We start from the raw sequence: 53874 nt of genomic DNA on the forward strand, positions 1-53874 counted from the left end.
AAACCTCTCCCCCGGGGGTGTTTTTAAAATCTTCCCCATCATGCGCGTTTTTATTTCTGGGCTCTTATACTCCAACCCGCCGATCACAAAAACCATCGGGCGGCGCTCAATTCCCCGGGCCCCCTTTTCGTTGACCGGATGCGTCCGGCATCGCTTGCCGGGCACTTCATGAGGTGAAGCGCTATCGCTCCCTTCACAACCGTTGAGTCCTCATTGTGAGAGCTCGGCCGTAAATGCGCCCTTAAAATCAGGCACTTTCCTATCCCCCCGTCATGCCCAGCCTTGTGCCGGGCATGACGGGGTCTGTTAGCAATCAAGCGGAGGAATTTGCCGCTTAGCGCAGCGTCTCCAGGTGCGCCGCTTTCGCTTCGCGGCGGCGTTCGTGCAGGATGTATTCGGTGTAGCCGTTCGGCTGGGTGCGGCCCTTGAAGATCAGGTCGCACGCGGCCTCGAACGCGACACCGTCGAAGTCCGGCGCCATCGGGCGATACAGCGCATCGCCTGCGTTCTGCTTGTCGACGACCACTGCCATCCGCTTCAGCGACTCCATCACCTGCTCCTTGGTGACGACGCCGTGGTGAAGCCAGTTGGCAAGGTGCTGGCTGGAGATGCGCAGCGTGGCGCGGTCTTCCATCAGGCCGACGTCGTGGATGTCCGGCACCTTGGAGCAGCCGACGCCCTGGTCGATCCAGCGCACCACGTAGCCCAAAATGCCCTGGCAGTTGTTGTCGATCTCCTGCCGGACATCGTCCGGGGCCCAGTTCGAGTTCGACACCGGAATGGTGAGGATGTCCTCGAGCTTGGCGCGCGGGCCACCCTTGGCGAGCTCCTGCTGACGGGCGATGACGTCGACCTGGTGATAGTGCAAAGCGTGCAGCGTCGCGGCGGTCGGCGACGGCACCCAGGCGGTGGTGGCGCCGGCCTGCGGGTGGCCGATCTTCTGCGCCAGCATGTCGGCCATCTTGTCGGGGGCCGCCCACATGCCCTTGCCGATCTGGGCGTGGCCGGGCAGGCCGTCGATCAGACCGGTGTCGACGTTCCAGTCCTCGTAGGCCTTGATCCAGGGCTGCGCCTTCATCTCGTTCTTGCGGATCATCGGACCCGCTTCCATCGAAGTGTGGATCTCGTCGCCGGTGCGGTCGAGGAAGCCGGTATTGATGAAGCAGATCCGCTTCGACGCGTTCTGAATGCAGGCCTTGAGGTTCACCGTGGTGCGGCGTTCCTCGTCCATGATGCCGACCTTGAGGGTGTTCTCCGGCAGGCCGAGCATCTGCTCGACGCGGCCGAACAGTTCGACCGTCAGCGCGACTTCGTCCGGCCCGTGCATCTTGGGCTTGACGATGTAGACGGAGCCGGTGCGGCTGTTACGGGTCTTGCCGAGATGCTTGAGGTCATGGATCGCCAGCAGGCCCGACACCGCGGCGTCGAGGAAGCCTTCGGGAATCTCCTGACCGTCCGCGTCGAGCACTGCATCAGTCCACATGTGGTGGCCGACGTTGCGCATCAGCAGCAGGCTGCGCCCGTGCAGCGTCAGCTGCTTGCCGTCCGGCGCCGTGTAGTTGCGGTCGCCGTTGAGCGCGCGGGTGACGGTCTTGCCGCCCTTGTCGAAGCTCTCGGACAGCGTGCCGTCCATCAGGCCGAGGGTGTTGCGATAGATCAGCACCTTGTCTTCGGCGTCGACGGCGGCGACGGAGTCTTCCATGTCCAGAATGGTCGAGACCGCGGACTCGATGACCAGGTCGGCGACGCCGGCCGGATCGTCCTTGCCGATGGTGTTCGAGCGGTCGATCTTGATCTCGATGTGCAGGCCGTTGTTGACCAGCAGCACGGCGCTCGGCGAGGCGGCGTCACCATTGTAGCCGGCGAACTGCGCGGGGGTCTTCAGGCCGGTAGCGTTGCCGCTCTTCAGCTTCGCGGAGAACTGCCCGGCGATCACGCTATAGGCGGTGACGTCGCTGTGGCTGCCGGCGACCAGCGGCGCGGCCTGGTCGAGGAACGCCTTGGCCTTGGCGATCACCTTGTCGCCGCGCACCTTGTCGTAGCCCTTGGTCTGGGTGGCTTCCTGCGGGATCGCGTCGGTGCCGTAGAACGCGTCGTATAGCGAACCCCAGCGCGCATTGGCGGCGTTCAGCGCGTAGCGCGCGTTCGACAGCGGCACGACCAGCTGCGGGCCGCACAGCTTGCCGATTTCCTCGTCGACGTTTGCGGTCTCGACCGGGGCGGTCTTGGGCTCCGGCTGCAGGTAGCCGATCTCCTTCAGGAAGGCGGTGTACGCCGCCATGTCCTGCTTCTTGCCCTTGTTGGCGAGGTGCCAGGCGTCGATCTTGGCCTGCAGATCGTCGCGCGTCTTCAGCAGCGCGCGGGTCTTCGGCGTCAGGTCGCGCAGGATCGCGGCGAGCCCGGCCCAGAACGCGTCGGGGTCTACCCCGGTCTTCGGCGCGGCCTCCTTGGCGATGAAGTCGAACAGGACGGGCGCGATTTTCAAGCCGTGGGCGTCAATACGATTCATATGAGGATGTCTCGCGAGAAAGGGCGCCGCAGCGGCGGCCCGTTTCAGGGTTCGAAATGAGCCGATGCCGCTCAAGGCAGCCCGGGGGCGCCTCTTTTAGCGCCAAAGCCGCGGGTATTGGAAGGGGCCCGCCGTCCGGCGCGGGCTCTCAGGGGGCCGGATGCTCGTCCGCCGCCAGCCGCTCCAGCACGATCTTGAGCAGGATCGTCAGTAGCGCCACGGCCGTCAGCGTGGTCGCGGCCGCGAACGCGCCTGCGACATTATAATCTTGGTACAGCAGCTCGATTTGCAGCGGCAATGTGGTGGTCTGGCCGCGGATGTTGCCGGATACCACTGAGACTGCACCGAATTCGCCCAGCACGCGGGCGTTGCACAGGATCGCGCCGTACAGCACCGCCCAGCGGATATTCGGCAGCGTGACACGCAGGAAGGTGGCGAAGCCGCCCGCGCCGAGCGTCACGGCGGCTTCCTCCTCGTCGGTGCCCTGCACCTGCATCAGCGGGATCAACTCACGGGCCACATAGGGTGCAGTGACGAACATGCTGGCCAGCACAATCCCCGGCAGCGCGAACATCACCTTGAGGCCCAGATAATCGAGCAGCGGCCCGAACAGCCCCTGGGTGCCATAGACGAACAGATAGGCGACACCCGCGACGATCGGCGAGATCGAATAGGGCAACTCGATCAGCGCAATCAGTAGCGTTCGGCCGGGGAAATCGAATTTGCTGACGGTCCAGGCCGCGGCGAGTCCGAACACGATGTTCACCGGCACCACGATCAGCGCGGTGATCGTGGTCAGCCACATCGCGTGAAGCGTGCCGGGATCGCCGAGGTTGCGCACAAACACGCCGATGCCCTGCGCGAAGGCCGAGCTGAGGATCACCGCCAGCGGTGCCACCAGGATGAACAGCGTGATCACGCCGACGATGCCGAGCACGGCCAGCCGGGTCACCGGACCGGCGCCGACCGGCGTGACCATCCAGTCTTTTTTCTGCTGCGGCGCCTTGGGAGATGCGGGTGCTTTGCTCATCACACGCCTCCACGGCCGAGATAACGCAGCTGCCAAGCCTGCACCGCGTTGGTGACCAGCAGCATCGTGAATGCCATCGCCAGCATCACCACGGCGATCGTCGCGGCGGCCGGGTAGTCGTATTCCTCGAGCCGGATGAAGGCGAGCAGCGCGACGATCTCGGTCTTCATCGGCTGATTTCCGGCGATGAAGATCACCGCGCCGAACTCGCCGAGGCTGCGCGCGAACGCCAGCGAGCAGCCCGCGAGCAGCGCCGGGAAGATCGACGGAAAGATGATCTTGGCGAGTATCTGCAGGTCATTTGCGCCGAGGGAACGGCTGGCTTCTTCGACGTCGGTGCCGAGATCCTCGATCACCGGCTGCACGGTGCGCACCACGAACGGGATGCTGGTGAATGCCATGGCGATGGCGATGCCGAGCGGCGTGTAGACCACGCTGAACCCGAGCGGCTCCAGCACGCTGCCGAACCAGCCGGTCTTGGAAAACAGTGCAGTGAGGGCAAGGCCCGCGACAGCGGTCGGAAGCGCGAACGGCACGTCGACCAGCGCGTCGAGCACGCGCTTGCCCGGGAACGTATAACGCGCCAGCACCCAGGCCAGCAGCGTGCCGTAGATTGCGTTGAAGATCGTCGCCGCCAGCGCCATCGTCACCGTCAGCCGGATCGCCGCCAGCGTCCGCGGCGACGACAGAATCGCCCACAGTTGCGCCGCGCCGATATCCGACGCCTTCAGGATCAACGCCGCCAGCGGCAGCAGCACGATCACGCCGAGATAAAGGAGCGTGATGCCGAGGCTGAGGCCGAAACCGGGGATGACGCTGCGTCGCAAGGTGGGGATCCGGTGGATGAGGACAGATAAGAGATAGGACGGTCAAGAATCGTGCGGAGATCGATCCGTCATTGCGAGGAGCAAAGCGACGAAGCAATCCAGATGCCCAATGCTCGGAGCCTCTGGATTGCTTCGCTTCGCTCGCAATGACGAACAGAACTCGCGTTCGTCATTCCGGGATGCGCGCTCTTGCGCGCAGGCCCGGAATCCATACTCCCGGCGGTGGTTATGGATTCCGGGCTCGCGCTTCGCGCGCCCCGGAATGACGAACTTGGTTGCAGTGCTCGAAGCGCAGCGTCCGATATAGCTCACCGCCCGCCGAACAGCTGGTCCAGCTTCGCACCCGAGGCCAGGTGTTCGGCGTTCAGCTTGTCCCAGCCGCCGAACTCGTCCTCGACGCGATACAGCTTCACCTCGGGGAATTTGTCCTTGAATTTCTCGATCACCGCCTTGTCGTGGACGCGGTTGTAGGCCTTGGCCAGGATGGTCTGGCCTTCCGGCGAGTACAGATATTCGAGATAAGCCGTCGCCAGCGCGCGGGTGCCGTGCTTGTCGGCGTATTTGTCGACAACGCTGACCGGGAATTCGGCCAGCACGCTGGTCGGCGGCACCACCACTTGATACTTGTCAGCGCCGGCGAGATCGCGGATCGCGCTGGTCTCGGCCTCGAAGGTGATCAGCACGTCGCCGGTCTGGCGCTCGACGAAGGTCGTCGTCGCGGCGCGGCCGCCGGTGTCGAACACCGGAACGTTGGCGAACAGCTTCTTGACGAAGGCATCGGCTTCGGCCTCGCTACCGTATTTGTGCTTCGCGAAGGCGTAGGCGGCGAGGTACGTGTAGCGGGCGTTGCCCGAGGTCTTGGGGTTCGGGAAGATCACCTTGACGTCCGGCTTCACCAGATCGTCCCAGTCCTTGATGCCCTTCGGATTGCCGGCCCGCACCAGGAACGCCGGCAGCGAGTAGTAGGGCGACGAGTTATTGGGCAGCCGCTTGGCCCAGTCGGCCGGGATCAGCTTGCCCTTGTCGTGCAGCACCTGGACGTCGGTAACCTGATTGAAGGTGACGACGTCGGCCTCTAGCCCCTCGAGGATCGACCGCGCCTGCCGCGACGAGCCGCCATGCGACTGGTTGATGGTGATGTCCTGGCCGGTCTTCTGCTTCCAATGCGGAACGAACGCGGCGTTGATCTCGACATAGAGTTCCCGCGCGATGTCGTACGAGACATTGAGCAGCGTGGTGGGCGTCTGCGCCTGGGCCGGCAATGCGGTCGCGAAAGCACCAAGGCCGGCGAGCAGGGCGAGGGCGAAGCGGTTCACGAGAACTCCTTATTGCTGGTCTTGAATGCGGATCAGGCAGCGTGCTGCTCAATGCGTGAGCGTCGTCCTGCGAAAACGCAAGTTTCATGGTCAGATAGTCGAGATAACTACGCGTGTGAAGCGGGTGCCCCAGCAACGCGGACCGACTTTCAGCGTTCGGATCTGAAGGCGCTTGATGCGCGGAGAATGGTTGTCTCCGGTGGTGCGTCTCAGGGGATGGAAATTCCCCACTGCGCCCTTGGCGCGCAAAGGATTGGTTTTCTTCCGGCGCGACTTGTAAGAATTCCACGTAGAAAATAATTCTGGCGGACCCGAAAGGGGCAACGGAGCAAGCATGCGGTTTCTTCCGGTCTTTCTCGATCTCGCGGCAGGGCCAGTGATACTGGTCGGCGCTGGAGAGATGGCGCGTGCCAAATTGCGGCTGCTGCTGTCGGCCGGCGCGACGATCCGCTGCTACGCGGTCGACGGCGATCGTGAGCTGTCGGGCGTGAGCGACACCGATCGTGCCCGCATCAGCTTTGCCGACGGCGATCCGCTGCACGCCGATCTTCGCGGCGCGATTGCGCTGCTGTGCGCCGGCGCCGGCGATCTCGCCGCGCCGCTCGCGGCCCGGGCTCGCGAAGCCGGCGTGCCGGTGAACGTGATGGACGAGCTGTCGCATTCCACCTTCATTTTTCCGGCGATCGTCGATCGCGGCGATGTGGTGGTCGCGATCGGCACCGGCGGGTCGTCGCCGGTGGTGGCGCGGCGCGTTCGTGAGATGATCGAAGCCGTGGTTCCGGCCCGGATCGGCGATCTCGCCGCGCTGATCGGGCGCTGGCGTCATCCGATGAAGGCGCGGCTGCCCGAGTTTCCGCTGCGCCGCCGGTTCTGGGAGCGTGTCGTCGACGGCCCGATCGGCGCCGCCGTGCTCGAAGGCCGTGGCGCCGATGCCGAGGATCAGCTGGGGGCGATCGCCGATCCGTCCGCATATGCGCGCGAATCCGCCACCGGCCATGCGGAAGGCCACGTCACGCTGGTCGGTGCCGGTCCCGGCGATCCCGATCTGTTGACCATCAAGGCGCTGCGCGCGCTGCAGGACGCCGACGTGGTGTTTTACGACGAGCTGGTGTCGTCCGAAATTCTCGACCGCATTCGCCGCGACGCTTCGCGCGTTCCGGTCGGCCGCCGCGTCAACAAGCCCGGCATCGGTCAGGACGCGATCAACAAGCTGCTGATCGAAGCCGCGCAAGCCGGCCAGCGCGCCGTGCGCCTGAAGGGCGGCGATTCGTTCGTGTTCGGTCGCGGCGGCGAGGAAGTCGAAGCGCTGCGCGACGCCGGCGTGTCGTACTCGGTGGTGCCCGGCATCAGCGCCGGCTTCGGCGCCGCCGCGCAATTCGAGGTGCCGCTGACCTATCGGCACGAGGCGCTGCGCCTCACCTTCCTCACTGCCCACAAAGCGACCGATGCCGAGGCGGTCGACTGGTCGGTGCTGACAGACGAGAAGATGACCGTGGTCGTCTATATGGGCATGAGCGCCGCACCGACGGTGCGCGCCGGCCTGCTGCAGGCCGGCCGTTCGCCGCGAACGCCGGTCGGTGTGTTCGCGCGCGTGACGCGGCCGGACTCCAAGGCCGCCGTCGGCGTGCTCGACGATCTGCCGGCGCTGGTCGGGCAGGTCGAAGGTGGCCCGGCCATTCTGGTGATCGGCGACGTCGTCGCGCATTCGGCGCCGTGGCGCCGGCAACAACTTCAGCAACTCGTTTCGACCTATCAGGTGGCCGCCGAATGACGTCTCCGCTGCAACAGAAAATCCGGATCACCGGCCCGTCGGTCGTGACCGCCAACCGCACCTTCGACGGCATTGTGATCTACCGCACCGGCAAAGGCGGCTGGTCGACCGATCTGGCCGACGCCGCGATTGTGCGCGAGGTCGAGCCGGCGCGTGCGTTGCTCGCCGAAGCGGTCGCCGACGATGTCGGCGCGGTCGGTGCTTACATCGCTCCGGTGAAGATCGACGACGCCGGCACCATCATCCCCGGCAATCTGCGCGAACAAATCCGCAAGACCGGCCTGACTATCGCGCTGACCGCTCAGGCCTGAGGCTGTTTTTCCAATGTATGTTTATGACGATCTCGACCAGACGCTGGTCAACGAACGCGTCGCGGAGTTTCGCGATCAGGTGCAGCGCCGGCTGTCCGGAGAATTGACCGAGGACGAATTCAAGTCGCTGCGGCTGATGAACGGCGTCTATCTGCAATTGCACGCCTACATGTTCCGCGTCGCCATCCCTTACGGCACGCTGTCGTCGGCGCAGCTGCGCAAGCTCGCCCATGTGGCGCGCAAATACGATCGCGGCTACGGCCACTTCACCACGCGGCAGAACATTCAGTTCAATTGGATTGCGCTGAAGGATCTGCCCGACGCGCTCGCCGATCTCGCCGAAGTGGGCATCCACGCGATGCAGACCTCGGGCAACTGCACCCGCAACGTCACCGCGGATCAATGGGCCGGCGTCGTGCCGGACGAGGTCGAAGACCCGCGGGTCTGGGCTGAGATCCTGCGCCAGCACACCGCGCTGCATCCCGAGTTCTCGTTCCTGCCGCGCAAGTTCAAGTTCGCCATCACGGCGGCGGATCATGATCGCGCGGCCATCAAGGTGCACGACATCGGCTTGCGCCTACGCAAGAACGACGCCGGCGAGACCGGCTTCGAGGTGCTGGTTGGCGGTGGTCTCGGCCGTTCGCCGTTCATCGCCAAGACTATCAAGCCGTTCGTCCCGGGCCGCGACATCCTCAGCTATGTCGAGGCGATCCTGCGCGTCTACAACCAGTTCGGCCGCCGCGACAACATCTACAAGGCGCGCATCAAGATCCTGGTGCACGAGCTCGGCATCGAGAAATTTGCCGCCGAGGTCGAGCAGACTTGGCGCGAGATCGCCGAAGGCCCGTTGACGCTCGACGACGAGATGATCGAGGAGATCCGCTCGCGCTTCGTCTATCCGGCCTATGAGACGCTGACCGACGATCCCGCCGAGCTGCGCGCGGCTTCGGCGGATGCGAAGTTCGAAGCGTGGCGCAAGAACTCGGTCGCGCCGCATCGCCAGCCCGGCTACGCGATCGTCACGCTGTCGCTGAAGCCGGTCGGGGGCCCGCCCGGCGACGCCACCGCCGAGCAGATGGATGCGATCGCCGACCTCGCCGACAAATACTCGTTCGGCGAGATCCGCGTCGGCCACGAGCAGAATCTGGCGCTGCCGCACGTCGCCCAGCGCGATCTGCCGGCGCTGTGGAGCGCGCTCGACGCGATCGGCGTCGCCACGCCGAACGTCAACCTGGTCAGCGACATCATCGCCTGCCCGGGGCTCGATTACTGCTCGCTCGCCAATGCCCGTTCGATCCCGATCGCGCAGGAGCTGACGCGGCGCTTCGCCAATCACGAGACCGCCAATCTGATCGGCCGGCTGCACGTCAACATCTCCGGCTGCATCAACGCCTGCGGCCATCACCACGTCGGCCACATCGGCATTCTCGGCGTCGAGAAGAACGATCAGGAAGTCTATCAGATCACCATCGGCGGCCGCGCCGACGAGCACGCCAAGCTCGGCGAGCTGATCGGCCCCGCGGTGCCGTATGCAGAGGTCGCGGACGTGGTCGAGGATATCGTCGAGGCCTATCTGGCGCTGCGCGAGCGGCCGGAGGAGCTGTTCGTCGATACCGTCAAGCGGCTCGGAGTGGAGCCTTTCAAGGAGCGCGTCTATGCCACTCGTTAAGAACGCGCAGATCGTTGCCGATGAGTTCGTGACCGTTGCGGACGACGCCGAGCTGCCGGCCGACGGTGCCGTGCTGGTATCCGCGACGCGCTTTGTCGCCGATGCGGAGACGCTGACCAGGAGCAATCGCCCGCTCGGCGTCGCCTGGCCGAACAACCGCGACGTCGCCGAGCTCAAGCCGTGGCTCGACCGGCTGGCGCTGATCACGCTGGTGTTTCCCACCTTCAGGGATGGCCGCGCCCACAGCCAGGCGCGCCGGCTGCGCGAGATCTACGGTTATCGCGGCGAATTGCGCGCGACCGGGCAGGTGCTGCGCGACCAGTTCACCTTTCTGGTGCGCAATGGTTTCGACTCGTTCGACGCCAAGAAGGAATCCGACGCTCACGCCTTCCGCGAGGCGACGCATCGCTACACCGAATTCTATCAGCCGACCGGCGACGGCCACCTCAGCGCGCTGCAACTCCGCAAGCAGCGCCACAAGGCGGCGACGACGTAGCATCCTCGAGCCGAGCAGGGCCTAACCTCTCCCCGCGCGCGGGGAGAGGTCGATCTGGCTGAGCGCAGCGAAGCCAGGTCGGGTGAGGGGCGCCTCAACGAGCCTGAGCGGCCGGGTTGCTTAAGACTGATGATGATCGAGGATTGGCGCTCGGCCTTGTGGAGACGCCCCCTCATCCCACCCTTCTCCCCGCGCGCGGGGAGAAGGAGCAGGCCGTGCTTGGGACATCGTCTCACATCAACAGCCACCTGTTGCTTCCTCTTTGACCTTGCTTTGGCGCGGAGCTTGCCTTTTTCTCCGCCGCCATGAACGCCTCACACCTCGACCAAGTCGTCGCCGAGATCGCCGGCGAGATGGCGAACCGCGCCGACCGTGGCGAGGTCGCGAGCTACATTCCTGAACTGGCGAACGTCGATCCGCAGCGCTTCGGCCTCGTCGTCATCGACGCCGACGGCCATGTCGCGGCAGGCGGTGACGCCAACGTGCCGTTCTCGATCCAGAGCATCTCGAAGGTGTTCACGCTGACGCTGGCGCTCGGCAAATCCGGCGATCGGGTGTGGCGGCGGGTCGGGCGTGAGCCCTCAGGTTCGGCGTTCAACTCGATCGTCCAGCTCGAGCGTGAGCGCGGCATCCCGCGCAACCCTTTCATCAACGCCGGCGCGATCGCCGTCACCGACCTGATCCTGTCCGGGCATCAGCCGCGCGAGGCACTCGGCGAGATCCTGCGCTTCATGCAATTTCTCGCCGGAGACGACAGCATCGTCATCGACGAGGCGGTCGCTGCCTCCGAGCAACGTACCGGCTTCCGCAATGCGGCGCTGGCCAATTACATGAAGTCGTTCGGCGTGCTGGACAATCCGGTCGAATACACGCTCGGCGTCTATTTCCATCATTGCGCGATCGCGATGAGCTGCCGGCAGCTGGCCATGGCCGGGCGCTTCCTCGCCCATAACGGCCGCAATCCGACGACGGGGCACAATGTGGTGTCACCCCAGCGTGCCCGCCGCATCAACGCGCTGATGCTGACCTGCGGGCATTACGACGGCTCGGGCGAATTCGCCTATCGGGTCGGTCTCCCCGGCAAGAGCGGGGTTGGGGGTGGGGTGCTGGCGGTGGCGCCGGGAAAAGCCTCGATCGCGGTGTGGGCGCCCGGGCTCGATGCCGCAGGCAATTCACATCTTGGCCGGATCGCGCTGGAAGCGCTGACCAAGCGGCTCGGCTGGTCGATTTTCGGCGTCTGAGGGCGGCCCGGCGCTCCGGGCAAAACAAAGGGCCGAAACGTTTGCACGTCGGCCCTTTGCTAGATCTCGATGGTGTCGCCCTGAGGCGGTCTCGGGTCGGGGGTCATTGCGGCTTTCGCTGCTGATCGTCGAGCATTGCAGCTTCGTGATACCAGCTCGAACTCGCCACCACAGCCCGATTGACGATCTCGGGCGCGGACTGTTCGCGCCGGGCCAGGCCGCCTCGGCCGCCAACCGGAAATTGGTAGATTTTTGCCGATGTCTGCTCCAGGCTACTCAAGGTCATCTCCTTCGGTTGTTCGTCTCGCCTTCGTCGAGCCCCGCGATTTGCACGGCTGATGAATATCGGTCGCGCTCAGGGTAGGTGCAATATGCTCAAGAAAAAATCATCATTTGACTGAATATTAGGCAAATCGTCCGTTGCATGGCCGGTGATCACCATGCGGCAATTTTAAATTTGGGTCTCGCTGTGGGCTGCGGACAGTTCGTCTACTGAGCACCCTCATCGTCGGCCCTAACGGCATCTCCTTTGGCCCCGGATTCAGGCCGATTTGGCGGGCGCTTCGAGACCAAGCCTGTAAAGCGGCTCAAGTTCCTTTGCAGCCGCGAGGACTGCTTGTTTTGTCGCAGGTGGCACCCTGGTTGGCATGACAAATGCTTCCGTGACAGCCGGATGTCGGCCGCCGGGGTGCGGTTCCGTGTCCGCTTGGGTTCCCGCCCTTTGCAGTCAACAGAGAGAACCGCATGACCAAGTACAAACTCGAGTACATCTGGCTCGACGGCTATACGCCGGTGCCGAACCTGCGCGGCAAAACGCAGATCAAGGAATTCGAAGTCTATCCGACGCTCGAGCAACTTCCGCTGTGGGGCTTCGATGGCTCCTCGACCATGCAGGCCGAAGGCCGCAGCTCGGATTGCGTGCTGAAGCCGGTCGCGATGTTCCACGACGCCACGCGTAAGAACGGCATTCTGGTGATGTGTGAAGTGATGATGCCCGATGGCGTCACCCCGCATGCCAGCAACACCCGCGCCACTATCCTGGACGACGAGGGCGCCTGGTTCGGCTTCGAGCAGGAGTACTTCTTCTACAAGGACGGCCGCCCGCTCGGCTTCCCGGAAGCCGGCTATCCGGCGCCACAGGGTCCGTATTACACCGGCGTCGGCTTCAAGAACGTCGGCAACATCGCCCGCAAGATCGTCGAAGAGCATCTCGACCTCTGCCTCGCCGCCGGCATCAACCACGAAGGCATCAACGCCGAAGTGGCGAAGGGGCAGTGGGAATTCCAGATCTTCGGCAAGGGGTCGAAGACCGCCGCCGACCAGATGTGGATGGCGCGCTATCTGATGCTGCGCCTGTGCGAAAGCTACGGCATCGACATCGAATGGCACTGCAAGCCGCTCGGCGATACCGACTGGAACGGCTCGGGCATGCACGCCAACTTCTCGACCAAGTTCATGCGCGAAGTTGGCGGCAAGGAGTACTTCGAAGCGCTGATGAAGCAGTTCGAGACCAACCTGCACGACCACATCGCCGTGTACGGTCCGGACAACCACATGCGCCTGACCGGCAAGCATGAAACCGCGCCGTGGAACAAGTTCTCCTACGGCGTGGCGGATCGCGGCGCCTCGATCCGCGTGCCGCATTCGTTCGTCAACAACGGCTACAAGGGCTATCTGGAAGACCGCCGCCCGAACTCCATGGGCGACCCCTACCAGATCGCTTCGCAGATCCTGAAGACCATCTCGGAAGTCCCCACCTCGAAGGCCGCCGCGGCCTGATTGAAGCGTTGACCACGCGAGCGCCTTCTCCTCCAGGGCGCCCGCAGACGGCCCGGACGCAAGTCCGGGCCGTTGTCGTTTGGGGGCTGTCTGAACCTCTCCCCGCGAGCGGGGAGAGGTCGACCGGCGAAGCCGGGCGGGTTGAGGGGGCACCTCCGCGCGGCCGAGAGTCCGTGCCCGCGTCGCCCCTCACCCCAACCCTCTCCCCGCAAGAGCGGGGCGAGGGAGCTCGCTGTTCTCCGGGCGAGGTTCGTGGTTCGCAGCCTGCCTCCCGTCTTCACCTTTCAGCCACTCTTGATGTGCAACAACATTCGCGCGCCGCGAGGCCGATGGGGATCGGCTTGCAGCGCGGATGGGGAATTGCTGGATGTTGCGTGGGGTGATGGCCGTGCTCGGCCTCGTGTTGCTGGCGGGGTGTGCCGGCGAGGTGGCGCCGACCGTCGAGACGCCGTCGATGTATGCCAGCATGGCGCGCGAAGGTGCCAAGGTCGACTCGATCTCCGCGGCCACAATGATCTCGCAGTACCGCCAGAACAATGGGCTCGGCCCGGTGGTGGTCGATCCGGCACTCACCCAGCTTGCCGAGGACCAGTCGGCTAACATGGCACGGCGCAACAAGCTCGATCACGACGCCAAGGCGCCGCTGGCGCAGCGGCTCACCGCCGCGTCCTATCCGGCGTCGATCGCGGTCGAGAACGTCTCGGCCGGCTATCATACCCTGGCCGAAGCCTTCTCGGGGTGGCGAGACTCGCCGCCGCACCGCGCCAACATGCTGAAGAACGGCGTCACCAGACTCGGCATCGCCGCCGTGTATGCGCCGAACACCAAGTATAAGGTGTTCTGGACGATGATCCTCGCCTCCACCGAGCCGCCACGATAACCCGGGCGTGATCGGGTTTGACCGCGGGCGTGATTGACGCCGCGGTTCCGGAGCGCCACGGTGCCGGTCCCGTTTGCGGCGAGCTCATGACGTCCTCCCATCATCATCCCAAACCCGTCACCCATCCCCGTCGCGTGCTGGTTCTGCAGGGCGGCGGCGCGCTCGGCTCGTATCAGGCCGGCGCCTATCAGGCGCTGTGCCACCACGATTTCGAGCCCGAATGGCTCGCCGGCATTTCGATCGGCGCGATCAATGCGGCGATCATCGCCGGCAATCCGCGCGAGCAACGCGTCGAGAAGTTGAAACAATTCTGGGAGATGGCGTCGTCGCCGGTGCCGTGGCAGCCGATGCTCCACACCGACCATGCGCATTCGCTGTTCAACGAGGCCAGCGCCGCGATGATTGCGGCGTTCGGCGTGCCGGGCTTTTTCACGCCCCGGTTTCCGCCCGCGCAACTGATGCCGACCGCCGATCCGGAAACGCTGAGTTATTACGACACGCGGCCGCTGCGCGCGACGCTCGAGCGGTTGGTGGATTTCGATCTGCTCAACAACAACGGCATCCGCCTCAGCGTCGGCGCCGTCAACATCGTCACCGGCAATTTCGAGTATTTCGACAATACGCAGATGACCATCCGCCCGGAGCACATCATGGCGTCGGGCGCGCTGCCGCCGGGCTTCCCGGCGATCGAGATAGACGGACATTACTATTGGGACGGCGGCATCGCTTCGAACACGCCGCTCGACTACGTGCTCGACAGCGAGCAGCGCGACGATCTGCTGATCTTTCAGGTCGATCTGTTCAGCTCTCATGGCCGGCTGCCGCAGACGCTGCTGGAAGCCGCCGAGCGCGAGAAAGACATCCGCTACTCCAGCCGAACGCGGATGAACACCGACAAGAACAAGCAGATCCACAACGCCCGCAAGGCGCTGAGGCATCTGATCGAGCGGCTGCCGGACGAACTGCGCAACGATCCGACCTACGCGGTGCTGCACGAGGCGGCCAAGGAAAACGCCGTCACGGTGGTGCATCTGATCTACCGCAAGCGAGACTACGAGGCGTCCTCCAAGGACTATGATTTCTCGCGGCTGAACATGATCGAGCACTGGAAATCCGGCGAGCAGGATGTCTATGTCTCGATGCGCCACGAGGAGTGGCAGCGCGGGCCGCAGGACGGCGAAACCATGGTGACCTGGGACCTGACCCGGGATGCGTTCAAATAGCGGCCCGCTCGGCGCCGCGTCAGACGATCAACAGGAGCAGAACATGGCTAATCTCACCGGCAAGACCGCGGCCGTGACCGGCTCGACCTCGGGCATTGGTCTCGCTTATGCGCGCGCCTTCGCCAAGGTCGGCGCCAATGTGGTGCTGAACGGCATGGGCGATGCCGACGCGATCGAGAAAGAGCGCAAGTCGATCGAGACCGACTTCTCCGTGAAGGCGGTGTATTCGCCGGCCGACATGCTCAAGCCCGCCGAGATCACCGAGATGGTTGCGCTCGGCGAAAAGACCTTCGGCTCGGTCGACATCCTGATCAACAATGCCGGCATTCAGTTCGTTTCGCCGATCGAAGACTTCCCGATCGAGAAGTGGGATGCGATCATCGGCATCAACCTGTCGTCCGCCTTCCATGCCATCCGCGCCGCAGTGCCCGGCATGAAGAAACGCGGCTGGGGTCGCATCATCAACACCGCCTCGGCTCATTCGCTGGTGGCGTCGCCGTTCAAGTCTGCCTATGTGGCCGCCAAGCATGGCATCGCCGGCCTGACCAAGACCGTCGCGCTCGAAGTCGCCACCCACAAGATCACCTGTAACTGCATCTCGCCCGGTTACGTGTGGACCCCGCTGGTCGAGAAGCAGATCCCCGACACCATGAAGGCGCGCGGACTCACCAAGGAGCAGGTCATCAACGACGTGCTGCTGCAGGCGCAGCCGACCAAGGAATTCGTCACCTCCGAACAGGTCGCCGCGCTCGCCGTGTACCTGTGCGGCGACGAAGCCAGCCAGATCACCGGCGCGAATTTGTCGATGGACGGCGGCTGGACGGCGGCCTGACCGCGGTGGACTTAGTTCGATCGTCGGTCGTAGCCTCAGCCGCATCATGATCTGTCATCCTCCGCGAAAGCGGAGGATCCAGTATCGCAGCGCATTGACGATCTCGGATACTGGGTCGCCCGGACAAGGCGGGCGATGATCTGGTCGGCGGCCCCTGCGTCCCGTCGTCGAGGCTCCGCTAAGTTTTCGATCTTTGGACAGCTCGCTCCAGCGCCATTCTGATGAAGCGCTGGTACGGCATGCCGGCGATTTTAGCTTCTTTGCGGACAGCCGAAAGCAGTTGCTCGGGCAGTCGCAAATTGATCGATTTGTTCTTCGGCTTCAGTTCGAACTGCATCGTCACCAGGCCGGACAGGTCATAGTCGGTCAGATCAGCCTCGGCAACGAATGCTTCGGCTTCATCGTCACTTTTCAGTTCGGGCAGCTTCTTTTTCATAATAAGCGACCTCTTTGCGGTGCATGTAGCGGGCGCTGATGGGTCTGATCAGTGTTTCACCGCTGTCGCGCCTGAGCGTGAAAATCAGAAAGACCATTCGCCCCGCTTCGGACCGACCGATCGCCTTGAAGCGTTGCTCAGTCTGTGAGTGGACCGGATCGGGAAATACGCTGACCGGTCCCCGAAACAAGCTCTCAATCTCGCCGCGGGTCACGCCGTGCTTTTCACACTTCGCGCGATTGCCGTGATCCCAATCAAAGCCGGCCACGTCCATCGAACGCCTCAGGCGTTGTGTAGGCCTATATAGGCTTATGTGTAGGCAAACGTCAACGCAGACCAGATCGTTGCAGGAACCCCGCTTCAGCCCTTCTTGCCAAACGCCAGCACATGCAGACCGAGCCGCCAGCGCACGATCCAGAACAGCAGCACGGTCTCGAACGTCAGCGCTGCCGACGTCGCCGCAGCTGCGCCGTAGCCGCCGAAGCGGGGAACCAGCACCAGGCACAGCACGAGATTGACGCCGAACGCCAGCGCATAGGCCAGCGCGCAGACGTTCTGGTGGCCGAGCATGTTGAGCAGCCGCTCGACCGGGCCGATCGCGGCGCGGACCATGAGGCCGATCGCGGCGACGAACATGATGCCGTAGCCTTCCGTAAATTGCGGCCCGAACAGCCACAGGATCGGCTCGCCCAGCGCCAGCAGCAGAACGGTGGCGCCGAGCGAGGGCCAGAACGTCCAGACAATCGCGTGCCGCACATAGGCGGCGAGCCGCTCCTTGTCGCCGGCGGCGTGATATTCGGTGAAGCGGTGGGCGGTGGTCGCCGACATCGCGTAGTGGATGAACGACACCAATGCCAGCGTCTTGACCACCGCGTAGTACACGCCGACCTCTTCGGCCGGGCGGAACTGCTGCAGCACCAGCACGTCGGTGTAGGACAGCAGCAGGTAGAAGCTTTCGACCAGCAGGATCGGCAGCGAGGTGGCGAGCCAGCCGCGGAAGTCGTAGGCGCGCGGACCGGCCGGGACGTGGCCGCGCAGCTTGCGGTTGAGCGCGATCATCTGTCCGATCATCGCGATCCACACTGCCGCGCAACTCGCCGCCATCGCGGCGACCGCGCCGAGCTGGAAGCCGAGCACGAACAGGCCGGCGGTGAAGCCGATGATCAGGCCCTGGCGGATGATGAACTGCGGCATCAGGCCGAGCTTCATCCAATCGTGCGAGCGCGCGATGCCGTCCTGGGTGTTGGCGACCACGAAGGCCGGCAGCGTCAGGCAGCCGAGATACAGCGGCAGCACCGTCGCCGGATCGATAGACCCCGACAGCGCGAACACCACAGCCGCGAGCAGCAGTGCGACCAGACCGGACGCCGCCAGCGTCGCCCAACGGCTGCCGGACAGGAAGCCGCGCAACTGGTCGTCGGCGCCGCTGGCGCGATATTCCGGGATGATCTTTTGCGCTGAGGCCGAGATGCCGAAGTCCAGCATCGAGCCGAGCAGCAGCACCCAGGTCCACACATACACGTAGACGCCGTAGTCGGAGCCGCCCATCCAGCGGGCCAGCAGAATCTGCGCGAGATACGCCATCCCGGCGCTGACGACGCGAATCAGGAAGATGGTACCGGCGAGACGATTGGTCAGCGATCGCTCGTTGGAGCTGCCGAACAGGCTGGACAAGCGCGCCTTCAAACCGGCGAGTGATGTGGCCGGTGGAGCATCCATAACAGCCAAAGCGACCCCCAATGCGCGCGACCGCGTGGCGTTGCGGTAGCCCGATCCACTTAGCAGCGAGACGTTACGATTCGGTTGGACGAGGGGGCGCCAAGTCATCAATAATTAGTAAATGCAGAGGCCTTGCAGTTGCACGAGGGAACTCGCGACCTCAACTATGGTTGAGTTCCGACTCCGCGCTCGGCCCGGCAGGCCATTTCGATCGAGCGGTATTTTAGGCGGTCTATTTAGGAGGTGTCCGATGCCGAAGCTCAGCTTGCAGACAGTCGGGCGTTTGGCCCTCGCTGGTGTTGCCGCCATCGCGGCGGCCGGCCTGCTGTTCGCCGTAACACGCGGCGCGTTCGGCTTTTCAAGCGACGGCATCCGCATTGCGGCTCTCAACGTCGCGAGCCTCGTGGTCGCGTTCCTGCTCGTCGCCGGCATCGGCCGCAAGCCGAAGGATGAGCGCTAGAGCAGGCGTTGACTGATTGAAGCGCTTTCGCCCTCTCTATGAGCACTAAGTCCTCATCGGCGGGCTGACTGAAAACTCGGGTCCGGTTCACGGCGACTTTCCGCTTCGCTGGATTTGCTAACAATCTCTGTCATGGCCGGGCTTGTCGCGGCCATGCACGCCTTCCTGCATTTCTGGCAGCAAGGCGTGGATGCCAGGCACAAGGCCGGGCATGACGCGTGGAGACGACGCGTGGAGACGGAGGTGCCTGAAAGCCAGAACAGCTCCAGCGCCAGCGCCAACTAATTGCTGCATTCCCGTCATCTTCACAATCAAGCACGCATGTCGTCAGGAAATACCTGACGCGGTGATTCGAAAGCTGATCACTTCACCGACAAATTGCGACCTTCGTCGATGACACGCATCTCGCCACCTGTAATCGAGTGTGGAAGCTACGCTCGAATTCCATTTCTTCGCCTTATTCCGGGTAGCAGCGACGTTTGTCGAGCGAACTAACTCTTAAGGGCCGGTCTCGTATTCGTGCGAAGCCGGACAGGTCGTTTGCCGGCGTTGTAGTTTGAAGTGCTCAGTCTGGAATTCGCCGTGAAACAAGCCGTCGCGCCGACCAGCGTCGAGGTGTTTTTCGACCCCGACGACATCATCGTTTCCAAAACCGACCTCAAAGGCCGGATCACCTACGCCAACAAGGTGTTCACGGATATCTGCGGATACAGCGAGGCCGAGCTGATCGGGCAGCCGCACTCGATCGTGCGACATCCGGACATGCCGCGCTGCGTGTTCAAGCTGCTGTGGGACACGCTCGCCGAAGGTCGGGAGATCTTCGCCTATGTCAAGAACATGACGCGGCGCGGCGATTACTATTGGGTGTTCGCCCATGTCACGCCGTCGTTCGACGCGGCCGGCAAGGTGATCGGTTATCACTCCAATCGCCGCGTGCCGGACAGGCGGGTGATCGCGGCTTTGGCGCCGGTCTATCAGCAGCTTGCCGACGTTGAAGCGGGGCATCGCAACGGCAAGGACGGCCTTGCCGCCAGCGCCCGGCACATGACCGATTTCGTCAAATCGAAGAACGTCTCCTATGACCAGTTCATCTTCTCTCTTTAATGCGGCAGCCTGCCTTGCGGGCGTGGTCGGATCGATCGCTGCGGCTGTTGTTGGTGCCGCGATCGGCGTGCCGCTGCTGCAGCAAGTCGGGCTCGGTGGCGCCTTGCTGTCGGCGGCCTTGCTCGGCCTGATGCTGCTGCGGATCGACCGGGCACTGAGAAGCATTGAAACCGTCTGCCAGCGCATCGCCGATGGCGATTTCGAGGCACGGATCATCGGCTGCCGCGATGGCGGCCGGATCGCGACGCTGACCCACACCTTCAACGACATGATCGATCGCTGCGACGCGTTCGTGCGCGAAGCCAGCGCGGCGATGGGCGCGATCCGCGACGATAAGTACTATCGGCATATTCTGCCGGCCGGCTTGCGCGGCTCGCTGCTGATCGCGTCGCAGACCATCAACGACGCGATGCAGGCGATCGAAACCCGGGTGGCGGCGTTCAATGCCAACACCGCGGATTTCGAGGGGACGATCAGCGCCGTTATCGATACGGTGTCGAGCGCGTCGAGCAACATGGGCGAGACCGCCGGCAGCCTCAACCAGGGCGTGGTCGCGACCCGCGAGCGAGCCTTGGCGGTGTCGGCGGCATCCGAACAGGCGTCCGCCAACATGGAGTCGGTGGCTGCAGCCACGGCCGAACTCACTGCGTCGGCCAACGAAATCCTCGGCAGCGTCAACCGCTCGGCGGCGATCGCACGCACCGCGGTGACTGCGTCGGATCATGCACGCGACACTGTGGGCAGTCTGTCGACCGCCACCGAACGGATCGGCACCATCGTGCAACTGATCGAGGAGATCGCCGCCCAGACCAATCTGCTGGCCCTCAACGCGACGATCGAAGCCGCTCGCGCCGGCGAAGCGGGCAGGGGCTTTTCGGTGGTGCGCAGGAGGTCAAATCGCTGGCGCAGCAGACCGCCAAGGCCACTCACGATATCTCCGTCAGCATTGCCGAAGTCCAGGAGACCACCCGCGCGGCGGTCGACGCGATTTCCGGTATCGGCCACAGCATCGGCGAAGTCGATGCCATCACCTGTCAGGTCGCCGAGGCGGTGGAGGCACAGACCGCGGCGACCAGCGACGTCGCGCGCAACATCGAGCAGGCGTTCGCCGGCATCCGCGACATCTCGTCCAACATCCAGAGCGTCAGCATCAACGTCGCCGACACCGAGCAGCATGCCGGAACGACGCTGACAGCGTCCGGCACGCTGGCGCACCAGGCTGCAACTCTCGGCGATGCGGTGCGCGACTTCCTGCGCTCGTTGCGTAGTGGTGACGCCAAACGCCGCGCGGCGTGATCTGCGCCGCGGGTCCACTTGCCGCGGCAAGCATGTCGTAACCTTACGGAGATTTCATCAAGATGAACTCCGTCGTCAGCGCTCGTTCACCTGCAACTTCTTATGCTGTCCGCAGTTTTCTGAGTTGCAATGAAGGAGGTTGATCCGATGAAACTCAAACTCGCTGTTGCCGCTGCAGCCGCTCTCGGCGCCGTTGCTCTCACCTCAGGCACCGCCTCCGCCGCGATGCCGAACGGTCTTGCCGGCGCCGCCGGTGCGGTCGCGAACCAGTCTGCCAATGTCGATCAGGTGCGCTACGTCTGTAACGCCTGGGGACGTTGCTGGTGGCGCCCGAACTACTACGGCGCCTATGGCTACTACGGCCCCCGCCCGTACTACGGCCCGCGCTTCTACGGCGGCCCGCGCTTCTACGGTCCGCGCTGGCACGGCCGTCGCTGGTAATAGTCTTTCCGGCGTGACGGATCGCGGGGCCTTCGGGCCCCGCTTTTCGTTGACGGAACGTTAAGGTTGGCCTGAAGGGAGCTCGCTGACGTCGACCCATTCGGCGTCCACCAGTTCGGCCATCCGCTGCGGCGCGATGCGCACGGCGCTGTGCGTGGATCCTGCGGCAGGCACGACGATGTCGAAGGCGCGGAGCGAAATGTCGCAATAGATCGGCAACGGCTGCTTCAATCCGAACGGACAGACGCCGCCGACTTCGTGGCCGGTGAGGTCGGCCACTTCGTGCACGCCGAGCATTTTCGGCTTGGCGCCGAAGGCCGCCTTGGCCTTCTTGTTGTCGAGCCGCGCGGTGCCGCTGGTCACCACCAGCACGACGCGTTCGCCCAATCGCAGCGACAGCGTCTTGGCGATCTGCGCCGGCGGAACGCCGTAGGCCTCCGCTGCGAGCGGCACGGTGGCCGAACTCTTGTCGGATTGTTCGACGGCGATGTCAGGGGCGTGCTGGGCGAACCAGGCGCGGACGGATTCGAGACTCATGCGGATCCTTCGGGCGAAGCGTGGCGGCCCGATATGGCGCAATCGGCCGCGGCGGGCAATTCACCTCGGGCGCGACTCAGCCGCGCGCGACGATGTCCACCAGCGCCGCCAGCGAGGCGATGCGGTGGTCGGGCTCGAAGCCGAGCACATCCATCTGGGTGCGCAGCGCCTTGAACAGCGTCTGTGGCGGCAGCGCGCCGCCGTGCCGCAACTCGCGCGCCATCGCCTCGCGCGGCACCCGCTCGATCCAGGCGACGTTGAAGCCAAACGCCTTGGCGCCGGCGACGTCCCACGGATTCGACGACACGAACAACGCATCGCGCGGCGCCACGCCAAGCCGGGTCTCGGCGAGCGCATAGGCTCGTGAACTCGGCTTGAACACGCGGGCGTCGTCGACGCTGATGACGTCGTCGAGCACCCGATCGAGCCCGGTGTTTTGGGTCAGCGCACCGAGCATGGACGGGCTGCCGTTGGACAGGATAGCCAGCTTGGTGCCACGCAGCGATGCCAGCGCCGCCGACGCTTCCGGATAGAGATCGAGATGCAGATATTTGTCGAAGATCCGCTCGAACGCGCCGCCGCTGCCCTCGAGCCCAAGGCAGTCGAGCGTGTAGGCCAGCGAATCGCGGGTGACGACCTCGAAGTCCTCATAGGTCCCCATCAGCGAGCGCAGCCAGGTGTATTCGAGCTGCTTGATCCGCCACAGCTGCGTGATCAACTCGCCGCGGCCGGCGAACTCCCTTTCGGTCACGGCTGCGACCGATTGGATGTCGTACAACGTTCCGTAGGCATCGAATACGACGGCTTTGATCGTCATGCGCGGCAGCCTCAGTTCAGGGTGTCGTTTCGGTCAAGACCGTCCCCCGTCATTGCGAGGAGCACCCGGATCGGCGCTTTGCGCCGTCCGGGCACAGGCTCCGCGACGAAGCAATCCAGCGCCGAGCAACTGAGCTTCTGGATGGCTTCGCGGAGCCTGTCATCGGGCGGCGCTTCGCGCCGACCCGTTGGCTCGCAATGACGCAAGCGGATGGCCTAGATTCCTAGCAGTTTCCGCGCGTTCTGCTTCAGCACCTTGGGCCGCACTTCTTCGCGGATCTCGAGCTTGGCGAAATCGGAGAGCCAGCGGTCCGGCGTGATCACCGGCCAGTCCGACCCGAACAACATCTTGTCCTGCAGCAGGCCGTTGATGTAGCGCACCAGGATCGGCGGGAAGTACTTCGGCGACCAGCCCGACAGGTCGATGTAGACGTTCGGCTTGTGGGTCGCGACCGACAGCGCCTCTTCCTGCCAGGGGAAGGACGGGTGCGCTAGGATGATCTTGAGGTCGGGGAAGTCGACCGCGACATCGTCCATATACATCGGGTTGGAGTACTTCAGCCGCATGCCCATGCCGCCGGGCATGCCGGAGCCGACGCCGGTCTGGCCGGTGTGGAACAGCGCGATCGCGCCGCCTTCCTGAATGGCTTCGTACAGCGGATAGGCCATCCGGTCGTTCGGGTAGAAGCCCTGCATGGTCGGGTGGAATTTAAAACCCTTGATGCCGTAGTCGGCGATCAGCCGCTTGGCTTCGCGGACGCCGAGCTTGCCCTTGTGCGGGTCGATGGAAGCGAACGGGATCAGCACGTCGGAATTCTGCCGTGTGATCTCGATCATTTCGTCATTGTTGTAGCGGCGGAAGCCGGTCTCGCGCTCGGCGTCGACCGGGAAGATCACGGCGGCGATCTTCTTGGCGCGATAATACGCCGCCGTCTCCGGCACGGTCGGCGGATGCTTGTGGGGCGACTTGAAGTATTCGGCCATCTGCGCCTGGAAATCGTCGTAGCCGTCGTCCGGGTGCGTGCCGCAGGGCTCCTCGGCGTGGGTGTGAATGTCGATGGCGACGAGATCGTCGGGATTGATCATCGGGCGTTTCCTTCGGGGCCGTCTTGGGGCGGGAGAATTGATTATGGTCTATAACCAATTTTTGAGGCTGTGAAGCGCCGTCGCTCGCGGTATTGCGTGCGACATGCGGGGCCGGCGGCTGTCCGGCAGGGCTGAACTTTCTGGTCCGCAGATGGGGAAGGGCGAACAGGTTCGATTGACAGCCCAGGCCCGGATGGTTAGAAACCGACCGTCCCGGGCGGGCTGCCGCCGGCGGGTAAGGTATGTTTTACACCTTCGGCCAGTCCCAAACGGCCTTTCAAACAGTCAGGATAGACCCATGAAGGTCCGTAACTCGCTGAAGTCGCTGCGTTCCCGTCATCGGGACAACCGTCTGGTGCGCCGCAAGGGCCGCCTCTACGTGATCAACAAGGTCCAGCGCCGCTTCAAGGCTCGCCAGGGCTGAGTCCGAGGCCCGGTTTTTCCGGGCCCATGACGGCTTTCCATCACGCCTGTGTGACGCGCGCGCTGCTTTGCAGCGCGCTGTGCTGCGTCTAGACTTTTCGGATGGTGTTGACCTTCTTGGCTCGTCCGTTGCTGCGCTTCATTGCCGTCTGTGCGGTCTCGTTGCCGTTCGCGGCATATGCGCAGGCGCCTGATGCGCCGCCGAAGAACGCGCCGCCCAAACACCATCTGGAGAAGCCGCTCGAGCAGCCGCCGACGCCGCCGGCCAAGCTGCCCCGCGTCGCGGGCGACCAGACGCGCGGACTGGATTTCCTGTTCGGCGCGCTGAAGGCGGCGCCGGATGAAGCCAGCGCCAAGCACGTCGAAGCGCGGATCTGGGCGCTGTGGACCCAGACCAGCAGCGATACCACCGCGCTGTTGATGGCGCGGTCGAAAGTCGCGATGGATGCCAAGCAGTTCGACGTCGCGGTCAAGCTGCTCGATGCCGTGGTGAAACTTCGTCCCGACTACATCGAAGGCTGGAATCGCCGCGCCACGATCTACTACCTGCAGAACGAATACGCCCGATCGCTCGGCGATATCGAGCAGGTGCTGTCGCGTGAGCCGCGCCATTTCGGCGCGCTGGCCGGGCTCGGCATGATCATGCAGGAACTCGGCGACGACAAGCGCGCGCTCGACGCTTTCCGCAAAGCGCTGGCGATCAATCCGCATCTCGAAAAGGTTCCCGACCTGGTCAAAACCCTGACCGAGAAGGTCGAAGGCCGTGACATCTGAAGCGGCCTGCGAAACATAGTCGCCGCGTCGGCGTAACTGTCGGGTGCGCAAACCTCTCCGGATCCCGACCTTGATCGTTATCGGCGTCGTCGCAATGCTGGCCGCGCTGGCGCTGCTGACGCAGGCCGGTGTGCGATGGATCAACAGCCGGTATCCGCCGCGAGGCGAGATCGTCGCAACGGCGGCCGGCGCAATACATATCGTCGATCTTGGCCCGAAGGACGGCGCAGAACTCCCCGTCGTGATGGTCCATGGCGCGAGCTCGAACCTCAACGCCATGCGCCTTCCGCTCGGCGACGACGTGGCGAAGATCCGCCGGGTCGTTCTCATCGACCGTCCAGGACACGGCTGGAGCCCGCGCGGCTCAGCGCAGGATTCGTCGCTTGCAAGCCAGGCCGGCGCGATTGCGGCTGCGCTGGACCGTCTTGGCATCTCCCGCGCCGTTGTGGTTGCGCATTCGCTCGGCGGCGCTGTTGCCACGCGCTTGGCTCTGGACCAGCCGGAGCGGGTCGCCGGCCTTGTGGTGCTGGCTGGTGCGACTCACCCGTGGCCGGGCGGCGGCGTCGGCCGGCTCAACAAGCTGCTGACGACGCCGCTGATCGGGCCGCTGCTGGCTTACACGATCACGCTGCCGGTCGGGCTGATGCTGGTCGAGCCGGGTGCCCGCAGCGTGTTCTCGCCGCAGACGATGCCGGACGGCTATGTCGACGCAACCGCGACGCCGCTATTGTTGCGGCCACGCGAAATGCTGGCGAACGCACGGGAACTGACCGCGCTGAATGCCGCAGTCGGCGCTCAGGTCCCGCGCTACAAGCAGATTGCAGCCCCGACCATCGTGATCCACGGCGATGCCGACGACGTCGCGTCGCTCGACATCCATTCGCGGGCGCTCGCGGCCGAAATTCCCGACGCAAGACTGGTTGTTCTGCCAGGCGTTGGCCACATGGTGCAGAACGCTGCGCCGGACGTCGTCCAACGCGAAATCGAAGGCCTTGTATCGGCTTTCGTCACCAAATCGCACGCGACAATGCGTTAGCGTTATCCACCAAGTCGTCGACCACCAACCCAGGAGCGATACATGAGCGTGACATCCGGTTCGGCCAAATGGCAGGGCGGTATCAAGGACGGCAAGGGCGCCATCTCGACCAAGAGCGGCGCGCTGGCCGACTATCCGTATGGCTTCGCCAGCCGCTTCGAAGGCAAGCCCGGCTCCAATCCTGAAGAGCTGATCGGCGCTGCGCACGCCGCCTGCTTCACGATGGCGCTGTCGCTGATCCTCGGCGAAGCCAAGCTCACCGCCGAGCAGATGGAGACCAAGGCGGACGTCACGCTGGAAAAGCAGGGCGACGGCTTCGCCATCACCGCGGTGCATCTGACCCTGACCGCCAAGATCCCCGGCGCTGACGATGCCACCTTCCAGGAGCTGGCCGGCAAGGCGAAGGCCGGCTGCCCGGTGTCGAAGCTGCTCAACACCAAGATCACGCTGGACGCGGCACTGGCGAACTAAGCGGCCGGCAACTGATCTCTCGGATGCTGTGAGCGGCATTCGAGAGATCGCATAATCGATCCAGCGGCCACTTGACGCTCGGACAATATTGTCCGAAGATAAGTCCATGTCGAGAATGGTGTCGACATGGACAAGCGTGATCGGTTTATCGCCGAGCTTCGTACAGAGGCCCAAGCTATGGGTCTTCGCTTTCGCGTCGATTATCGCAAGGGCAAGGGCGGTCACGCCATGGTCTATGTCGGCGATCGGCTGACAACGCTGCCCAGCCGAGAAATCGACCCGAAGACCGCAAGAAAGATCCGAAAACAACTTGGTCTCGCGGAATGATCGGCTAGTTCGACTTACTCACGAGGAAATTCCGATGAAGACCTATGCCTACGCGGCCGACTTCGAGCCTGGTGATACGAAGGGCGTTGTCGTTGTCAGTTTCCCGGATGTGCCGGAAGCGATCACGCAAGGCGACGGCATGCTGGATGCGCGCGCTCAGGCGGAGGAGGCTCTTGGTCTCGCGCTGCTGAGCTATCCGCGCCGCGGCCTGCCTCTACCGGAGGCAACGAACAGGCGTAAGTCGTCGATCATAGTCGCGGTCGCTCCCGAAGTTGCAGCGAAACTGGCAGTCCTTGAGGCTTTTGCAGATGCGGGGATCAGCAAGAGCGAACTAGCTCGCCGCATGGAAAAGGATGAAAAAGAGATTCGTCGTCTCCTTGATCCGCGACACGCAACTAAATTGCCGGCCGTAGTCGAAGCGCTTCGGGTACTAGGCAAGCGATTAGTTGTCGGCGTCGAGGAGGCGGCTTAGCGCCTCACACATCCGCGTCGGTCGGGCCCACATACGCAATCCGCACCATGTTGGTCGCGCCGGGGGTGCCGAGCGGCACTCCGGCGACGATGATGACGCGCTGGCCGGATTTGGCGAAGCCGTCGCGGAAGGCGATTCGGCCGGCGCGGTCGACCATATCGTCCTGATCGCGGGCGTCTTCGGCGACCACGCAGTGCACGCCCCACACTGCCGACAGCTTGCGGCCGGTGTTGAGGTTCGGCGTGATCGCCACCACCGGCACTTTCGGCCGCTCGCGGGCGACGCGCAGCGCGGTCGAGCCGGACGACGTCCAGCAGATGATCGCCGATAGATCGAGCGTCTCGGCGATCTGTCGCGCCGCGCCGGCAATGGCGTCGCCGGCGGTCGCCTCGGGCTCCGGTCGCTGCGCGGTTAATACGCCGCGATAAAGCGTGTCGCGTTCGACCTCTTCGCCGATGCGGTTCATCGTCGACACCGCTTCGACCGGATATTTGCCGGCGGCCGATTCGGCCGACAGCATGATGGCGTCGGCGCCTTCATAGACGGCGGTGGCGACGTCGGAGACTTCGGCGCGGGTCGGCACCGGGCTGGAGATCATCGACTCCAGCATCTGGGTTGCGACCACCACCGGCTTGCCGGCGCGCCGCGCCATGCGGGTCATCTGCTTTTGCAGGCTCGGCACCCGCTCAAGCGGCATCTCCACGCCGAGATCGCCGCGGGCGACCATCAGCGCGTCGGAGACATCGAGAATGTCCTGCAGCCGGTCGATCGCCTGCGGCTTCTCGATCTTGGCCATCACGGCGGCGCGTCCGCGGATCATCCGCTTGGCTTCGGCGACGTCCTCGGCGCGCTGCACGAACGACAGCGCCACCCAGTCGATGCCGGTTTCGCACGCTGCTTCGAGATCGGCGCGGTCCTTGTTGGTCATCGCCGACATCGGCAGATCAGTATCCGGCAGGCTGACGCCCTTGCGATCGCTCATCTTGCCGCCGATCACCACGCGCGTCACCGCACGGTCGGGGGATGTTTCTTCGCAGATCAGCCGCACCTTGCCGTCGTCGAGCAATAGCGCGTCGCCGACTTTCAGCGCGGACAGAATCTCGGGATGCGGCAGGCAGACGCGCTCGGCGTCGCCCGGCTCCTTGATCGAATCCAGCACGAAGCTGGCGCCGTTGTTGAGCTGCACCGGGCCGTTGGCGAACGAGCCGACACGCAGCTTCGGCCCCTGCAGATCGACCAGGATGCCGATCGGGCGGCCGTAGCTGCTTTCGACATTGCGGATCGTCTTGACCAGCTCCCGCATCTTGTCGTGCGGCGTGTGGCTCATGTTGATGCGAAACACGTCGGCGCCGGCTTCGAACAGCTTCCGAATCATCGTGCTGTCGGAAGAGACGGGGCCCAGCGTTGCGAGAATCTTGATGCGGCGGAGGCGCCTCATGGCTTCGCCCCGGCGTCGCCCGGCTTGGCCCCGGTGTCCCCGGGGACCGGCGCGGGCGTGACCGGCGCGATGCGGCCCGGCGTCTGCGGGATACCGGGCAGGCCGGCGCCCGGCGGCGAACCGCTCGGCAATCCTGGCAGCTTCTGGGTGTTCTGTTCGTTGCTCTCGGTGAGTTGCACCGTCCAGGCGCGCTGCTCGCCGGTGTCGACCTCGAAGAAGCCGGTGCGATCGAAGCCGCGCGCCAGGCAGTTTTCGGTACCCTTGATGGTGAACTCCTTGTCACGCGAGCACATGAAGGCCTGACCGGACCATTCCCCGCCGCGATCGTAGTCGAGCGCGTAAATGTAGTAATAGCGCGCAACCAGCGTGCCGCGGAGCAGCGTCTCGCAGGCGCGCGACGACACGTTCCACCAGCCTTCAGTCGTCCAGCCGTCGACGTCCTTGTAGCCGAGCGCGATGCCGACCCGGCTCGATGTGTTGTTACACAGCCGGAAGTCGGCTGCGGCCGGCGAGGCGGCCAGCAGCAGCGCGGCGAATGCCAGCGCGGCCGCCGAGATCGTCGGCGCACGGCGTGGTTGTGCGGTGCAGGGATGGGAATCTGTGCTGATCATGCCGGCAAGCTATAACAGAAAGGGTATGGTTTCGCGTGACATGACGGACCTGTCAACGGCCGCGGCCGCAGCTTGCCCGGGCTTCGCGGGATCGAGCGTGGGGTTCTAGGCGGCAGATGTGGCAAAAACGGAGTCAGCGCCCATCTGATCTGGATGGCGGCGTGCACGAGAAGGTGAGTGCGATGGACGACAAGACCCGGACCGAACTCGAAGCCGCGGCGTTTCGCCGGCTGGTGGGGCATCTGCGCGAGCGCACCGATGTGCAGAACATCGACCTGATGAATCTCGCCGGCTTCTGCCGCAACTGCCTGTCCAACTGGCTGAAGGACGCGGCCGACGCGCAGGGCGTGGCGATGACCAAGGACGAGAGTCGCGAGGCAGTCTACGGCATGCCGTATGAGGAGTGGAAGGCGAAGCACCAGAGCGCTGCCACGCCGGCACAGGCCGAGGCGTTCAACAAGACCCACGGTCATTGAGGCAAGCCCAAGGCGCGCATTTCACGGCTTGATGCGTGGCGCGAAAGTCCAGCGGCGAATCTTGGTCGGGCGATTTTGTCTGTGCGTCGCTGTGGACGAGCACGTCGGGTCTTGACGAAAGAGGCCGGCGCGAAGACTGTCCGGCGCAAACGCGGCGCGACGCGACCGTCCCCCGCACTTCCCCGATCATCAGTTTCCAGGAGTGAACGATGGCCACCACTGCTGCCGCCGTCCAAGACGAACCCGCGACCCGATTCGCCAAGGACCAGCTCAAGGCCATCATCGAGCGCATCGAGCGGCTGGAAGAAGAGAAGAAGACGATCTCCGACGACATCCGCGACGTCTATGCCGAAGCCAAGGGCAACGGCTACGACGTCAAGGCGCTGCGCACCATCGTCCGCATGCGCAAGCAGGACGCCAACGAGCGCGCCGAGCAGGAGACGATCCTCGAGACCTACATGCAGGCGCTGGGGATGCTGTGAGGCGAGAGCCTCCTCTCGGCGATTCGAAGCGTCGCTCCTCGAGAAGGACGTCATCACCCGCGTATGCGGGTGATCCAGTATCGCAGAGCATCGATCATCGATCGATGCAGGCGATACAAGCTGGCGCTCTGGAATACTGGGTTGCCCGCCTGCGCGGGCGACGACGGGAAGAGCGCGAGGCGGGCTCAGTGCGCCCGTTCTAACCCGATAAATCAGGGCTCAATCCCGATAACAACCAGACTCAGCGCAGCGCGGCGGTGGTGAAGCTGGTTGTCGAGACCGTGCTGACAGCCGGGCCGCTGAAGGCGTCGGCGAACAGGTCCGGGTGCGGATCGTCGCAGAACGTCATCGTCACGGTGACGGTGGGCTTTGTGAAGTGCTTGCTCAGCAGCGTCATGTCGGCGTCGCCGATCGCAGTGGCGGCGGTGGTGACGGCGCTCGGCATCAGGATCATCGCGCGCATCCAGACGTCGCTGTCCCGGCTGCCGGCGGCGGTGATGCGGGCCGAGTTGGCGACGAGTCCGCCCTTGGCCTGAGCGGTCTTGCCGACCACCGTATCGATCTTGGTCGAGACCACCGGGTGACGGGCCAGCGACGCGGAGCGGATGCCGCTCGGGATCGGGGCGCTCGCGGTGACGACCTGGGGATGTGCCTGCGGCTTGGCAGGCTTCTCCGTCGTGCTCGAGGCGAACGCCAGCGCGTTGAACGGCGACTGCGGATCGGCGGCTTCAACCGCCTGGCGGGCGCTGATCGCGGCGACCTGGGCCGGGCTGGCCTGCTTCGGTGCGACGGGGATGTCGTCCCAGAAGCCGCGGGCGTTGATGATGTCGGCCGGCGTCTGCGGCTTCGACGGATCGGATTTGGCGGTCTGCCTGGCTGCGGGCTTGGCGACCGGGAGCGGCACGTCATCGGCCGCGGACGCGATCTGGATCGGCTGAGGCGCGGCGGCTTGAGCCGTGACCGGCTTGGCGCGCGGCATCGGCACCGGCCCGCTGACCGCCAGCTTGTCCTCGGCGGCCTGAACCTCGGCGACCTTGATGTCCGGCAGCTTGCCGACCGGCTTGGCGCTCGCCGCGGCGGTCGTCGCCGGTGCTGCACCCTCGTCATCCTCGTCCGCCGACTTGTTGCCGCCGAACAGCGCGGTCAGCAGATTCGGCTTCGACGAGCCGGCATCGCTGCCGCTGCCACGGCGCTGGATGTCGGCCATCGCCAGCTCGTAGCCCCGCAGCGGCCTGCCGTCGGTCGGCACGTGCACGGTGCGGCCATCCGGGAACACCCGGGCGAGCTGATCGGGCGTCATCCGCGGCCAATGTCGGATCCGGCCGGTGTCGAGATGGACGAAGGGCGAGCCGGAGGTCGGATAGAAGCCGACGCCGCCGCGCTGCATGCGGAGGCCGGCGAAGCGGATCTTCTCCAGGGCGACGCCCGGGATGAAGAAGTCCATCGCGTGCCCCATGGTGTGCTGGCTGTGCCGCGCGACGCCGGAGGAGCGGCGGCGCAGCATGGCGTTGGTGCCGGGGGAGCGGTAGGCGGAAATGATATGGATCGGCTGCTTGCCGTCGACGTCGCGATAGACTTCCCAGATGATGTCGAACAGCGACCGATCCATCGTGATCTGGTCCTGGCTGCGCCAGTCGCGCAGGAAGTAGTTGAGCTTCTTCAAAGCCTCTTCGTCATAGCGGCCGTTGCGCTTGAAGGTGACGGTGAGGTCTTCGCGGGAATGGGTGTGATGGAAGGAGAGGGTGCGGGTATCGCCGACCGCGGAGGCGTCTTGCACCGAGCCGGCGCCTGCGAGCAGAAGCGCCGAGGTCAAAGCAGCGCCGGTGCCGAATTTGGGCAGCGACAACGATTTCAGACGACGCGCAAGTCCAGCTAGCACGAGAAGCCCCACCAGAAGGACGATCGAACGGGAGCCTGTCTCACCCCAAGGACTTCAACCAAAAGTCCCCGAGACAGGGTGAATCATCATCGGAACGTTAACAGGACCGAGAATGACGCCCGTTTCCCCAAGTCGATCGTCAACCATAAGCTGCGGACTATGGCAAAATAGAGCCCGCTGCCAGTATCCTGATGGAGAATGGTTAATAGAAAGGGCCCATCCGCGGATGAGCCCTTGTTCCATTTCAGCTTTTCGTCTTAACGCGGAACCGATACCTCAGCGCGCGTAGCGCTGCTGGCGCCGATATTCCTGCGGCGGCGCCTGCGGACCGCCGAACAGTCGCTCGAAGAAGTTGAAGCTCTGCTGGGGCCGCGTCGAGCCGGTAAAGTCGCCGGCGACGTTGACGCCGGGCGGCAGCCGGGTCGGACGGGCGTAGCTCGGCTGAGCGTGAGCGACCACGGCCTCGAGGTTCTTGCCCTTGTCGTTCTTCAGCAGCGCCAGCATCGCGGCGTCGCGGCCGTAGATGTCCTTGCGCAGCTGCAGCTTGCCGTCATCGTCGACAAACGCGGTCTGGTAGGTGATGTTGACCGGGATCGCGGTCGGGAAGTTGAGGTTGACCTCGCTGCGGCCGTACATCGAGCGGATCTTGGCCGGCGTGTAGTCCTTCTCCGGCATCGCGATGTTGAGCAGCGCAGCGGCATACTGATCGGGGTTCTGCACCCGCATGCAGCCATGGCTGAAGGCGCGTTCGTCACGGCCGAACAGGTTCTTGTCCGGGGTGTCGTGCTGATACACCAGGAATTTGTTGGGGAAGTTGAAGCGGATGCGGCCGAGCGCGTTGGCTTCGCCGGGCGGCTGCGAGATGTGGATCGAGCCGTCGCGATTCCGCGACATCTTCAGGCCCATGCGGTCGAGCACGGTCGGATCCTGGGCCAGCGCCGGCAAGTACTCGTTATTGATGATCGACGGCGGCACGTTCCAGGTCGGGTTGACGGTGATGTACTTCATCGTCTCCGTCAGCAGCGGCGTGGCGTGCTTGCCGGGCTTGCCGACGACGACACGGGTGGTCCAGACCTGCCCGCCATTGTGCATCAGCTTCAGCGTGTAGTCCGGGATATTGAGGATCACGTAGGCGTTGCCGAGCGAGGCGGCGCCGAGCTGGCGCGGCAGCCAGCGCCAGCGCTCCATGTTCACCAGGATGGTGTCGATGGTGCGGTCACGCTTCGGCGTATTCATCGCCTTGACGGTGCGGTCGTCGAGCACGCCGGTGGCCTTGAGGTCGGCGCTGCGCTGGAATTTGCGCACGGCGTCGGCAACGTCGGCATCGTAGGTGGTGCTGTCCGGATTATGCGCGACGCCGAGCTTGGCGCGCAGTTGCGGCACGCGCGGATCGTCCATCGTCACCTCGGCGCGCTTCTTGCGGGCCGGGACGTATTTCAGCGTCTCGCCATCGGCGATCTTCATCACCGGGCCGTCGCTGTCGCCGCGCAGCTGGGCGAGCTTCTTCTTCAGCTCCTTGTAGAGCTTGTGCGGCGGGTTGTAGCTGTCCAGCGCCGCCGAGGCGTCCTTGGCGGAGGTGACATTGGCCAGCACTTCGGCCGGATCGATCGGGTGCTCCGGATACAGGATGTCTGCCGACACCTGCGACCAGTGCATCCGGCCGCTCTGCGCTTGGCGCGCATAATCCAGCATGCTCCCGGTCAGCCGCAATTCGGCTTCGGCGAGGGTGTCCGGCGTCGTCGCTGCGGCGAAATCGGGCACCGGATAGTCGGTCGGGTCGAGACCGTCCGAGGCGGCATCCTTGAGCCGCGCGATCACGCCCTTGCCCGCGGCGGTCAGCGCGCCTGCGCTGGTCCACACCGGGGCGTACTCACGGGTCTCGTAGAATTTCTCAACTGCGGCGCGCTCGGCCTTGCGGTCGAAATACTTCGACGCCTTTGCGGCCATGGTCTCGCGCAGCTTGTCGGCAACGCCCTGATCGGCGGCCGGCACGGTGCTGGCGGCCTTCTGCGGCTCGGCCGGCTGAGTCGTGGTGGCCTGCTCCTTCGCGGGCTCCTTGGCGGGCTCGGCGGCGGGGGCGGTCGCGGTGGCCGCAGTAGCAGCCGGCGCAGCTTCGGGAGCCGCCGCGGTCGAGGCGGGAGCGGGGGCCGCTTCGGGAGCGGCCGCGCTGTCGGCCTTCGGCTCCGGGCTGGTCTCCGTTTTGGCTTCCGTCTTGGTGTCGGCGGGGACCGCCGGCGCAGCCCCGGTGTCGAGCTTGAAGTCGCCGATCGACGGCGGGGGCAGATCGACCGGCTGCGGCACCGGAACGGCGGCATCGATGGCAAGATCGGTCGCGGATTTCGGTGCGGACTGCGCGATCGCGGAGGTCGCCGATACGGTCAGGAAGGTGGCCGCAACGGCCATCAGCACACCTTCGAATCCACGGCGGCCAGTCAAGTGATCTCGCATTCGTAACACCCCTGGGGAGAGAGCTGCCGGAAGGCAGTTCGTGTTGCTGGATCGACCCGCGCGAGAGGGACGCGGCTGACAATGTTACCGGCGCAAACGATACCAGCGCCTGTTCACAGCAGCCAGCGTTCCGCAGTTTGATTCACGACAAACTGACCAACCCAAGCTACTGCGCGGAGCGGCTGCCGCTCCGGACGCGTGTTTGTGACACGTGTCGCCGGCTTTGTCTGTCACTACGCCGCAACGGTTCGAAAGGTTCCGGTATGGAGGGACCAGAGCCGGCTAAAAGCCCTGATCACGCCACAATGTCTAAGGGGCGTCGTTGGATGCAGCCTGTGCGGCGCGTGCCGCTTCCATCTCGTCGAGCTTGCGGTACAGCGTCGAACGGCCGATCTTCAGCCGCCGCGCGACCTCGGACATTTGGCCGCGATAATGCGAAATCGCAAAGCGGATGATTTCGCTTTCCAGCTCGTCGAGCGGTCGGACTTCGTCGCCGGTCAGCATCGCCAGCTGGCCGTAAGTCGACGCCGGCACGATCGGCGCCTCGTTCGCGGCGACGAATCGCGCTGCGGTCGGCGGCTCGAGAATTAGCGGCTCGCCGTCTGCTTCACCGGTCGGCACGGTCGACGGCGCGCTGGCGAGCGGGAAGTCGTCGAGCCCGAGCTGGTCGGTCTCGCTCATCACCACGGCGCGATACACCGCGTTCTCGAGCTGACGGATATTGCCGGGCCAATCGAGCTGGGCCAGGCGCGCCATCGCTTCGCCGCTGATGCCGCCGATGCTGCGATTTTCCTCGGCGCAGAACCGCACCAGGAAGTGCCGCAGCAGCGGCGGAATGTCCTCGCGCCGGGTGCGCAGCGGCGGCACCGTCAGCGGCAGCACGTGCAGCCGGTAGAACAGGTCCTCGCGGAATTGCCCGGCTTTGACCCGATCGAGCAGCCGGCGATTGGTCGCCGAAATGATGCGGACGTCGACCTTCTGCGGCTTGCGCCCGCCGACCGCTTCGACCGCGCCTTCCTGCAGCGCGCGCAGCAGCTTGACCTGGGCGGCCAGCGGCAGCTCGCTGACTTCGTCGAGAAACAGCGTGCCGCCCGAAGCTTCGACGAATTTGCCGATGTGGCGGTCGGTGGCACCGGTGAAGGCGCCCTTCTCGTGGCCGAACAGGATCGATTCGACGAGGTTGTCGGGAATCGCGCCGCAATTGACGGCGACGAACGGCTTGGCGCGGCGGTCGCTCGATCCGTGGATGGCACGAGCGAACATCTCCTTGCCGACGCCGGATTCGCCTTCGATCAGCACCGGGATCGACGAGCCGGCGGCCTTCTCGGCGGCGCGCAGCACCGCGGCCATCGCCTCGCTGCGGGTGATGATGTCCTTGAAGGTCAGCACGCCATCGCGGGCGTGGCGGATGCGCTGCAGCTCGCCCTTCATAGCGCTGGCGTTCAGCGCGTTGCGTAGGGAGACCTGCAGCCGTTCGATACCGACCGGCTTGACGACGAAATCGTGCGCGCCGGCGCGCATCGCCGACACCACGTTGTCGATGCCGCCATGCGCGGTCTGCACGATCACCGGCACGTTGAGGCCGAGTTCGCGAATCTTGCCGAGCACGCCGAGGCCGTCGAGCCCGGGCATCACCAGGTCGAGCACCACGGCGTCGATCGCGGCCGCATCGGGAGCGGTGAGCAGGGCGATTGCGGCATCGCCGCTATCGACCTGGACGGCTTCGTAACCGCACTTCTGCACCATATTCTCGACGAGCCGGCGTTGCACCGGATCGTCGTCCGCAATCAAAACGCGCTCAACCATTGACGCTCACACAACCCCACGTAGTCCGGGTTCAGATGTCCCGAATTGGTGCACCATGGGGGGCAAGCGTTAATGCTTCATGAAAGGTTCTCAAACGCCGCGAATGCGTGCGGCCATACCTCAAGCCCGCCGCGATAGATCATGTCGAGCGCCACGTAGAGAATGATGGCGAGGCCCACATAGGCGATCCAGCGATGCTTATGGAGCAGCCGGGCGATGAAGCTGGCGGCGAGGCCCATCAGGGCGATCGACAGGCCGAGGCCGAAGATCAGGATGATCGGATGCTCGCGCGCGGCACCGGCGACCGCCAGCACGTTGTCGAGCGACATCGAGACGTCGGCGAGCGTGATCTGCCACACCGCCTGGCCCAGCGTTTTGCTCGGCGCCGCCGCGGTGCCGGCTTCGATCTCCTCCTCGCTGGGGTGCTCGGTGCGCAGCTCGCGCCACATCTTCCAGCACACCCACAGCAGCAGCACGCCGCCGGCCAGCAGCAGGCCGAGGATCTGCAGCAGCTGCACGGTGACACTCGCGAATGCGATGCGCAGCACGGTGGCGGCGATGATACCGATCAGGATCGCCTTGCCGCGCTGCGCCTTCGGCAGGCCGGCGGCGGCAAGGCCGATGACGACGGCATTGTCGCCGGCGAGCACCAGGTCGATCATGATGACCTGCGCCAGCGCGGTCAGGCCTTCCGGCGTGAAAATCGTGAGCAGTTCGTTCATTGGGCCTCTCCGTGAACGTCCAGTCCGACATCACAGTTCGTGCGAACTGCCAGAGGGGCCCGGTCCTTGGACGTCGTGATTGCTGAGTTGTGAGTGCGGAATTGTGACTGGGAAGTCGCGACGTTGAGGTTGTGCTTGGCGGGACGCCGGCGACGCCCCCGGACTTGGTTCATTCAGGCTGACCCGCCGGGACGACGAGCCGTAGCAGCTGGTCGGGATCGATCATGATGGAAACCATGACACCGGCATAAACCAGCACAGCAGCGGCATTCAGGCAGCTCGTCCCGTTGAGGCGACTACGCAGAGAAATACCGATGAGCGCAATGCCCGCTGCAGCGACGAACAGAAGAGATACCACCGCAGGTGTCACAGCATCCGCCGGAACGAGTGTGCGCAGCGCCAGCGTGAGGCCGAGCAGAGCCGCCAGGGCGGCGACGACAGCGATCTTCACGCGATCTGCGGACATGATTTCCTCGAAAGCTCACCACAAGTCGTAGTGGTGGGCCGCACTGCGTTCAAGCGTCGCAGGCGCGCCGCCTTGTCGCAGGGCCGCCCCTCGTCGTGGCCGCTTAGGCCGATGGAACTTCGCCTTGAAAGAGCCGCTTGCGGAGGCCACGTTGTGGCTTGTAGCGTTTTGCAGAGCAATTGAAGCCGTCGACGAAAGTTTCCATGCCGAAAACAGCCACCTCCCGCGTCGCCAAGAAGTCTCCGAAACAATCCGCAAAGCAGTCTGCGAAGCCCTCCGCCAAGGCGGCCAAAGCCGTCAAAACCGGCGCGAAGCCATCAGCCAAGGCGGCCGTCCGCAAGGCCGTTCCGGGCAAGGCGGTCGCCAAGAAAGCCACGCCGCTGAAGGCTGCGAAGCTGCCCGAATGGAATCTGGCCGATCTTTATCCGGCGATTGACGCGCCGGGAGTCGCCGCCGATCTCGACAAGCTCGACGCCGACTGCGCCTCATTCGAAGCGGACTACAAAGGCAAGCTCGCCGAGGAAACGGCGAAGGACGGCGGCGGCGCATGGCTCGCCGGCGCGGTGAAGCGCTACGAGGCGATCGAGGATCTGGCCGGCCGGCTCGGCTCCTATGCGGGGCTGGTGCATGCCGGCGACAGCGTCGATCCGGTGAAGTCGAAATTCTACGGCGACGTCTCCGAGCGGCTGACCGCGGCGTCGATCCATCTCTTGTTCTTCACGCTCGAGCTCAACCGCGTCGACGATGCGGTGCTGGAGCAGGCGATGGAGACGCCGGAGCTCGGCCACTATCGGCCGTGGATCGAGGATCTGCGCAAGGACAAGCCGTATCAGCTCGAGGACCGCGTCGAGCAGCTGTTCCACGAGAAGTCGCAGACCGGCTACGGCGCCTTCAACCGGCTGTTCGACCAGACCATCTCGGCGCTGCGCTTCAAGGTCGGCGGCAAGGAGCTGGCGATCGAGCCGACGCTGAACATGTTGCAGGACCGCGCGCCAGCGACGCGCAAGGTGGCGGCCGAGGCGCTCGCCAAGACCTTCAAGGCCAACGAGCGCACCTTCGCGCTGATCACCAACACGCTCGCCAAGGACAAGGAAATTTCCGACCGCTGGCGCGGCTTCGAGGATGTCGCCGATAGCCGGCATCTCAACAACCGCGTCGAGCGCGAAGTCGTCGATGCGCTGGTCGCCTCGGTGCGCGGCGCTTATCCCAAACTGTCGCACCGCTACTACAAGCTCAAGGCCGGCTGGTTCGGCAAGAAGAAGCTGCCCTATTGGGATCGCAACGCGCCGCTGCCGTTTGCCGCCACCGGCACGATCGGCTGGCCGGAAGCCCGCAACATGGTGCTGACCGCCTACAACGCGTTCTCGCCGGAGATGGCGCGGATCGCCGAGCGGTTCTTCACCGATCGCTGGATCGACGCGCCGGTGCGGCCCGGCAAGGCGCCGGGCGCATTCTCGCATCCGACCACGCCTTCGGCGCATCCCTATGTGCTGATGAACTACCAGGGCAAGCCACGCGACGTGATGACGCTCGCCCATGAGCTCGGTCACGGCGTTCACCAGGTGCTCGCCGCCGGCAACGGCGCGCTGATGGCGCCGACGCCGCTGACGCTGGCCGAAACCGCCAGCGTGTTCGGCGAGATGCTGACCTTCCGCCGGCTGCTCGGAGAGACCAAGAACGCCAAGCAGCGCCAGGCGCTGCTCGCCGGCAAGGTCGAGGACATGATCAACACGGTGGTCCGGCAGATCGCGTTCTACTCGTTCGAGCGGGCGATCCACACCGAACGCCGCAGCGGCGAACTCACCGCGCAGCGGATCGGCGAGATCTGGCTCAGCGTGCAGCACGAGAGCCTCGGGCCGGCGATCGAGATCAAGCCCGGCTACGAGAGCTTCTGGATGTACATTCCGCACTTCATCCATTCGCCGTTCTACGTCTACGCTTATGCGTTCGGCGACTGCCTGGTGAACTCGCTCTACGCCGTCTACGAGCACGCCCAGGAAGGCTTTGCCGAGCGCTATCTCGCGATGCTCTCCGCCGGCGGCACCAAGCACTATTCCGAACTGCTCGCCCCGTTCGGCCTCGACGCCAAGGACCCCAGCTTCTGGGACGGCGGCCTGTCGGTGATCGCCGGCATGATCGATGAGCTGGAGGCGATGGGGTAGGGCCTTCGGGCTGTATTACATCTGTTGAACGGAACGAAAGCTCGTGTTATACAGATGTATGACACGAGCTTTTGTATATTCAGATCGATTTTCAGCAGGCTTGGTTTTCCAACACCCGCAGCTGTGCGCACCCCATGAGAGGCTCACATGAAAATCGAGATCAAGAAGATTGGAAACTCCGACGGCTTGTTGCTGCCAAAGGAGCTGATGCAGCGGCTCGACCTCAAGCGCGGGCAGGAGTTGCACATCACCGAACTGCCAGGCGGTGGCTTTCAGGCTATGCCCTACGATCCGGATTTCGAGCGGACCTTGGAGATCGCCGACGAGGTGATGGACCAATACAAGGACACGCTCGCCGCGCTGGCGAAATGATGGGAGCTGCCCATGAGCGAGCCGTCCGAGCCGCTCTGGATCACCTACGAGCAGGCAATCGCGATGCATGCCCGACAGCTGCGCCGTTTCGGCGGGGCGCCAGGCTTGCGCGACGAAGGCATGCTGCGCTCGGCGCTGGAGCGGCCGATCAACAAATGGCGCTACGAGCAGGCCGAACTGCCTGAGCTCGCCGCCGCCTATGCGTTCGGCCTCGCCCGCAACCACGCCTTTGTCGACGGCAACAAGCGGATCGCCTTCATGGCGATGATGGTGTTTCTCGCCAAAAACGGCGTGCGGTTTGCGCCTGAGCCGGCGCACGCCACGTCGATCATCCTCTCCCTCGCCGCCGGTGAGGTCAGCGAACCATCGCTGACGCGGTGGATCAGGGACAATTGGCCCGACGCCTAGGTCGCCTCCTCATTTAATTGAAGCGCTATCGGCCTTTCCACATGCACTGAGTCCTCATCCTGAGGAGCCCGGCGCAAGCCGGGCGTCTCGAAGGATGGGGCAACGCATCACCTGCGGCCATGGTTCGAGACGGCGCTGCGCGCCTCCTCACCATGAGGTCGTGCTTCTGGCAGAGGCGTGGATGCCCGGCACAAGGCCGGGCATGACGGGGAGGGGGCGGTGGGCAATCGCTATGGCTGAGGTTTTCGGTCGGCCGAAGCACGTGCTCGCGGCCTCAGAATGGTACGTCGGCTCGCTCGATCTGGCTCGCCCACCGCCCCACGGAATAATCACTCAGCTGTAGCAAGTGCCTTGTAGGAGCTTGTTATCGCGGCGTGTTCCGATCACACTAGGGTATGGGAGGAGCGGCTAGACTTTGGGATGAACCCAAAGTGGTTAGGGCTATCATTGCTGCAGTGCCGTTGCTCCCGCAATAAGATTGCGCTAATTGCATCCCCGCTTCTCGAACATTGTCCGGAGAGACGAATGGCAGAGCATCGCGAAGTCGCCTACACGACCGCCGCTGGTAACGACTACGCCGCGCATGAGCAGACCTATGAAGGTTTTATCAAGCTGGTGAAGTACGGCACCGCCGCCGTCATCGTGATCGTGGCGATGATGGCGATTTTCCTGACTTGATTTGTGTTGGAAGGCGCCGCACCACGCGACGCTCTCCTGGGGCTGGTCTCGGCAACGTGGTGTCCGGGGGCCGTCACGGCCAGCTTCTGACCTGAACTGAGCGCGCATCCCGGTTCAAAACCGGTCCCACTTTTGCGGGGTGCGTGCCGATCTCGCTCGCTCACGCGCGTGCTTCGCGCCGCCGGAGGCCTCATGAAGATTGCTGTTGCCAAAGAACAAGACCCTGCCGAGCCGCGCGTCGCTGCGACGCCGGACACGGTGAAGAAACTCAAAGCGCTCGGCGCCGAGGTCGCGATCGAGCCCGGTGCGGGCCTCAAGTCGGGCCTGCCCGACGCCGACTATGCGGCGGTGGGCGCCACCGTCGCGGCCGACGCGCTGAGCGGCGCCGACGTGGTGCTGAAGGTCAAGCGGCCGGAAGCCGCTGAACTGTCCGCCTATAAGCGCGGGGCGCTGGTGCTGGCGATCATGGACCCCTACGGCAACGACGCGGCGCTGAAGGCGATGGCCGATGCCGGCGTCACCGCTTTCGCGATGGAGCTGATGCCGCGCATCACCCGCGCCCAGGTGATGGACGTGCTGTCGAGCCAGGCCAATTTGGCCGGCTATCGCGCCGTGATCGACGGCGCCGAGCAGTTCGGCCGTGTCTTCCCGATGATGATGACCGCGGCCGGCACCGTGCCCGCCGCCAAGGTGTTCATCATGGGCGTCGGCGTCGCCGGCCTGCAGGCGATCGCCACCGCGCGCCGGCTCGGCGCCATCGTCACCGCCACCGACGTGCGCCCCGCCACCAAGGAACAGGTCGAGAGCCTGGGCGCCAAATTCCTCGCCGTCGAGGACGAGGAGTTCAAGAACGCCCAGACCGCCGGCGGCTACGCCAAGGAAATGTCGAAAGAATATCAGGCCAAGCAGGCCGCGCTCACCGCCGAACACATCAAGAAGCAGGACATCGTCATCACCACCGCGCTGATTCCGGGCCGGCCCGCGCCGCGCCTGGTCACCGCCGAAATGGTGAAGTCGATGAAGCCGGGTTCGGTGCTGGTCGATCTCGCGGTCGAGCGCGGCGGCAACGTCGAAGGCGCGCTGCCCGGTCAGGTGGTCGAGACAAATGGCGTCAGGATCGTCGGCTACACCAACGTCGCCGGCCGCGTCGCGGCCTCGGCCTCGAGCCTCTATGCCCGCAACCTGCTCAGCTTCTTCGAGACCATGGTCAATAAGGAGAAGGCGCTCGCGGTTAACTGGGACGACGAGCTGGTCAAGGCGACCGCGCTGACGCGCGACGGCGCCGTGATCCACCCGAACTTCCAGCCGAAGTCGGCTTAACGCGACCGCTTAAGGAGAGTTGTGATGGAGCATGTTGTTCAAGCGGTCGATCCGTTCGTGTTTCGGCTGTCGATTTTCGTTCTCGCCGTTTTCGTCGGCTACTTCGTGGTGTGGTCGGTGACCCCGGCGCTGCACACGCCGCTGATGTCGGTCACCAACGCGATCTCGTCGGTGATCGTGGTCGGTGCGCTGCTCGCTGTCGGCGTGTCGCTGGCCGGCAATGATAACGGTCCGTTGTGGGCGCGCGGCTTCGGCTTCGTCGCGCTGATCTTTGCGTGTATCAACATCTTCGGCGGCTTCCTTGTCACCCAGCGCATGCTGGCGATGTACAAGAAAAAGCAGAAGTGAGTAGGGGCCGTCGATGAGCGCTAATCTCTCCGCATTTCTGTATCTGGTCGCAGGCGTCCTGTTCATTCTGGCGCTGCGCGGCCTGTCATCCCCGGCCACCAGCCGTCAGGGCAACCTGATGGGCATGAGCGGCATGGCGATCGCCATCGTCACCACGCTCGCCGGGCATCCGCCGGCCGATCTGCTCGGCTGGGTCTTGGTGATCGCCGGCATCGGCATCGGCGGCGCCATCGGCGCCGTCATCGCCAAGAAGGTGCCGATGACCTCGATGCCCGAGCTGGTCGCCGCCTTTCACTCGCTGGTCGGCATGGCGGCGGTGCTGGTCGCCGCCGGCGCGTTCTACGCACCCGGCGCGTTCGACATCGGCGAGCGCGGCAACATCCACGCCCAGAGCCTGATCGAAATGTCGCTCGGCGTCGCAATCGGCGCGCTGACATTCACCGGCTCGGTGATCGCCTTCATGAAGCTGTCGGGACGGATGAGCGGTGCGCCGATCATCCTGCCGGCGCGGCATGCGGTGAACATCGCGCTCGGCGTGCTGATGTTCGCGGCGATCGTCTACATGGTGATCACGCAGAGCGAAGTGGCGTTCTGGGTCATCACCGCCGTCGCCCTGCTGCTCGGCATTTTGATCATCATCCCGATCGGCGGCGCCGACATGCCGGTGGTGATCTCGATGCTCAACTCCTATTCGGGGTGGGCCGCAGCCGGCATCGGCTTCACGCTCGGCAACTCGGCGCTGATCATCACCGGCGCGCTGGTCGGCTCCTCGGGTGCGATCCTGTCCTATATCATGTGCAAGGGCATGAATCGCTCCTTCATCTCGGTGATCCTCGGCGGCTTCGGCGGCGAAACCGCCGCGGCTGGCGGCGGCGCCGGCGGCGAACAGCGCCCGGCCAAGCTCGGCTCGGCGGACGATGCGGCCTTCATCATGAAGAATGCCTCCAAGGTCATCATCGTGCCGGGCTACGGCATGGCGGTGGCGCAGGCCCAGCACGCGCTGCGCGAAATGGCCGACACGCTGAAGAAGGAAGGCGTCGAGGTGAAGTACGCGATTCATCCGGTCGCCGGCCGTATGCCGGGCCACATGAACGTGCTGCTCGCCGAAGCCAACGTGCCCTACGACGAGGTGTTCGAACTCGAGGACATCAACTCCGAGTTCGCCCAGTCGGACGTCGCCTTCGTGATCGGCGCCAACGACGTCACCAACCCGGCCGCCGAAGACGATTCGTCGTCGCCGATCTACGGCATGCCGGTGCTGCAGGTCTGGAAGGCCGGCACGGTGATGTTCATCAAGCGGTCGCTCGCGTCGGGTTATGCCGGCATCGACAACCCGCTGTTCTATCGCGACAACACCATGATGCTGCTCGGCGACGCCAAGAAGATGACCGAGAACATCGTCAAGGCCATGGCGCACTAAGCGCCGGCGCTGAGCCAGAAACGAAACGCCCGGCTGTGAAGCCGGGCGTTTTTGTTTGGCCACTCACCTCTCTCCGTCATTGCGAGGAGCGAAGCGACGAAGCAATCCAGTGCCGCGTGCGGGGCTCCTGGATTGCTTCGCTTCGCTCGCAATGACGGGGATAGGTCTTTCACCCCATCGGATGCATCACGCAGAGCTTGTTGCCGTCAGGGTCGCGCAGGTAGGCGAGGTAGAGTTTTCGTTCACCCATCGCGCGGATGCCGGGCGGGTCCTCGCAGGGGGTGGCGCCGATGGCGACGCCGGTGGCGTGCCAGGCGTCGGCTTCTTCCTTCGATTTGGCGAGGAAGCCGATGGTGCCGCCGTTGGCGGCGGTCGCCGGCTCACCGTTGATCGGCTTCGACACTGCGAATGTCCCGGTCTTGGTCCGGTAGAAGATCCGGTGCCGGTCGACCACCGCCGGCGCCACGCCGAGCGTGCCGAGCAGCTTGTCGTAGAACGACTTGGCGGCGTCGAGATCGTTGGTGCCGATCATGATGTGCGAAAACATGGCGCTCCCTTTTCTTGGTTGTTGTCTCATCGCGAAGATGACGCGCGGATCATACCGATCCGGCGCGGTTTGGCGAGATGCGAGCGATCGGTCCCGCGCTCGGCTTGGCACGTGCACCGGAGGCGGCGGATTCATGGTATCCCTGCAGGGTGCACTCCGATCAGGAAGGACAAGACCATGCCGCTCGCCGCCACCTCCAATGTTCAGATCGACAATGACGAGGTGCGGGTCACCGAGTGGCGGCTGGCGCCCGGCGCCGCTACCGGCCATCACACCCACGGCATGGACTACGTCATCGTCCCGGTGGCGGACGGCGACATGACCATCGTAGCGCCGGATGGCAGCCGCTCGATCGCCAAGCTGAAAGCCGGCCAGTCGTACTTCCGCAAGGCCGGCGTCGAGCACGACGTGCTCAATGAATCCACAGCCGAGATCGTATTTCTCGAGGTCGAGCTCAAGGCTTAACCGCGCGTTAAGGCGCTGGGCAGAGCTATAGACGGGCGGCGCGGCGGGGCGTCGGGCGGGCGCGTCCGATGTCACCGAGAGGTCGCAGTTGATCCCTGAATCAGCCTCAAATATCGAGCATCAAGCGCACGGGGAAGAGGCCCGTCCATGCTGAAATACATCACCGAAAAACTCATCGGGCAGATCCTGCCGTCGGTGGTTGCCACCGTGCTCGGCGCCTATGTGGTGAACGTCTACATCGTCAAGCCGAACACGGCGCCGGCCGCGCAGGAAGCCCGCACGGATTCGGCCAGGGCCGAGCCGGCGAAGCCGGCCGCAGCGGCGCCGGCGATGAGCGCAGCGATCCCCGACCCCGAGAAGGCCGACTTCATCAAAGCCGATCCGGGCAAGGCAGAGTCGAAGGCCAGGATCGCCGACAAGCCGTCGCTGCGACACACCATGACGCGTGACAAGGCGTCGGCCGACAAGCTCGCCTCCGACAAGGCGGCTGCCGAGAAGGCTTCAGCCGACAAGGCGCTGGCCGAAAAGGCTGCCGCCAAGCCCGCCGTTGCGACCGCCGCGTCCGAGCCCAAGGCGGCGGACGAGCGCCGCGAAGCCGCACGCGATGCCAACGACGTGGTCCGTGCCGCGGTCGAGCGGCTGCGCGCCGCCGAATCGAGCAAGCCTGCGATGGATGTTGCAGTCCGCGCGCCCGAGGCGCTGAAGGCGCCGGAGACGGTCAAGGCCGCCGAGCCGCCGAAGACCGAAGCACTGCGGGTTCAGGAACCGCCGCGCAGCACCGGCGCACTGCAGCCGCTGCCGCCCGCGGTGAACGTCGCCGGGCCCCCCGTGAATGCGACCGCCGGAACCAGCATCATCGCCGACGCGCCCGCGCCGCGGACAGTGGATGCGAGCTACGACGCGTCGCGCGTCACCCCGCCGGCCGACATCCCGACCGCGATCGAATCAGTTCCGGTTAAGAAGCCATCGGTGGTCGACGACGTGCTGTTCGGCGCCAAGTCGGTGTTCCACGCGGTGCTGCCGCGTTAGAGGTTGTGTTCTGGCGGTGTCGGAGCCGCCATTGAGACGTCTCCAAGCACAGCCTCATGGTGAGAGGCGCGAAGCGCCGTCTCGAGCCATGAGTCCCTCATGCAGTGTGGCAGCATCCTTCGAGACGCCCGGCTTTGCGGGGCCTGCTCACAGCCTGACCGAAAACGCGCCCTTCAGATTTAGGCACTTTCGTTTCCACGCGTCATGCCCGGCCTTGTGCCGGGCATCCACGCCTTGTTGACGGAAATGCTGAAAGGCGTGGATGGCCGGGACAAGCCCGGCCATGACGGAATTCGTGAGCAAACCCACCGATAATAGCGGCCGAAACGCAAAACGCGGGCGCAAGGCCCGCGTCTGGAAACAGATCGTAGAAGCTGGCTGAAGATCAGCGCGGGCCGCGCGGCGCACCGGCGCCAGCGCCTGCAGCGCCCGGGCGACGGTCGGCGCCGAAAGCCGGCTTCGGCTTCATCGGCAGCAGGCCTTCGCGCTGCAGCTTCTTGCGGGCCAGCTTGCGGGCGCGGCGAACGGCCTCGGCCTTTTCGCGGGCCTTCTTCTCGGACGGCTTCTCGTAGTGGCCGCGGAGCTTCATCTCGCGGAAAATGCCCTCGCGCTGCATCTTCTTCTTGAGCGCCTTGAGAGCTTGATCGACGTTGTTATCGCGAACGAGAACCTGCACGCGGCATCCTCTTTGACATGGACCGATTTGTTGGGTCGGATTTGAATTTCTGAAAAAGGCGGGACCGACAAACGGCCAGGCCCTCAGCCTTGAGCGCGCGGATATATCAGATCGGTGTGGGCATGTCCACAGGGCCCGGCGGGGCCTCTGGGTAACTCGTCACCGTTGAAAGATCTTTCCGAATCTTTTCTGGTGGAACCCGGCGGAACACCGGCCCACTCGGCTCCTGATTTCACGGGGGCGGATCAAGAATTGCCACAGAGGAGCGCCGAACATGAACTTGCAGAAGTATGCAGCCGAATTTATCGGCACGTTCTGGTTGACCTTCGCGGGATGCGGGAGTGCCGTGATTGCGGCGGGCTTCCCACAGGTCGGCATCGGTCTGGTTGGCGTGTCGCTCGCCTTCGGCCTCAGCGTGATCACCATGGCGTATGCGATCGGGCACGTGTCCGGAGCGCATCTCAACCCGGCTGTGACCCTCGGTCTGGCCGCGGGCGGCCGGTTTCCGCCGGGACAGATCGTTCCCTACATCATCGCTCAAGTCGTCGGTGCCGTCGTTGCCGGCGCCGTCTTGTACGTGATCGCAAGCGGCACTGCAGGTTTCGATCTTGCCAAGGGGTTCGCCTCGAATGGCTACGGCGCGCATTCGCCGGGCGGCTACAGCCTGACAGCCGCCCTGGTCAGCGAAGTCGTGATGACCATGATGTTTCTGTTCGTCATCATGGGCGCCACCCACGGCAAGGCACCGGCCGGGTTCGCGCCGCTCGCGATCGGGCTGGCGCTGACGCTGATCCACCTGGTCAGCATTCCGGTCACCAACACGTCGGTCAACCCGGCGCGCAGTACCGGCCCGGCCTTGTTCGTCGGCGGCTGGGCGATCCAGCAGCTCTGGCTGTTCTGGGTGGCGCCGGTGATTGGCGGCGTTCTTGGCGGGTTGCTGTATCGCTGGCTCAGCCCCGATACGCCCTCCGGCATCATCGAGGGCAATCGGAGCTGACTTGTGCTGATCGCGGCGGATGCATCACGTCTTGGGTGATGTGTCCGCCTCGACGACGGTGACGTGACCCATCTTGCGGCCGGGCAAGGCGGCGCGCTTGCCGTAAAGATGCACGGTGGCGCCCGGCACCGTCAGCCATTGCGCATAGTCGTCGACGTCGTGGCCGATCAGATTGGTCATGGTCACGGTGCCGTGGCGCAGCGGCTGCGCCAGCGGCCAACCGGCGATTGCCCTGATGTGCTGCTCGAATTGCGACACCGAGGCGCCGTCCAGCGTCCAATGCCCGGAATTGTGCACCCGGGGCGCGACTTCGTTGACCAGAACCCGGGTCCCGTTGCCGTCCTGCACCACGAACATCTCGACGCCGAGCACGCCGACGTAGCCCAGCGCGTCGGCGATCCTGGTGGCGATCCGCCGCGCTTCCTCGGCGATCGCGTCGCTCACCGCCGCCGGGGCGCGGGAGGTTTTGAGGATGTGGTCGCGGTGCTCGTTGTCGGTGACGTCGTAGCAGACCACCTGGCCATCGGCGCCGCGCGCGGCGATCACCGAGACTTCGCGCTCGAACGGCACGAAAGCTTCGAGAATCGCGGCACGGGTCTCGAGCCGCTGCCACGCCGCCTCGGCATCGTCGCCCTCGCGCAGCATCGCCTGACCCTTGCCGTCATAGCCGAACCGGCGGGTCTTGAGCACGGCGGGCAGGCCGAGCTTGGCGATCGCGGCGCGCAGCGACTGCGGCGAGGTGACGTCGGCATAGCCGGCGGTACCGATGCCGAGCTTGCTGACGAAATCCTTCTCGCCCAGCCGGTCCTGCGTGGTTTCCAGGATCTTGTAGTCCGGCAGCACCGGCGTGCGGGCGGCCAGCACCAAAGCGGCCGAGGCCGGTACGTTCTCGAACTCGTAGGTGATGACGTCGACGTCGGCGGCGAACATCTCCAGCGCCTCGACATCGGCATATTCGGCGCAGGTTGCGTTCTGCACGACGTCGAACGCCGGCGAATCCGGATCCGGCGAGAACACATGGCAGCGCAGGCCGAGCCGCGCCGCGGCCAGCGCCAGCATCCGGCCGAGCTGGCCGCCGCCGAGAATGCCGATGGTATCGCCGGGCTTCAGAACCTTCTGGGTCGGACCGCTCACGCCGCGCCCTCCGGGCGATCCGCGATCGCGTCGGTCTGCTTGGTCCGCCACGCCGACAGCCGCTTCGCCAAAGCCTCGTCGCCGAGCGCCAGGACGCTGGCGGCGAGCAGCGCCGCATTGATGGCGCCGGCTTTGCCGATCGCCAGCGTGCCGACCGGAATGCCGGCCGGCATCTGCACGATCGAATACAGCGAATCGACCCCGGACAGCGCCTTCGACTCGACCGGAACGCCGAAAACCGGCAGCTCGGTGAGCGCCGCGGTCATCCCCGGCAGATGCGCGGCGCCTCCGGCCCCGGCGATGATCACCTTGTGACCAGCGGCCTTCGCGCCTTTGGCGAAGCCATAGAGGCGGTCGGGCGTGCGATGGGCAGAGACGATCCGGGCCTCATGGGCAACGCCGAGCGCGGTCAGGGTCTCGGCGGCGTGCCGCATCGTGTCCCAGTCCGACTGGCTGCCCATGATGATCGCAATAGGGGCTGTCATTCGAGCGATTCTTTCGCGAATCCAGAAACATAAGAGGGGGGAATATAGAGCCGGCCGGCACTGCGGCCAAGGCGCCGGGAATGCACTATCCTTTCTTGGTGAAGACCGGCAAGGGTTGTGGTGGTTCTCACGTTGATTCTGATGAAAAAGACGCCCCCCCGATCTCCGGCGGCGCGGCCACCCGGCCGCAAGACCCGGGTCAACGCCACCGCCAAGCAGCCGGCGCGCGCCGCCAAGGCGCCGCGCAAGCCGGCGCCGTCCACCCGCGGCGATTCGGCACGAGCCGCTGTCAGCCCTGAGGCAAGGATTCGGCGGCTGAAGGCGCAGCTCGCCGCGGCACTGGCTCAGATCGACGAGCTCCGCGCCTCTGCGGATACCGATTACCTGCTGGGGATTGCCAACCGCCGCGGTTTCGAACGCGAGCTCGACCGGGCACTGGCCTACATCCAGCGCTATGGCGCCGGCGGGGCGCTGATCATGCTCGACGTCGACCGCCTCAAGCCGGTCAACGATCAGTTCGGCCACGCGGCCGGCGATGCCGTGCTCAAGGCGGTAGTCGAGGCGTTGCTGGGCCATGTCCGGGCCTCAGATCTGATCGGCCGGCTCGGCGGCGACGAATTCGCGCTGCTGCTGTGGAATCTGAGCGAGGCCGATGCCCGCAAGAAGGCGGCGGCGCTGGAAGAGACGGTAGATCGGCTGCCGATCCAGTTCGGCGAGCACACCGTCTCGGCGGGCGTGTCGGCGGGGGTGACCATGTTGACCTCCGGCATGAACGCCGCCGAGGCGCTCGCCAGCGCGGATCGGGCGATGTACGCCCGCAAGGCCGAGCGCCGGGCGGCCGATGGCCGGGCGGTCAGGCGATGATGTCGGGCGTGATCTGATCTTCGATGAAGGAGATGCGGTCGCGCAGTGCCAGCTTGCGTTTCTTCAACCGCTGCAGCCGAAGCAGATCCGGTGCCGGAGAATGCTGCAGCGCATCAATCGCCGCGTCGAGATCTCGGTGTTCCTGCTGCAACTTTGCGAGTTCGGCCGCAAACTCGCCTTCGTCTTCGTCGGTCATGACCTGAACAACTTGGCAAGTCCGCGGGAGCGCGGACCTTCGCGGGGGTGTGAACGATTTTAGCGGATTATCGCCGTTGCACGGGCCGTGAGCAAGCGGCACAGCTGCATCGTTCGTCGAACGAGACCTTTGACAAAACAATCGTTGCGAAGAGGTTAAGAGCTAAGAGAGGAGAGCTCCACGTAGCGGCGACACAACTGCGGCGAGACCTTGTGCGAAAGTCGACCACACCGCGCCGCATCGCGGCACGTGTAGCTTCGCACGATTACCAACCCGGCTAATCCAGAATCGTTTCAGACGGCCGAGTAATTGTGACGCAGATATTTCAAAGCCATCGACAGCCGCGCTGAGAGATGTACACTCACTCGTCCGGATGGAATCTAGTCTCACTCACAGAGGAGGTTTCGTATGGCACTTCAGTCGCATCTCGTTGAACTTGAACGTAAGCACAAAGTTCTAGAGTCCCAACTGCACGAAGCGCTCGCCCATCCCTCCACCGATGACCTGCGTATCGCCGAGCTGAAACGCCGCAAACTCATGGTACGGGACGAAATCAATCGGCTGAGGCAAGGCTCCGCCACTCTCCACTGATCCGACAGCTGCAACACATCGAATGGTCGCGATCATTCGCGCGCAAGCGCTGATCACTTCGCAACTGACGATGTCCTGCAGTACGACGTGACGGACTCCGGTCTGCGCCGTCCATCCGGGACGCTTCGGCGTCGGCGCAACGACCGGGGCTCTGCCATGTTCAGTCGGACGCAGGAGCGCGTCGGTAGGTAGTAAGCGATCGCGAGTCTTCAGGCTCGTAGTTGTGCGTTACGCGCGATCGGCCGCGTCGGCCAGATCCGCCACATGGTCGGCGATCGCCAGCGATGCGGTCAGTCCCGGCGACTCGATCCCGAACAGATTGATCAAACCTGCCACGCCGTGCTCGCGCGGGCCCTGGATGACAAAATCCTGCACCGCGACGGCGGGCGGCACGATCTTCGGCCGGATCCCCGAATAGCCGGGCGCCAGCGCGCCGTCGGGCAGGCCCGGCCAATATCTGCGGATGGCCGGATAGAACCGTTCCGCCCGGTCAGGATCGACCACATAGTCGACGTGGTCGATCCATTCGACGTCCGGCCCGAACCGCGCCTGGCCGGCCATGTCCAGGGTCAAATGGACCCCCAGGCCGCCCGGCTCTGGCACCGGGTAGATCAGGCGCGAGAACGGCGCGCGGACGCCGCATGTGAAGTAGTTGCCCTTCGCCAGGTAAGCGGTCGGGATTTGCGCGGCCGGCATCGGCGCGATGGCGCCTGCCAGCGCTGGCGCATTTAACCCTGCGGCATTGATCAGCACCCGGCATCCCAGCGTCATCGGGGCCTCGCCGCCGACGTCCAGAAAGAGTCCGTCGTCCCCGGCCCTGGCCCCGAGCAGCGGCGCATGGAAGGCGAACGCCGCGCCGGCGTCCTCGGCGTCGCCGCGCAGGGCCAGCATGTAAGCGTGGCTGTCGATGATTCCGGTCGACGGCGACAGCAGGGCCGCAACGCAGGTCAGCGCCGGCTCCAGCTCACGGGCAGCCGCGCTGTCGAGCGCGGCAAGGTCGTCGACGCCGTTCGCCGCTGCATGGGCCCTGATCGCCGCGAGCTTGTCGGCTTCGGCCGAACTCGTCGCAACGATCAGCTTGCCGCAATTGCGGTGAGGAATGCCGTGGTCCCGGCAATACGCATACAGCGCCTGTTTGCCGGCGACGCAGAGCTGCGCCATCAGGCTGCCGGCGGGGTAGTAGATCCCGGCATGGATCACTTCGCTGTTGCGCGACGACGTGCCGGTGCCGATGCCCTCGGCGGCTTCCAGAACGATGACTTCGCGTCCCGAGCTCGCCAGCCGCCGCGCGATTGCCAGGCCGACCACCCCGGCGCCGACCACGACGCACTCTACCGTATCCATCACCGACCGCTCCGTCCCACCGCTTCGAGCAAGGCGCAGTGTTATCGGAGGATTAACCATCGAACGTCAATTGATGAAAAGCCTGCACGATCTGGACGACATGGCTGTGGTGTTTACGCGTTCAAAATGAGTCGGGGGCCAGACTCCACCGGAAAGTGTCGGGTGTTGTATGGTGCCGAGGTTCTGGACGACAAGCAGCGGGGCAGCGGGAGCTGCGGCGGTGGCTTGTCTGTTCGCCTCCAGCACCGTGGGGCTGGCCGCATCCGGCTTTCAGCCGGCCGGCGCTATGGGCGACCTGGAGCCCGAGCTGGTCTGGGAGCTGCTGATCGGCGGCCTGGTGCTTGCCTGCGCCACCAGCGCCGTCGCGCTGTGGGCGACCTCGGTGGTTCGCCGTCAGCGCCGCGCCGAGCGGCGCAAGAACATGCTGGTCGACTCGGTGCTGAACAAGCTGCAGCAGGGCGTCGTCATCACCGACGCCAAAGGCCGGCTGGTGTTCTGCAACGATCTCTATCTGCAGATGTACGGTCTCTCGCGCAGCGAGGTGCGGACCGGCATGGACGGCCGCGATCTGCTGGCGCTGCGCCGCGCGCGCGGCATGCTCGATCTCAGCAACAAGGAGTTCCTGAAGAGCGCCGCAACGCCGGAGGGGCACATCAGCGAACTTCCGGACGGCCGCTTCATTCAGGTCAAGTTTTCGCAGCTCGCCAATGGCGGCAAGATTTCGACCCACAATGACTGCACCGAGCTGCGAAGGATCTCCAAGCAGCTATCGACCACCAGCCAATTCCTGGAATCGGTGATCGACAACATCCCGGTCTGCGTCGCCGCCAAGAGTATCGAGGACGGTCGTTACATCCTGGCGAACCGTGCGTTCGAGAGGCTGTCACGGCTGCCGCGTGAGAAGATCATCGGCGCAACGGCCGAAGACCTGTATGCGCCACATTCCGCGGCCGCGATCCGGGCGGCCGACGAGGCGGCGCTGGCCTCCAGCAAGGGCGAGTATCGCTCCGAGCTGACGATCGCGTTCGGCAAGCGCGATCTCGTTCTCGCCTCGGAGCGCGTCGTCGCCCGCAACGAGCGCAACGAGCCCGAATTCATCATCGCGATGTTCGAGGACGTCACCGACCGTCTGGCGCTGGCGCGCGAGCTCGACAAGACCCGGAAGTTCCTCGAGCTGGTGATCGACAACATCCCGGTCGGGGTCACCGTTCAGAGCAGCAGCGACGGC

At 64.8% G+C, this 53874-nt stretch carries 61 protein-coding genes and 1 pseudogene (1 of these 62 only partly in view); 36 read left to right on the forward strand and 26 right to left on the reverse strand.

The genetic code is table 11. From position 1 onward, the window contains the following. Positions 1-334: 334 nt before the first annotated feature. The 4 genes from D4Q52_RS15225 to cysP all read right to left on the reverse strand — a co-directional run bounded on the left by D4Q52_RS15225 (position 335) and on the right by cysP (position 5682). Entirely contained in the window at positions 335-2509 is a 2175-nt protein-coding gene (locus D4Q52_RS15225; RefSeq protein WP_119857420.1) for a malate synthase G, read from the reverse strand. A gap of 148 nt (positions 2510-2657) precedes the next feature. Further along, positions 2658-3539, reverse strand: a complete 882-nt coding sequence (cysW, locus tag D4Q52_RS15230; RefSeq protein ID WP_119857421.1) for a sulfate ABC transporter permease subunit CysW — start codon at positions 3537-3539, stop codon at positions 2658-2660. Continuing rightward, positions 3539-4366 carry a sulfate ABC transporter permease subunit CysT gene (gene cysT / locus D4Q52_RS15235; protein ID WP_119857422.1) on the reverse strand — a complete coding sequence of 276 codons (828 nt, stop codon included), beginning with the start codon at positions 4364-4366 and terminating at the stop codon, positions 3539-3541. The genes cysW and cysT overlap by 1 nt, the downstream gene beginning before the upstream one ends. A gap of 308 nt (positions 4367-4674) precedes the next feature. Beyond that, entirely contained in the window at positions 4675-5682 is a 1008-nt protein-coding gene (cysP, locus tag D4Q52_RS15240; RefSeq protein WP_119857423.1) for a thiosulfate ABC transporter substrate-binding protein CysP, read from the reverse strand. 334 nt (positions 5683-6016) lie between these two features. On the opposite strand from cysP, the gene cysG reads away from it, so the two are divergent. The 5 genes from cysG to D4Q52_RS15265 all read left to right on the forward strand — a co-directional run bounded on the left by cysG (position 6017) and on the right by D4Q52_RS15265 (position 11170). Continuing rightward, positions 6017-7453 carry a siroheme synthase CysG gene (gene cysG, locus D4Q52_RS15245; protein WP_119857424.1) on the forward strand — a complete coding sequence of 479 codons (1437 nt, stop codon included), beginning with the start codon at positions 6017-6019 and terminating at the stop codon, positions 7451-7453. Then, a complete protein-coding gene (locus D4Q52_RS15250) occupies positions 7450-7764 on the forward strand; it encodes a DUF2849 domain-containing protein (RefSeq protein ID WP_119857425.1) in 315 nt (104 codons plus the stop codon). The genes cysG and D4Q52_RS15250 overlap by 4 nt, the downstream gene beginning before the upstream one ends. 13 nt (positions 7765-7777) lie before the next feature. Then, positions 7778-9433: a nitrite/sulfite reductase gene (locus D4Q52_RS15255; RefSeq protein WP_119857426.1), complete on the forward strand. Its 1656-nt coding sequence runs from the start codon at positions 7778-7780 to the stop codon at positions 9431-9433. Further along, positions 9420-9929 carry a DUF934 domain-containing protein gene (locus D4Q52_RS15260; RefSeq protein ID WP_119857427.1) on the forward strand — a complete coding sequence of 170 codons (510 nt, stop codon included), beginning with the start codon at positions 9420-9422 and terminating at the stop codon, positions 9927-9929. Before D4Q52_RS15255 ends, D4Q52_RS15260 begins: the two co-directional genes overlap by 14 nt. Before the next feature lie 305 nt (positions 9930-10234). Continuing rightward, the gene (locus tag D4Q52_RS15265; protein WP_119857428.1) at positions 10235-11170 is read left to right on the forward strand and encodes a glutaminase; all 936 of its coding nucleotides are present in this window, start codon (positions 10235-10237) and stop codon (positions 11168-11170) included. Between the two features lie 103 nt (positions 11171-11273). Here D4Q52_RS15265 and D4Q52_RS15270 read toward each other — a convergent pair whose 3' ends face one another. Further along, positions 11274-11456, reverse strand: coding sequence for a DUF2735 domain-containing protein (locus tag D4Q52_RS15270; protein WP_182915327.1), 183 nt, complete (start codon positions 11454-11456; stop codon positions 11274-11276). A gap of 458 nt (positions 11457-11914) precedes the next feature. Between D4Q52_RS15270 and D4Q52_RS15275 the strand changes: the two genes are divergently transcribed. The 4 genes from D4Q52_RS15275 to D4Q52_RS15290 all read left to right on the forward strand — a co-directional run bounded on the left by D4Q52_RS15275 (position 11915) and on the right by D4Q52_RS15290 (position 15884). Continuing rightward, complete coding sequence (locus tag D4Q52_RS15275; RefSeq protein WP_119857429.1) at positions 11915-12949, forward strand: glutamine synthetase beta-grasp domain-containing protein; 1035 nt, start codon at positions 11915-11917, stop codon at positions 12947-12949. A 367-nt stretch (positions 12950-13316) separates the two neighbouring features. Continuing rightward, on the forward strand, positions 13317-13829 hold the full coding sequence (locus D4Q52_RS15280) for a CAP domain-containing protein (RefSeq protein ID WP_119857430.1): 513 nt from the start codon (positions 13317-13319) through the stop codon (positions 13827-13829). 86 nt (positions 13830-13915) lie between these two features. Beyond that, the gene (locus D4Q52_RS15285; RefSeq protein WP_119857542.1) at positions 13916-15052 is read left to right on the forward strand and encodes a DUF3734 domain-containing protein; all 1137 of its coding nucleotides are present in this window, start codon (positions 13916-13918) and stop codon (positions 15050-15052) included. Positions 15053-15095: 43 nt separating this feature from the next. Beyond that, positions 15096-15884 (forward strand): 3-hydroxybutyrate dehydrogenase, encoded by a 789-nt coding sequence (locus D4Q52_RS15290; protein WP_119857431.1) that lies wholly within the window; start codon positions 15096-15098, stop codon positions 15882-15884. A gap of 178 nt (positions 15885-16062) precedes the next feature. Here D4Q52_RS15290 and D4Q52_RS15295 read toward each other — a convergent pair whose 3' ends face one another. The 3 genes from D4Q52_RS15295 to D4Q52_RS15305 all read right to left on the reverse strand — a co-directional run bounded on the left by D4Q52_RS15295 (position 16063) and on the right by D4Q52_RS15305 (position 18039). Then, positions 16063-16320 carry a BrnA antitoxin family protein gene (locus tag D4Q52_RS15295; RefSeq protein ID WP_119857432.1) on the reverse strand — a complete coding sequence of 86 codons (258 nt, stop codon included), beginning with the start codon at positions 16318-16320 and terminating at the stop codon, positions 16063-16065. Further along, complete coding sequence (locus D4Q52_RS15300; RefSeq protein WP_119857433.1) at positions 16289-16594, reverse strand: BrnT family toxin; 306 nt, start codon at positions 16592-16594, stop codon at positions 16289-16291. Before D4Q52_RS15300 ends, D4Q52_RS15295 begins: the two co-directional genes overlap by 32 nt. An 86-nt stretch (positions 16595-16680) precedes the next feature. Further along, on the reverse strand, positions 16681-18039 hold the full coding sequence (locus tag D4Q52_RS15305) for a lipopolysaccharide biosynthesis protein (RefSeq protein WP_119857434.1): 1359 nt from the start codon (positions 18037-18039) through the stop codon (positions 16681-16683). Between the two features lie 250 nt (positions 18040-18289). On the opposite strand from D4Q52_RS15305, the gene D4Q52_RS15310 reads away from it, so the two are divergent. The 3 genes from D4Q52_RS15310 (at position 18290) to D4Q52_RS15320 (ending at position 19603) form a co-directional block, all read left to right on the forward strand. Continuing rightward, positions 18290-18499 (forward strand): hypothetical protein, encoded by a 210-nt coding sequence (locus D4Q52_RS15310; protein ID WP_119857435.1) that lies wholly within the window; start codon positions 18290-18292, stop codon positions 18497-18499. Positions 18500-18631: 132 nt separating this feature from the next. Continuing rightward, the gene (locus D4Q52_RS26520; RefSeq protein ID WP_182915328.1) at positions 18632-18784 is read left to right on the forward strand and encodes a hypothetical protein; all 153 of its coding nucleotides are present in this window, start codon (positions 18632-18634) and stop codon (positions 18782-18784) included. A gap of 297 nt (positions 18785-19081) precedes the next feature. Further along, positions 19082-19603, forward strand: a complete 522-nt coding sequence (locus tag D4Q52_RS15320; protein ID WP_119857543.1) for a PAS domain-containing protein — start codon at positions 19082-19084, stop codon at positions 19601-19603. Here the strand turns inward: D4Q52_RS15320 and D4Q52_RS26775 are convergent. Further along, positions 19587-19859, reverse strand: coding sequence for a hypothetical protein (locus D4Q52_RS26775; protein ID WP_234831218.1), 273 nt, complete (start codon positions 19857-19859; stop codon positions 19587-19589). The genes D4Q52_RS15320 and D4Q52_RS26775 overlap by 17 nt on opposite strands. On the opposite strand from D4Q52_RS26775, the pseudogene D4Q52_RS26780 reads away from it, so the two are divergent. After that, positions 19788-20426: pseudogene (locus tag D4Q52_RS26780) on the forward strand (methyl-accepting chemotaxis protein); the annotation flags it as partial. The gene D4Q52_RS26775 and the pseudogene D4Q52_RS26780 sit on opposite strands and share 72 nt — an antisense overlap. Here D4Q52_RS26780 and D4Q52_RS26785 read toward each other — a convergent pair. Further along, positions 20324-20608: a hypothetical protein gene (locus tag D4Q52_RS26785; protein WP_234831219.1), complete on the reverse strand. Its 285-nt coding sequence runs from the start codon at positions 20606-20608 to the stop codon at positions 20324-20326. The pseudogene D4Q52_RS26780 and the gene D4Q52_RS26785 overlap by 103 nt on opposite strands. A gap of 45 nt (positions 20609-20653) precedes the next feature. Here D4Q52_RS26785 and D4Q52_RS26790 point away from each other — a divergent pair, with 45 nt between their 5' ends. Then, on the forward strand, positions 20654-20899 hold the full coding sequence (locus tag D4Q52_RS26790) for a hypothetical protein (RefSeq protein WP_234831220.1): 246 nt from the start codon (positions 20654-20656) through the stop codon (positions 20897-20899). 147 nt (positions 20900-21046) lie between these two features. Then, positions 21047-21340 (forward strand): hypothetical protein, encoded by a 294-nt coding sequence (locus D4Q52_RS15330; RefSeq protein ID WP_119857544.1) that lies wholly within the window; start codon positions 21047-21049, stop codon positions 21338-21340. 60 nt (positions 21341-21400) lie between these two features. Here D4Q52_RS15330 and D4Q52_RS15335 read toward each other — a convergent pair whose 3' ends face one another. The 3 genes from D4Q52_RS15335 to D4Q52_RS15350 all read right to left on the reverse strand — a co-directional run bounded on the left by D4Q52_RS15335 (position 21401) and on the right by D4Q52_RS15350 (position 23779). Continuing rightward, the gene (locus tag D4Q52_RS15335) at positions 21401-21877 is read right to left on the reverse strand and encodes a YbaK/EbsC family protein (RefSeq protein ID WP_119857437.1); all 477 of its coding nucleotides are present in this window, start codon (positions 21875-21877) and stop codon (positions 21401-21403) included. A 76-nt stretch (positions 21878-21953) separates the two neighbouring features. Continuing rightward, a complete protein-coding gene (locus D4Q52_RS15340) occupies positions 21954-22694 on the reverse strand; it encodes a haloacid dehalogenase type II (protein WP_119857438.1) in 741 nt (246 codons plus the stop codon). 215 nt (positions 22695-22909) lie between these two features. Next, positions 22910-23779 carry an amidohydrolase family protein gene (locus D4Q52_RS15350; RefSeq protein WP_119857440.1) on the reverse strand — a complete coding sequence of 290 codons (870 nt, stop codon included), beginning with the start codon at positions 23777-23779 and terminating at the stop codon, positions 22910-22912. Between the two features lie 298 nt (positions 23780-24077). On the opposite strand from D4Q52_RS15350, the gene ykgO reads away from it, so the two are divergent. From ykgO to D4Q52_RS15375, 6 genes are all read left to right on the forward strand, one after another. Then, the gene (ykgO, locus tag D4Q52_RS15355) at positions 24078-24203 is read left to right on the forward strand and encodes a type B 50S ribosomal protein L36 (RefSeq protein WP_054164123.1); all 126 of its coding nucleotides are present in this window, start codon (positions 24078-24080) and stop codon (positions 24201-24203) included. Between the two features lie 101 nt (positions 24204-24304). After that, positions 24305-24976: a tetratricopeptide repeat protein gene (locus D4Q52_RS15360; protein ID WP_119857441.1), complete on the forward strand. Its 672-nt coding sequence runs from the start codon at positions 24305-24307 to the stop codon at positions 24974-24976. Positions 24977-25046: 70 nt separating this feature from the next. Beyond that, the gene (locus D4Q52_RS15365; protein WP_119857442.1) at positions 25047-26012 is read left to right on the forward strand and encodes an alpha/beta fold hydrolase; all 966 of its coding nucleotides are present in this window, start codon (positions 25047-25049) and stop codon (positions 26010-26012) included. Positions 26013-26054: 42 nt separating this feature from the next. Next, positions 26055-26483, forward strand: a complete 429-nt coding sequence (locus D4Q52_RS15370) for an OsmC family protein (RefSeq protein WP_119857443.1) — start codon at positions 26055-26057, stop codon at positions 26481-26483. Positions 26484-26609: 126 nt separating this feature from the next. Then, positions 26610-26810, forward strand: coding sequence for a hypothetical protein (locus D4Q52_RS26265; protein WP_147407812.1), 201 nt, complete (start codon positions 26610-26612; stop codon positions 26808-26810). Between the two features lie 34 nt (positions 26811-26844). Further along, positions 26845-27282, forward strand: coding sequence for a type II toxin-antitoxin system HicB family antitoxin (locus tag D4Q52_RS15375; RefSeq protein ID WP_119857444.1), 438 nt, complete (start codon positions 26845-26847; stop codon positions 27280-27282). Between the two features lie 4 nt (positions 27283-27286). Here D4Q52_RS15375 and pyk read toward each other — a convergent pair whose 3' ends face one another. Next, the gene (pyk, locus tag D4Q52_RS15380; protein WP_119857445.1) at positions 27287-28720 is read right to left on the reverse strand and encodes a pyruvate kinase; all 1434 of its coding nucleotides are present in this window, start codon (positions 28718-28720) and stop codon (positions 27287-27289) included. Further along, positions 28717-29331, reverse strand: a complete 615-nt coding sequence (locus D4Q52_RS15385) for a DUF1036 domain-containing protein (protein WP_119857446.1) — start codon at positions 29329-29331, stop codon at positions 28717-28719. Before D4Q52_RS15385 ends, pyk begins: the two co-directional genes overlap by 4 nt. A 182-nt stretch (positions 29332-29513) precedes the next feature. Between D4Q52_RS15385 and D4Q52_RS15390 the strand changes: the two genes are divergently transcribed. After that, on the forward strand, positions 29514-29807 hold the full coding sequence (locus D4Q52_RS15390) for a DUF1244 domain-containing protein (protein WP_182915335.1): 294 nt from the start codon (positions 29514-29516) through the stop codon (positions 29805-29807). 209 nt (positions 29808-30016) lie between these two features. Then, positions 30017-30289, forward strand: coding sequence for a DUF2312 domain-containing protein (locus D4Q52_RS15395; RefSeq protein ID WP_119857447.1), 273 nt, complete (start codon positions 30017-30019; stop codon positions 30287-30289). A gap of 241 nt (positions 30290-30530) precedes the next feature. On the opposite strand, the gene D4Q52_RS15400 is transcribed toward D4Q52_RS15395, so the two are convergent. The 5 genes from D4Q52_RS15400 to D4Q52_RS15420 all read right to left on the reverse strand — a co-directional run bounded on the left by D4Q52_RS15400 (position 30531) and on the right by D4Q52_RS15420 (position 37610). Beyond that, the gene (locus tag D4Q52_RS15400) at positions 30531-32168 is read right to left on the reverse strand and encodes a DUF882 domain-containing protein (protein ID WP_119857448.1); all 1638 of its coding nucleotides are present in this window, start codon (positions 32166-32168) and stop codon (positions 30531-30533) included. A gap of 276 nt (positions 32169-32444) precedes the next feature. Continuing rightward, positions 32445-34616, reverse strand: coding sequence for a L,D-transpeptidase family protein (locus D4Q52_RS15405; RefSeq protein ID WP_119857449.1), 2172 nt, complete (start codon positions 34614-34616; stop codon positions 32445-32447). A 309-nt stretch (positions 34617-34925) separates the two neighbouring features. After that, entirely contained in the window at positions 34926-36422 is a 1497-nt protein-coding gene (locus tag D4Q52_RS15410; RefSeq protein ID WP_119857450.1) for a sigma-54-dependent transcriptional regulator, read from the reverse strand. A 77-nt stretch (positions 36423-36499) separates the two neighbouring features. Further along, positions 36500-37144 carry a TerC family protein gene (locus D4Q52_RS15415; RefSeq protein ID WP_182915329.1) on the reverse strand — a complete coding sequence of 215 codons (645 nt, stop codon included), beginning with the start codon at positions 37142-37144 and terminating at the stop codon, positions 36500-36502. Between the two features lie 169 nt (positions 37145-37313). Next, positions 37314-37610 carry a hypothetical protein gene (locus D4Q52_RS15420; protein WP_147407813.1) on the reverse strand — a complete coding sequence of 99 codons (297 nt, stop codon included), beginning with the start codon at positions 37608-37610 and terminating at the stop codon, positions 37314-37316. Between the two features lie 203 nt (positions 37611-37813). On the opposite strand from D4Q52_RS15420, the gene D4Q52_RS15425 reads away from it, so the two are divergent. The 7 genes from D4Q52_RS15425 to D4Q52_RS15455 all read left to right on the forward strand — a co-directional run bounded on the left by D4Q52_RS15425 (position 37814) and on the right by D4Q52_RS15455 (position 44318). After that, a complete protein-coding gene (locus tag D4Q52_RS15425) occupies positions 37814-39772 on the forward strand; it encodes a M3 family oligoendopeptidase (RefSeq protein ID WP_119857452.1) in 1959 nt (652 codons plus the stop codon). 147 nt (positions 39773-39919) lie between these two features. After that, positions 39920-40144, forward strand: a complete 225-nt coding sequence (locus D4Q52_RS15430) for an AbrB/MazE/SpoVT family DNA-binding domain-containing protein (RefSeq protein ID WP_119857453.1) — start codon at positions 39920-39922, stop codon at positions 40142-40144. A 12-nt stretch (positions 40145-40156) separates the two neighbouring features. Further along, positions 40157-40552, forward strand: a complete 396-nt coding sequence (locus tag D4Q52_RS15435) for a type II toxin-antitoxin system death-on-curing family toxin (RefSeq protein ID WP_119857454.1) — start codon at positions 40157-40159, stop codon at positions 40550-40552. 525 nt (positions 40553-41077) lie between these two features. Next, positions 41078-41230: an aa3-type cytochrome c oxidase subunit IV gene (locus tag D4Q52_RS15440; protein WP_054164495.1), complete on the forward strand. Its 153-nt coding sequence runs from the start codon at positions 41078-41080 to the stop codon at positions 41228-41230. Positions 41231-41422: 192 nt separating this feature from the next. Further along, positions 41423-42550, forward strand: coding sequence for a Re/Si-specific NAD(P)(+) transhydrogenase subunit alpha (locus D4Q52_RS15445; RefSeq protein ID WP_119857455.1), 1128 nt, complete (start codon positions 41423-41425; stop codon positions 42548-42550). A gap of 24 nt (positions 42551-42574) precedes the next feature. Beyond that, positions 42575-42898: a proton-translocating transhydrogenase family protein gene (locus D4Q52_RS15450; protein ID WP_119857456.1), complete on the forward strand. Its 324-nt coding sequence runs from the start codon at positions 42575-42577 to the stop codon at positions 42896-42898. Between the two features lie 13 nt (positions 42899-42911). Then, positions 42912-44318: an NAD(P)(+) transhydrogenase (Re/Si-specific) subunit beta gene (locus D4Q52_RS15455; protein ID WP_119857457.1), complete on the forward strand. Its 1407-nt coding sequence runs from the start codon at positions 42912-42914 to the stop codon at positions 44316-44318. Between the two features lie 169 nt (positions 44319-44487). Here D4Q52_RS15455 and D4Q52_RS15460 read toward each other — a convergent pair whose 3' ends face one another. Next, positions 44488-44865, reverse strand: a complete 378-nt coding sequence (locus D4Q52_RS15460) for a VOC family protein (protein ID WP_119857458.1) — start codon at positions 44863-44865, stop codon at positions 44488-44490. A 177-nt stretch (positions 44866-45042) separates the two neighbouring features. On the opposite strand from D4Q52_RS15460, the gene D4Q52_RS15465 reads away from it, so the two are divergent. Then, on the forward strand, positions 45043-45330 hold the full coding sequence (locus D4Q52_RS15465; protein ID WP_119857459.1) for a cupin domain-containing protein: 288 nt from the start codon (positions 45043-45045) through the stop codon (positions 45328-45330). A gap of 147 nt (positions 45331-45477) precedes the next feature. Further along, positions 45478-46359, forward strand: a complete 882-nt coding sequence (locus tag D4Q52_RS15470; RefSeq protein WP_119857460.1) for a hypothetical protein — start codon at positions 45478-45480, stop codon at positions 46357-46359. Positions 46360-46744: 385 nt separating this feature from the next. On the opposite strand, the gene rpsU is transcribed toward D4Q52_RS15470, so the two are convergent. After that, the gene (rpsU, locus tag D4Q52_RS15475) at positions 46745-47035 is read right to left on the reverse strand and encodes a 30S ribosomal protein S21 (protein ID WP_119857461.1); all 291 of its coding nucleotides are present in this window, start codon (positions 47033-47035) and stop codon (positions 46745-46747) included. A 274-nt stretch (positions 47036-47309) separates the two neighbouring features. Here rpsU and aqpZ point away from each other — a divergent pair, with 274 nt between their 5' ends. Next, on the forward strand, positions 47310-48032 hold the full coding sequence (gene aqpZ, locus D4Q52_RS15480; RefSeq protein ID WP_119857462.1) for an aquaporin Z: 723 nt from the start codon (positions 47310-47312) through the stop codon (positions 48030-48032). A 24-nt stretch (positions 48033-48056) separates the two neighbouring features. On the opposite strand, the gene D4Q52_RS15485 is transcribed toward aqpZ, so the two are convergent. Then, a complete protein-coding gene (locus D4Q52_RS15485) occupies positions 48057-49166 on the reverse strand; it encodes a 5-(carboxyamino)imidazole ribonucleotide synthase (protein WP_119857463.1) in 1110 nt (369 codons plus the stop codon). Then, positions 49163-49651, reverse strand: a complete 489-nt coding sequence (gene purE, locus D4Q52_RS15490) for a 5-(carboxyamino)imidazole ribonucleotide mutase (protein WP_119857464.1) — start codon at positions 49649-49651, stop codon at positions 49163-49165. Before purE ends, D4Q52_RS15485 begins: the two co-directional genes overlap by 4 nt. Positions 49652-49792: 141 nt before the next feature. Between purE and D4Q52_RS15495 the strand changes: the two genes are divergently transcribed. Continuing rightward, positions 49793-50515: a GGDEF domain-containing protein gene (locus D4Q52_RS15495; protein ID WP_119857547.1), complete on the forward strand. Its 723-nt coding sequence runs from the start codon at positions 49793-49795 to the stop codon at positions 50513-50515. On the opposite strand, the gene D4Q52_RS15500 is transcribed toward D4Q52_RS15495, so the two are convergent. Continuing rightward, positions 50505-50711: a YdcH family protein gene (locus tag D4Q52_RS15500; protein ID WP_119857465.1), complete on the reverse strand. Its 207-nt coding sequence runs from the start codon at positions 50709-50711 to the stop codon at positions 50505-50507. The genes D4Q52_RS15495 and D4Q52_RS15500 overlap by 11 nt on opposite strands. A gap of 408 nt (positions 50712-51119) precedes the next feature. Here D4Q52_RS15500 and D4Q52_RS15505 point away from each other — a divergent pair, with 408 nt between their 5' ends. Beyond that, entirely contained in the window at positions 51120-51302 is a 183-nt protein-coding gene (locus D4Q52_RS15505) for a YdcH family protein (protein WP_119857466.1), read from the forward strand. 228 nt (positions 51303-51530) lie between these two features. Here the strand turns inward: D4Q52_RS15505 and D4Q52_RS15510 are convergent, their stop codons facing one another. Then, complete coding sequence (locus D4Q52_RS15510; RefSeq protein WP_119857467.1) at positions 51531-52646, reverse strand: NAD(P)/FAD-dependent oxidoreductase; 1116 nt, start codon at positions 52644-52646, stop codon at positions 51531-51533. A 169-nt stretch (positions 52647-52815) separates the two neighbouring features. Here D4Q52_RS15510 and D4Q52_RS15515 point away from each other — a divergent pair, with 169 nt between their 5' ends. After that, positions 52816-53874 carry the start of a sensor domain-containing protein gene (locus D4Q52_RS15515; RefSeq protein ID WP_119857468.1) on the forward strand. The gene runs 1626 nt beyond the window's last position, so only the first 1059 of its 2685 coding nucleotides appear in the window; the start codon lies at positions 52816-52818; its stop codon lies beyond the right edge, outside the window.

Source organism: Rhodopseudomonas palustris (assembly GCF_003591005.1).
Classification (GTDB): domain Bacteria; phylum Pseudomonadota; class Alphaproteobacteria; order Rhizobiales; family Xanthobacteraceae; genus Rhodopseudomonas; species Rhodopseudomonas palustris_K.

Excerpts from the sequence above, each read along its gene's own strand:
- D4Q52_RS15225 (WP_119857420.1), bottom strand. The coding sequence starts at position 2,509 with ATGAATCGTATTGACGCCCACGGCTTGAAAATCGCGCCCGTCCTGTTC.
- cysW (WP_119857421.1), bottom strand. The coding sequence starts at position 3,539 with ATGAGCAAAGCACCCGCATCTCCCAAGGCGCCGCAGCAGAAAAAAGAC.
- cysG (WP_119857424.1), top strand. The coding sequence starts at position 6,017 with ATGCGGTTTCTTCCGGTCTTTCTCGATCTCGCGGCAGGGCCAGTGATA.
- D4Q52_RS15250 (WP_119857425.1), top strand. The coding sequence starts at position 7,450 with ATGACGTCTCCGCTGCAACAGAAAATCCGGATCACCGGCCCGTCGGTC.
- D4Q52_RS15255 (WP_119857426.1), top strand. The coding sequence starts at position 7,778 with ATGTATGTTTATGACGATCTCGACCAGACGCTGGTCAACGAACGCGTC.
- D4Q52_RS15260 (WP_119857427.1), top strand. The coding sequence starts at position 9,420 with ATGCCACTCGTTAAGAACGCGCAGATCGTTGCCGATGAGTTCGTGACC.
- D4Q52_RS15265 (WP_119857428.1), top strand. The coding sequence starts at position 10,235 with ATGAACGCCTCACACCTCGACCAAGTCGTCGCCGAGATCGCCGGCGAG.
- D4Q52_RS15270 (WP_182915327.1), bottom strand. The coding sequence starts at position 11,456 with ATGACCTTGAGTAGCCTGGAGCAGACATCGGCAAAAATCTACCAATTT.
- D4Q52_RS15275 (WP_119857429.1), top strand. The coding sequence starts at position 11,915 with ATGACCAAGTACAAACTCGAGTACATCTGGCTCGACGGCTATACGCCG.
- D4Q52_RS15280 (WP_119857430.1), top strand. The coding sequence starts at position 13,317 with ATGTTGCGTGGGGTGATGGCCGTGCTCGGCCTCGTGTTGCTGGCGGGG.
- D4Q52_RS15285 (WP_119857542.1), top strand. The coding sequence starts at position 13,916 with ATGACGTCCTCCCATCATCATCCCAAACCCGTCACCCATCCCCGTCGC.
- D4Q52_RS15290 (WP_119857431.1), top strand. The coding sequence starts at position 15,096 with ATGGCTAATCTCACCGGCAAGACCGCGGCCGTGACCGGCTCGACCTCG.
- D4Q52_RS15295 (WP_119857432.1), bottom strand. The coding sequence starts at position 16,320 with ATGAAAAAGAAGCTGCCCGAACTGAAAAGTGACGATGAAGCCGAAGCA.
- D4Q52_RS15300 (WP_119857433.1), bottom strand. The coding sequence starts at position 16,594 with ATGGACGTGGCCGGCTTTGATTGGGATCACGGCAATCGCGCGAAGTGT.
- D4Q52_RS15305 (WP_119857434.1), bottom strand. The coding sequence starts at position 18,039 with ATGGATGCTCCACCGGCCACATCACTCGCCGGTTTGAAGGCGCGCTTG.
- D4Q52_RS15310 (WP_119857435.1), top strand. The coding sequence starts at position 18,290 with ATGCCGAAGCTCAGCTTGCAGACAGTCGGGCGTTTGGCCCTCGCTGGT.
- D4Q52_RS26520 (WP_182915328.1), top strand. The coding sequence starts at position 18,632 with ATGGCCGGGCTTGTCGCGGCCATGCACGCCTTCCTGCATTTCTGGCAG.
- D4Q52_RS15330 (WP_119857544.1), top strand. The coding sequence starts at position 21,047 with ATGAAACTCAAACTCGCTGTTGCCGCTGCAGCCGCTCTCGGCGCCGTT.
- D4Q52_RS15335 (WP_119857437.1), bottom strand. The coding sequence starts at position 21,877 with ATGAGTCTCGAATCCGTCCGCGCCTGGTTCGCCCAGCACGCCCCTGAC.
- D4Q52_RS15340 (WP_119857438.1), bottom strand. The coding sequence starts at position 22,694 with ATGACGATCAAAGCCGTCGTATTCGATGCCTACGGAACGTTGTACGAC.
- D4Q52_RS15350 (WP_119857440.1), bottom strand. The coding sequence starts at position 23,779 with ATGATCAATCCCGACGATCTCGTCGCCATCGACATTCACACCCACGCC.
- ykgO (WP_054164123.1), top strand. The coding sequence starts at position 24,078 with ATGAAGGTCCGTAACTCGCTGAAGTCGCTGCGTTCCCGTCATCGGGAC.
- D4Q52_RS15360 (WP_119857441.1), top strand. The coding sequence starts at position 24,305 with ATGGTGTTGACCTTCTTGGCTCGTCCGTTGCTGCGCTTCATTGCCGTC.
- D4Q52_RS15370 (WP_119857443.1), top strand. The coding sequence starts at position 26,055 with ATGAGCGTGACATCCGGTTCGGCCAAATGGCAGGGCGGTATCAAGGAC.
- D4Q52_RS26265 (WP_147407812.1), top strand. The coding sequence starts at position 26,610 with ATGGACAAGCGTGATCGGTTTATCGCCGAGCTTCGTACAGAGGCCCAA.
- D4Q52_RS15375 (WP_119857444.1), top strand. The coding sequence starts at position 26,845 with ATGAAGACCTATGCCTACGCGGCCGACTTCGAGCCTGGTGATACGAAG.
- pyk (WP_119857445.1), bottom strand. The coding sequence starts at position 28,720 with ATGAGGCGCCTCCGCCGCATCAAGATTCTCGCAACGCTGGGCCCCGTC.
- D4Q52_RS15385 (WP_119857446.1), bottom strand. The coding sequence starts at position 29,331 with ATGATCAGCACAGATTCCCATCCCTGCACCGCACAACCACGCCGTGCG.
- D4Q52_RS15390 (WP_182915335.1), top strand. The coding sequence starts at position 29,514 with ATGGACGACAAGACCCGGACCGAACTCGAAGCCGCGGCGTTTCGCCGG.
- D4Q52_RS15395 (WP_119857447.1), top strand. The coding sequence starts at position 30,017 with ATGGCCACCACTGCTGCCGCCGTCCAAGACGAACCCGCGACCCGATTC.
- D4Q52_RS15405 (WP_119857449.1), bottom strand. The coding sequence starts at position 34,616 with ATGCGAGATCACTTGACTGGCCGCCGTGGATTCGAAGGTGTGCTGATG.
- D4Q52_RS15410 (WP_119857450.1), bottom strand. The coding sequence starts at position 36,422 with ATGGTTGAGCGCGTTTTGATTGCGGACGACGATCCGGTGCAACGCCGG.
- D4Q52_RS15415 (WP_182915329.1), bottom strand. The coding sequence starts at position 37,144 with ATGAACGAACTGCTCACGATTTTCACGCCGGAAGGCCTGACCGCGCTG.
- D4Q52_RS15420 (WP_147407813.1), bottom strand. The coding sequence starts at position 37,610 with ATGTCCGCAGATCGCGTGAAGATCGCTGTCGTCGCCGCCCTGGCGGCT.
- D4Q52_RS15425 (WP_119857452.1), top strand. The coding sequence starts at position 37,814 with ATGCCGAAAACAGCCACCTCCCGCGTCGCCAAGAAGTCTCCGAAACAA.
- D4Q52_RS15430 (WP_119857453.1), top strand. The coding sequence starts at position 39,920 with ATGAAAATCGAGATCAAGAAGATTGGAAACTCCGACGGCTTGTTGCTG.
- D4Q52_RS15435 (WP_119857454.1), top strand. The coding sequence starts at position 40,157 with ATGAGCGAGCCGTCCGAGCCGCTCTGGATCACCTACGAGCAGGCAATC.
- D4Q52_RS15440 (WP_054164495.1), top strand. The coding sequence starts at position 41,078 with ATGGCAGAGCATCGCGAAGTCGCCTACACGACCGCCGCTGGTAACGAC.
- D4Q52_RS15445 (WP_119857455.1), top strand. The coding sequence starts at position 41,423 with ATGAAGATTGCTGTTGCCAAAGAACAAGACCCTGCCGAGCCGCGCGTC.
- D4Q52_RS15450 (WP_119857456.1), top strand. The coding sequence starts at position 42,575 with ATGGAGCATGTTGTTCAAGCGGTCGATCCGTTCGTGTTTCGGCTGTCG.
- D4Q52_RS15455 (WP_119857457.1), top strand. The coding sequence starts at position 42,912 with ATGAGCGCTAATCTCTCCGCATTTCTGTATCTGGTCGCAGGCGTCCTG.
- D4Q52_RS15460 (WP_119857458.1), bottom strand. The coding sequence starts at position 44,865 with ATGTTTTCGCACATCATGATCGGCACCAACGATCTCGACGCCGCCAAG.
- D4Q52_RS15465 (WP_119857459.1), top strand. The coding sequence starts at position 45,043 with ATGCCGCTCGCCGCCACCTCCAATGTTCAGATCGACAATGACGAGGTG.
- D4Q52_RS15470 (WP_119857460.1), top strand. The coding sequence starts at position 45,478 with ATGCTGAAATACATCACCGAAAAACTCATCGGGCAGATCCTGCCGTCG.
- aqpZ (WP_119857462.1), top strand. The coding sequence starts at position 47,310 with ATGAACTTGCAGAAGTATGCAGCCGAATTTATCGGCACGTTCTGGTTG.
- purE (WP_119857464.1), bottom strand. The coding sequence starts at position 49,651 with ATGACAGCCCCTATTGCGATCATCATGGGCAGCCAGTCGGACTGGGAC.
- D4Q52_RS15495 (WP_119857547.1), top strand. The coding sequence starts at position 49,793 with ATGAAAAAGACGCCCCCCCGATCTCCGGCGGCGCGGCCACCCGGCCGC.
- D4Q52_RS15500 (WP_119857465.1), bottom strand. The coding sequence starts at position 50,711 with ATGACCGACGAAGACGAAGGCGAGTTTGCGGCCGAACTCGCAAAGTTG.
- D4Q52_RS15505 (WP_119857466.1), top strand. The coding sequence starts at position 51,120 with ATGGCACTTCAGTCGCATCTCGTTGAACTTGAACGTAAGCACAAAGTT.
- D4Q52_RS15510 (WP_119857467.1), bottom strand. The coding sequence starts at position 52,646 with ATGGATACGGTAGAGTGCGTCGTGGTCGGCGCCGGGGTGGTCGGCCTG.